Annotated in this window: 54 protein-coding genes, 1 tRNA gene and 2 pseudogenes (1 of these 57 cut by a window edge); 36 read left to right on the top strand and 21 right to left on the bottom strand. The window is 59.3% G+C overall.

The features are described from left to right. The 3 genes in view from GSF67_RS06240 to GSF67_RS06230 are tightly spaced (each overlapping or abutting the next) and all read right to left on the bottom strand, a layout consistent with a single transcriptional unit that may run on beyond the window. Positions 1-1,576: the 5' portion of a mechanosensitive ion channel family protein gene (locus GSF67_RS06240; protein ID WP_006316289.1), read on the bottom strand. It extends 500 nt beyond the left edge of the window; the window shows 1,576 of its 2,076 coding nt (coding positions 1-1,576); its start codon is at positions 1,574-1,576; its stop codon lies off the left edge, out of view. Continuing rightward, positions 1,573-2,190: a ParB-like protein gene (locus GSF67_RS06235; protein ID WP_006316288.1), complete on the bottom strand. Its 618-nt coding sequence runs from the start codon at positions 2,188-2,190 to the stop codon at positions 1,573-1,575. Before GSF67_RS06235 ends, GSF67_RS06240 begins: the two co-directional genes overlap by 4 nt. Then, the gene (locus GSF67_RS06230) at positions 2,187-3,800 is read right to left on the bottom strand and encodes a SulP family inorganic anion transporter (RefSeq protein WP_006316287.1); all 1,614 of its coding nucleotides are present in this window, start codon (positions 3,798-3,800) and stop codon (positions 2,187-2,189) included. Before GSF67_RS06230 ends, GSF67_RS06235 begins: the two co-directional genes overlap by 4 nt. 345 nt (positions 3,801-4,145) lie before the next feature. Here GSF67_RS06230 and ccoN point away from each other — a divergent pair, with 345 nt between their 5' ends. Genes ccoN through ccoP form a run of 4 tightly spaced genes read left to right on the top strand, consistent with a single transcriptional unit; the run spans position 4,146 to position 7,542 of the window. Next, entirely contained in the window at positions 4,146-5,768 is a 1,623-nt protein-coding gene (gene ccoN, locus GSF67_RS06225; protein WP_006316285.1) for a cytochrome-c oxidase, cbb3-type subunit I, read from the top strand. A 10-nt stretch (positions 5,769-5,778) separates the two neighbouring features. Beyond that, positions 5,779-6,510 (top strand): cytochrome-c oxidase, cbb3-type subunit II, encoded by a 732-nt coding sequence (gene ccoO / locus GSF67_RS06220; RefSeq protein ID WP_006316284.1) that lies wholly within the window; start codon positions 5,779-5,781, stop codon positions 6,508-6,510. 12 nt (positions 6,511-6,522) lie between these two features. Further along, positions 6,523-6,675 carry a CcoQ/FixQ family Cbb3-type cytochrome c oxidase assembly chaperone gene (locus tag GSF67_RS06215; RefSeq protein WP_006316283.1) on the top strand — a complete coding sequence of 51 codons (153 nt, stop codon included), beginning with the start codon at positions 6,523-6,525 and terminating at the stop codon, positions 6,673-6,675. A gap of 3 nt (positions 6,676-6,678) precedes the next feature. Then, on the top strand, positions 6,679-7,542 hold the full coding sequence (ccoP, locus tag GSF67_RS06210; protein ID WP_006316282.1) for a cytochrome-c oxidase, cbb3-type subunit III: 864 nt from the start codon (positions 6,679-6,681) through the stop codon (positions 7,540-7,542). Between the two features lie 48 nt (positions 7,543-7,590). Here the strand turns inward: ccoP and GSF67_RS06205 are convergent, their stop codons facing one another. Genes GSF67_RS06205 through GSF67_RS06195 form a run of 3 tightly spaced genes read right to left on the bottom strand, consistent with a single transcriptional unit; the run spans position 7,591 to position 8,826 of the window. Continuing rightward, the gene (locus GSF67_RS06205) at positions 7,591-8,037 is read right to left on the bottom strand and encodes a VOC family protein (RefSeq protein ID WP_006316281.1); all 447 of its coding nucleotides are present in this window, start codon (positions 8,035-8,037) and stop codon (positions 7,591-7,593) included. 16 nt (positions 8,038-8,053) lie between these two features. After that, complete coding sequence (locus GSF67_RS06200) at positions 8,054-8,410, bottom strand: VOC family protein (RefSeq protein ID WP_010971695.1); 357 nt, start codon at positions 8,408-8,410, stop codon at positions 8,054-8,056. A gap of 11 nt (positions 8,411-8,421) precedes the next feature. Continuing rightward, complete coding sequence (locus tag GSF67_RS06195) at positions 8,422-8,826, bottom strand: SRPBCC family protein (RefSeq protein WP_006316279.1); 405 nt, start codon at positions 8,824-8,826, stop codon at positions 8,422-8,424. Between the two features lie 120 nt (positions 8,827-8,946). Between GSF67_RS06195 and ccoG the strand changes: the two genes are divergently transcribed. From ccoG to gndA, 5 genes are all read left to right on the top strand, one after another. Then, entirely contained in the window at positions 8,947-10,530 is a 1,584-nt protein-coding gene (gene ccoG, locus GSF67_RS06190) for a cytochrome c oxidase accessory protein CcoG (protein WP_006316278.1), read from the top strand. Further along, positions 10,527-11,027 (top strand): FixH family protein, encoded by a 501-nt coding sequence (locus tag GSF67_RS06185; RefSeq protein WP_006316276.1) that lies wholly within the window; start codon positions 10,527-10,529, stop codon positions 11,025-11,027. Before ccoG ends, GSF67_RS06185 begins: the two co-directional genes overlap by 4 nt. After that, on the top strand, positions 11,024-13,315 hold the full coding sequence (locus GSF67_RS06180; RefSeq protein ID WP_176072010.1) for a cation-translocating P-type ATPase: 2,292 nt from the start codon (positions 11,024-11,026) through the stop codon (positions 13,313-13,315). The genes GSF67_RS06185 and GSF67_RS06180 overlap by 4 nt, the downstream gene beginning before the upstream one ends. Then, the gene (gene ccoS / locus GSF67_RS06175; protein ID WP_006316272.1) at positions 13,312-13,473 is read left to right on the top strand and encodes a cbb3-type cytochrome oxidase assembly protein CcoS; all 162 of its coding nucleotides are present in this window, start codon (positions 13,312-13,314) and stop codon (positions 13,471-13,473) included. The genes GSF67_RS06180 and ccoS overlap by 4 nt, the downstream gene beginning before the upstream one ends. A 151-nt stretch (positions 13,474-13,624) precedes the next feature. Then, positions 13,625-15,055, top strand: coding sequence for an NADP-dependent phosphogluconate dehydrogenase (gndA, locus tag GSF67_RS06170; protein ID WP_006316261.1), 1,431 nt, complete (start codon positions 13,625-13,627; stop codon positions 15,053-15,055). 67 nt (positions 15,056-15,122) lie between these two features. Here gndA and GSF67_RS06165 read toward each other — a convergent pair whose 3' ends face one another. The 3 genes from GSF67_RS06165 to GSF67_RS06155 form a co-directional block, all read right to left on the bottom strand. Then, a complete protein-coding gene (locus tag GSF67_RS06165; protein ID WP_003525025.1) occupies positions 15,123-15,449 on the bottom strand; it encodes an RcnB family protein in 327 nt (108 codons plus the stop codon). Positions 15,450-15,640: 191 nt separating this feature from the next. Next, complete coding sequence (gene mgrA / locus GSF67_RS06160) at positions 15,641-16,672, bottom strand: L-glyceraldehyde 3-phosphate reductase (protein WP_006316258.1); 1,032 nt, start codon at positions 16,670-16,672, stop codon at positions 15,641-15,643. A gap of 102 nt (positions 16,673-16,774) precedes the next feature. Beyond that, positions 16,775-19,273, bottom strand: coding sequence for a glycoside hydrolase family 2 protein (locus GSF67_RS06155; RefSeq protein WP_006316257.1), 2,499 nt, complete (start codon positions 19,271-19,273; stop codon positions 16,775-16,777). Positions 19,274-19,761: 488 nt separating this feature from the next. Between GSF67_RS06155 and GSF67_RS06150 the strand changes: the two genes are divergently transcribed. Then, positions 19,762-20,814: a LacI family transcriptional regulator gene (locus tag GSF67_RS06150; RefSeq protein ID WP_006316256.1), complete on the top strand. Its 1,053-nt coding sequence runs from the start codon at positions 19,762-19,764 to the stop codon at positions 20,812-20,814. Between the two features lie 21 nt (positions 20,815-20,835). Here the strand turns inward: GSF67_RS06150 and znuA are convergent, their stop codons facing one another. After that, positions 20,836-21,825 carry a zinc ABC transporter substrate-binding protein ZnuA gene (znuA, locus tag GSF67_RS06145; RefSeq protein WP_006316255.1) on the bottom strand — a complete coding sequence of 330 codons (990 nt, stop codon included), beginning with the start codon at positions 21,823-21,825 and terminating at the stop codon, positions 20,836-20,838. Positions 21,826-21,929: 104 nt separating this feature from the next. On the opposite strand from znuA, the gene znuC reads away from it, so the two are divergent. The 3 genes from znuC to zur are packed head-to-tail and all read left to right on the top strand — an operon-like array spanning position 21,930 to position 24,086. Next, entirely contained in the window at positions 21,930-22,865 is a 936-nt protein-coding gene (gene znuC, locus GSF67_RS06140; protein ID WP_006316254.1) for a zinc ABC transporter ATP-binding protein ZnuC, read from the top strand. After that, complete coding sequence (znuB, locus tag GSF67_RS06135; protein WP_010971686.1) at positions 22,858-23,676, top strand: zinc ABC transporter permease subunit ZnuB; 819 nt, start codon at positions 22,858-22,860, stop codon at positions 23,674-23,676. Before znuC ends, znuB begins: the two co-directional genes overlap by 8 nt. Continuing rightward, positions 23,673-24,086 carry a zinc uptake transcriptional repressor Zur gene (gene zur, locus GSF67_RS06130; RefSeq protein ID WP_006316252.1) on the top strand — a complete coding sequence of 138 codons (414 nt, stop codon included), beginning with the start codon at positions 23,673-23,675 and terminating at the stop codon, positions 24,084-24,086. The genes znuB and zur overlap by 4 nt, the downstream gene beginning before the upstream one ends. Positions 24,087-24,128: 42 nt before the next feature. Here zur and GSF67_RS06125 read toward each other — a convergent pair whose 3' ends face one another. Then, on the bottom strand, positions 24,129-24,659 hold the full coding sequence (locus tag GSF67_RS06125; RefSeq protein ID WP_006316251.1) for a gamma carbonic anhydrase family protein: 531 nt from the start codon (positions 24,657-24,659) through the stop codon (positions 24,129-24,131). Between the two features lie 31 nt (positions 24,660-24,690). Next, entirely contained in the window at positions 24,691-25,380 is a 690-nt protein-coding gene (locus GSF67_RS06120; RefSeq protein ID WP_006316250.1) for a fumarylacetoacetate hydrolase family protein, read from the bottom strand. A gap of 138 nt (positions 25,381-25,518) precedes the next feature. On the opposite strand from GSF67_RS06120, the gene dusA reads away from it, so the two are divergent. Further along, a complete protein-coding gene (dusA, locus tag GSF67_RS06115) occupies positions 25,519-26,529 on the top strand; it encodes a tRNA dihydrouridine(20/20a) synthase DusA (protein ID WP_006316249.1) in 1,011 nt (336 codons plus the stop codon). Between the two features lie 6 nt (positions 26,530-26,535). Here dusA and GSF67_RS06110 read toward each other — a convergent pair whose 3' ends face one another. Next, on the bottom strand, positions 26,536-27,336 hold the full coding sequence (locus GSF67_RS06110) for a DUF72 domain-containing protein (protein WP_006316248.1): 801 nt from the start codon (positions 27,334-27,336) through the stop codon (positions 26,536-26,538). Positions 27,337-27,389: 53 nt separating this feature from the next. Then, positions 27,390-30,311, bottom strand: coding sequence for an excinuclease ABC subunit UvrA (gene uvrA / locus GSF67_RS06105; protein ID WP_006316247.1), 2,922 nt, complete (start codon positions 30,309-30,311; stop codon positions 27,390-27,392). Between the two features lie 264 nt (positions 30,312-30,575). Here uvrA and GSF67_RS06100 point away from each other — a divergent pair, with 264 nt between their 5' ends. The 3 genes from GSF67_RS06100 (at position 30,576) to GSF67_RS06090 (ending at position 31,791) form a co-directional block, all read left to right on the top strand. After that, positions 30,576-31,151, top strand: coding sequence for a single-stranded DNA-binding protein (locus GSF67_RS06100; protein ID WP_006316246.1), 576 nt, complete (start codon positions 30,576-30,578; stop codon positions 31,149-31,151). A gap of 90 nt (positions 31,152-31,241) precedes the next feature. After that, positions 31,242-31,508: a type II toxin-antitoxin system ParD family antitoxin gene (locus tag GSF67_RS06095; RefSeq protein WP_006316245.1), complete on the top strand. Its 267-nt coding sequence runs from the start codon at positions 31,242-31,244 to the stop codon at positions 31,506-31,508. After that, positions 31,501-31,791 carry a type II toxin-antitoxin system RelE/ParE family toxin gene (locus GSF67_RS06090; RefSeq protein WP_010971677.1) on the top strand — a complete coding sequence of 97 codons (291 nt, stop codon included), beginning with the start codon at positions 31,501-31,503 and terminating at the stop codon, positions 31,789-31,791. The genes GSF67_RS06095 and GSF67_RS06090 overlap by 8 nt, the downstream gene beginning before the upstream one ends. A 41-nt stretch (positions 31,792-31,832) precedes the next feature. Here GSF67_RS06090 and GSF67_RS06085 read toward each other — a convergent pair whose 3' ends face one another. Next, positions 31,833-32,981: an HPP family protein gene (locus tag GSF67_RS06085; protein ID WP_006316241.1), complete on the bottom strand. Its 1,149-nt coding sequence runs from the start codon at positions 32,979-32,981 to the stop codon at positions 31,833-31,835. Between the two features lie 132 nt (positions 32,982-33,113). Continuing rightward, complete coding sequence (locus GSF67_RS06080; protein ID WP_006316239.1) at positions 33,114-33,743, bottom strand: MarC family protein; 630 nt, start codon at positions 33,741-33,743, stop codon at positions 33,114-33,116. Between the two features lie 217 nt (positions 33,744-33,960). On the opposite strand from GSF67_RS06080, the gene gyrA reads away from it, so the two are divergent. Beyond that, the gene (gyrA, locus tag GSF67_RS06075) at positions 33,961-36,753 is read left to right on the top strand and encodes a DNA gyrase subunit A (RefSeq protein ID WP_006316237.1); all 2,793 of its coding nucleotides are present in this window, start codon (positions 33,961-33,963) and stop codon (positions 36,751-36,753) included. A 96-nt stretch (positions 36,754-36,849) separates the two neighbouring features. Here the strand turns inward: gyrA and GSF67_RS06070 are convergent, their stop codons facing one another. From GSF67_RS06070 to GSF67_RS06060, 3 genes are all read right to left on the bottom strand, one after another. Beyond that, the gene (locus tag GSF67_RS06070) at positions 36,850-37,110 is read right to left on the bottom strand and encodes a hypothetical protein (RefSeq protein WP_006316234.1); all 261 of its coding nucleotides are present in this window, start codon (positions 37,108-37,110) and stop codon (positions 36,850-36,852) included. A gap of 83 nt (positions 37,111-37,193) precedes the next feature. Next, positions 37,194-38,693: a D-alanyl-D-alanine carboxypeptidase family protein gene (locus GSF67_RS06065; RefSeq protein ID WP_080808869.1), complete on the bottom strand. Its 1,500-nt coding sequence runs from the start codon at positions 38,691-38,693 to the stop codon at positions 37,194-37,196. Between the two features lie 138 nt (positions 38,694-38,831). After that, positions 38,832-39,551, bottom strand: a complete 720-nt coding sequence (locus GSF67_RS06060; protein WP_006316232.1) for a hypothetical protein — start codon at positions 39,549-39,551, stop codon at positions 38,832-38,834. 137 nt (positions 39,552-39,688) lie between these two features. Between GSF67_RS06060 and GSF67_RS06055 the strand changes: the two genes are divergently transcribed. From GSF67_RS06055 to GSF67_RS06040, 4 genes are all read left to right on the top strand, one after another. Continuing rightward, positions 39,689-39,952 (top strand): hypothetical protein, encoded by a 264-nt coding sequence (locus GSF67_RS06055; protein WP_006316231.1) that lies wholly within the window; start codon positions 39,689-39,691, stop codon positions 39,950-39,952. Between the two features lie 15 nt (positions 39,953-39,967). After that, positions 39,968-40,195, top strand: a complete 228-nt coding sequence (locus tag GSF67_RS06050) for a hypothetical protein (protein ID WP_006316230.1) — start codon at positions 39,968-39,970, stop codon at positions 40,193-40,195. A 329-nt stretch (positions 40,196-40,524) separates the two neighbouring features. After that, entirely contained in the window at positions 40,525-40,689 is a 165-nt protein-coding gene (locus tag GSF67_RS06045; RefSeq protein ID WP_083816056.1) for a hypothetical protein, read from the top strand. 100 nt (positions 40,690-40,789) lie between these two features. Continuing rightward, positions 40,790-40,879 (top strand) — tRNA-Ser (locus GSF67_RS06040). A 134-nt stretch (positions 40,880-41,013) separates the two neighbouring features. On the opposite strand, the gene GSF67_RS06035 is transcribed toward GSF67_RS06040, so the two are convergent. Then, on the bottom strand, positions 41,014-41,358 hold the full coding sequence (locus tag GSF67_RS06035; protein ID WP_010971673.1) for a hypothetical protein: 345 nt from the start codon (positions 41,356-41,358) through the stop codon (positions 41,014-41,016). A gap of 328 nt (positions 41,359-41,686) precedes the next feature. Here GSF67_RS06035 and GSF67_RS06030 point away from each other — a divergent pair, with 328 nt between their 5' ends. From GSF67_RS06030 to GSF67_RS05965, 14 genes and pseudogenes are all read left to right on the top strand, one after another. Continuing rightward, on the top strand, positions 41,687-42,775 hold the full coding sequence (locus GSF67_RS06030; RefSeq protein ID WP_006316227.1) for a septal ring lytic transglycosylase RlpA family protein: 1,089 nt from the start codon (positions 41,687-41,689) through the stop codon (positions 42,773-42,775). A gap of 73 nt (positions 42,776-42,848) precedes the next feature. Further along, positions 42,849-44,021 (top strand): D-alanyl-D-alanine carboxypeptidase family protein, encoded by a 1,173-nt coding sequence (locus tag GSF67_RS06025; protein ID WP_006316226.1) that lies wholly within the window; start codon positions 42,849-42,851, stop codon positions 44,019-44,021. A gap of 131 nt (positions 44,022-44,152) precedes the next feature. After that, complete coding sequence (tmk, locus tag GSF67_RS06020; RefSeq protein WP_035216759.1) at positions 44,153-44,827, top strand: dTMP kinase; 675 nt, start codon at positions 44,153-44,155, stop codon at positions 44,825-44,827. Beyond that, positions 44,820-45,845: a DNA polymerase III subunit delta' gene (locus tag GSF67_RS06015; protein WP_006316215.1), complete on the top strand. Its 1,026-nt coding sequence runs from the start codon at positions 44,820-44,822 to the stop codon at positions 45,843-45,845. Before tmk ends, GSF67_RS06015 begins: the two co-directional genes overlap by 8 nt. Before the next feature lie 111 nt (positions 45,846-45,956). Beyond that, positions 45,957-47,507 (top strand): methionine--tRNA ligase, encoded by a 1,551-nt coding sequence (gene metG, locus GSF67_RS06010; protein WP_006316214.1) that lies wholly within the window; start codon positions 45,957-45,959, stop codon positions 47,505-47,507. Positions 47,508-47,517: 10 nt separating this feature from the next. Further along, complete coding sequence (locus GSF67_RS06005; RefSeq protein ID WP_006316213.1) at positions 47,518-48,300, top strand: TatD family hydrolase; 783 nt, start codon at positions 47,518-47,520, stop codon at positions 48,298-48,300. A 2-nt stretch (positions 48,301-48,302) separates the two neighbouring features. Beyond that, positions 48,303-49,127 carry an MBL fold metallo-hydrolase gene (locus GSF67_RS06000; protein ID WP_006316212.1) on the top strand — a complete coding sequence of 275 codons (825 nt, stop codon included), beginning with the start codon at positions 48,303-48,305 and terminating at the stop codon, positions 49,125-49,127. A gap of 100 nt (positions 49,128-49,227) precedes the next feature. Continuing rightward, on the top strand, positions 49,228-51,009 hold the full coding sequence (locus tag GSF67_RS05995) for a chloride channel protein (protein ID WP_371814442.1): 1,782 nt from the start codon (positions 49,228-49,230) through the stop codon (positions 51,007-51,009). 134 nt (positions 51,010-51,143) lie between these two features. Continuing rightward, positions 51,144-51,497 (top strand): helix-turn-helix transcriptional regulator, encoded by a 354-nt coding sequence (locus GSF67_RS05990; RefSeq protein ID WP_006316210.1) that lies wholly within the window; start codon positions 51,144-51,146, stop codon positions 51,495-51,497. Between the two features lie 5 nt (positions 51,498-51,502). Further along, positions 51,503-51,628: pseudogene (locus tag GSF67_RS05985) on the top strand (arsenate reductase ArsC); the annotation flags it as partial. Next, positions 51,628-52,687 (top strand): annotated as a pseudogene (gene arsB, locus GSF67_RS05980) (ACR3 family arsenite efflux transporter). The pseudogenes GSF67_RS05985 and arsB, both read left to right, overlap by 1 nt. Beyond that, the gene (gene arsC / locus GSF67_RS05975) at positions 52,684-53,112 is read left to right on the top strand and encodes an arsenate reductase (glutaredoxin) (protein ID WP_035216747.1); all 429 of its coding nucleotides are present in this window, start codon (positions 52,684-52,686) and stop codon (positions 53,110-53,112) included. The pseudogene arsB and the gene arsC overlap by 4 nt, the downstream one beginning before the upstream one ends. Beyond that, on the top strand, positions 53,090-53,815 hold the full coding sequence (arsH, locus tag GSF67_RS05970) for an arsenical resistance protein ArsH (protein WP_006316207.1): 726 nt from the start codon (positions 53,090-53,092) through the stop codon (positions 53,813-53,815). The genes arsC and arsH overlap by 23 nt, the downstream gene beginning before the upstream one ends. A gap of 246 nt (positions 53,816-54,061) precedes the next feature. After that, positions 54,062-55,483: an ISNCY-like element ISRel10 family transposase gene (locus GSF67_RS05965; protein WP_035216922.1), complete on the top strand. Its 1,422-nt coding sequence runs from the start codon at positions 54,062-54,064 to the stop codon at positions 55,481-55,483. A 6-nt stretch (positions 55,484-55,489) separates the two neighbouring features. Here the strand turns inward: GSF67_RS05965 and GSF67_RS05960 are convergent, their stop codons facing one another. Next, positions 55,490-56,227 carry a hypothetical protein gene (locus GSF67_RS05960; RefSeq protein ID WP_006316654.1) on the bottom strand — a complete coding sequence of 246 codons (738 nt, stop codon included), beginning with the start codon at positions 56,225-56,227 and terminating at the stop codon, positions 55,490-55,492. Between the last annotated feature and the right edge of the window lie 132 nt (positions 56,228-56,359).

The raw sequence follows: 56,359 nt of genomic DNA, 5'->3' as shown, positions 1-56,359 counted from the left end.
TTTGAATATATTCACCCACCCGGAAAGCATCGTCGATCATGTAGAAGACACCGCTGATGATGTCCTTCACCAGCGTCTGCGAACCGAAACCGATGGCGATCCCGAAAATCCCGGCGGAGGCGAGCAGGGGGCCTATGTCGACCCCAAGTTCGGAGAGAACCGTCATGACGCTGACGGCACTAATCAGGATTCCCAGCATGTTGCGCAGGATCGGCAGGATTGTCTGTAATCTGTCGTCCGAGGCGGGCACGCCATGCTCGCTCGCCGCCGGGGCATTCATTTCCAGCCGCCGCGAAATCACCGTCTTGATCGCTACCCAGAAGAGGTCGGCAAAGAGCAGAACCAGGATACCATGCAGCAGGCCCGTGAACATCGCGCTCACGGTCGATCCGCCCGGAAGCGCGCCCGGATGGTTTCGAATGAGGAACAGGAGCCATATGACGGCGGCGCCCAGCACCAGCAGCCGGACACTGCGTTGCGCCAGAACCGGGCGGAAGTCCGTTTCGGAATAACCACCCATTGCGGTCGCGGTTTTTCGCGCCGCTATTCCCAGCGTGCCGACGGCACCGGGAAGAACCAGCGCAAAAAATCCCAGCCAGAAAAACACGCCGGCACCCGCGATCCAGACGGCAAACAGGATGAACAGGTAAAAGGTGAAGGCCACATCCAGCGACCGCCGGCGTTCGGTATTCGCGTCCGCCTGCGGTTGGCGCCAGATAAAATAGACGCCAAGGGCAAAGAGTGCCGCGATCATCGCATAGGAGATGAGTTTGATCGCGGCAGCCGTTACCCCGAGGCTGACAAGCATGCGCAGCAAGGCCCAGCACACCATCGCCACTGCCAGGAGATCGAGAGAGCGTGTGAGCCAGAATTGGCGCCGCGAATTCAGACCGTCATTGATGACGCGTTTCAACAGATCGACGACCGCTTTCACGAGCGGAAGGCCGACGCTGACCGCAAGCCACGGAAGCAGCACCGCGCTCAAGAGCGGCGGCCACGGAATGGTGAAAAACATGATCGTCGCCGAAAGGCCATATCCCACCACGGGCAGCAGGCGTCTCGAGGCTGTCGCCAGCGCAAATTCGGCGACATTGCCGGGCAGGGCGCGCGCGGTGCGGGCGGCGGTTATCCAGTAGGTCGCGATCCCGGCCGCGATTCCCACTCCGAAAAGCAGCGCGACATGGGCGAGGAAACGGAGCGCGCCATAGGTTTCGATCTTATTGACGAGCGTTGCTCCCGCCTTCGACAATTCACCTGATATTGCCGGGGCATCACCGGCGAGCCTTGCAAGATGTTCGCGCCGCTTGCTTGCCCATTGGTCGAGCACGCTCATATTGCCGTCATCAGGGGCGGCCACGTCAGAGGTATCGGATAGCCGTTGCGCCAGAAGGCTGCGAACATCGTCCTGCCCCATGAGGTTGAGGAGCTGGTCGACTTTCTGTTCCGTGGTCTGATTTGCCGGATTTGCCGGTGTTGAGGTCTGAGCGAAGACGGCGGAAGGAGAAAACAGGCACAGGGCCAGCCAGAGAGCCGGCAGGCGGGCGCAGAACCTCAAAAGGCGGGATAAAACATTCATTCCTCAACCCCACACCAGCCCGGAAGATGCCGGGCCTCCCGTGATTTCGCCAGTTTCATCGCTTCGGCCAATGCTTCGTCAAAGGAGTCGCTGAGGAGATCACGATCGATTCGTCGTCTCAGAAAATCGGCCCAGCCGAATTCGGAGAAGGGAATAATGACTTTCGCGTAACCGCCGGCCATGCGCAGGGCTCCGGCAAGGGATCGAAAAGGATCATCCTCGAGATCGTGTATGTTTTTCGGGATGTCGCCGGATTGCCGCCGCAGGCCCTGAGCATCAAAGGGATAGATCAGGTTGCGATGGTCCATCACCGACCAGAACTCATCCTTGCCAAGGTGGGAAAATTTGGCAACCTCGCTTGTCAGCACATGTTCCACGCCCTCCTTGGAGAGTGCGAGAACGAGGTGATGGTGGTCGATGAGATAAATCCTGTCCTTTGGACCGGCCACGACCGGAACGATGTGGTTCCCCAGGAAACCGTCTCCGTCTTTTTTCCTGGTTTCACGCCACTCCTTTCTTTTCAGTTCGACCTCGCGGAAGCCCACGGCAATCTGCGTCGGTCGTAACTTGTCGATGGCAATACGAGACAGACGAGGCTCATAAATATGCGTCATTTCTCCTCCTTGAGGCCGTCCATCGCGGCAACGGCATCGTCAACACTGTAGTTTGCCCGACGCAAAAGATCGTCTCCGCCACCGGCGGCGACAACGTCGCGCACCGCATCGTGCATTCGGGCGTAGCGAATTCCGATGTTGCGCCCGCGCAGGCTGGCGTCGAATTCCAGCAGCGCCTCAAGGGCTGTCGTATCGAGTTCAAATGTCTCTTCGAGGCTGATGATGACGGCGTTGATGTCAGGGCTCGCGAGTATGCGGCGGGTGATTTCCGCGAATGTCGGCTCGGCATTTCCGAAGAAAAGCGGTTGCGCCGGGCGCAGGACGAGCATGCCGGCCGGCTCCGCGGCATCCGGATGCCGCTTCACATCCACGAAGTCGTGGCTCGCGCCGAGGCGGCCGAGCATCACGATGTGCGGGGAGGAAAGTCTTTGCAGGAATACGGCGAAAGACAGCACGATTGCTGCCAGCATTCCGTTTAGAACGCCGAGAAAAAGCACGCCGGCGGTTGCAGCCAGTGCAAGCACGAGGTCCTGCCGCAGCCGCCACAGCCTCAAAAACGGAGATGGATCCAGCGCGTGAAGCAGCGCCACGATGATGATGGCGGAAAGCGCGGCATGCGGGATATAGGCAAACCAGTCGGCCGCGGCAAAAGTGAAGCCGGCAAGCCCGATCGCGGCGATGGCCGAGGCCATTTTCGTGCGCGGATTGGCCGCTTCGCTTGCAGCACCCGCGGAAAACCCGGCCCCGACGGGCATTCCCTGTAATGCGGCGCTTGCGACATTGGCAATACCAAGCGTTTTCAGTTCACGATTGGCATCCACGTTTTCCCCGTGCCGTAGCGACAGGCCCCGTATCGTTCCCCAGGATTCGGCAAACAGGATCAGCACCAGAGGCGGGGCGAAACGCGCTACATGCGCCAGTTCATCGAGCGAGAGCGTGGTGACACTTCCCCATATGCCGGACAGATCGATTGGGCCGACGACATCGACACCGCGTTGCTGCAAATCGAACATGACGGAGATGGGGATCGCCAGCGCTATGATGATGAGGCTTCCGGGAATCTGGGGATAACGTCTTGCGAAAAGCAGAAGGATAAGGGCGGCGATGCCGATCGACAGGCTGAACCCGTTCCACTGGCCGGGATTGGTCAATATCTGCGAGATCGCCTCGAATGTGTCGGCTCCCGCTTGCGGCATGCCGAAGATCGCGGGAAACTGTTTGAGCGAAATGAGGATCGCCAGTCCGAATGCAAAGCCGCGCAGCACGGGCCTCGAAATAACGCTCGACAGTGCGCCCAGCCGCAATGTGCCGGCGGCAAGGAAAAGCAGCCCGACAAGAAACACCGCGACGGCGACCAGCAGCATCTTCTGTCCGGGCTGCGGCACGAGCGCGGCCAGCATGGCTGCAAGGATCGCGGCGGATGATGAGGTTGGCGAGATGATGGCGAAACGGCTCTGGCCAAGAAGGGCATAAACAAGACAGCCTGCCATGGCCGCATATAATGCATGCTGGGGCGGAACGCCGGCGATGCCGGAATAAGCGATCGCCTCCGGTAACATCAGCCCGGCGACGGAAAGCCCTGCGAGAATATCCCGCCCGTTGTTACCCATGCCGCACCGTGATCCTCACCGGAGTTCTCGCGCCAAGCACGACAATATCAGGATTAGCGTGAAGTCTCGATGGAAATCCAGTGGCTTGGCAGAGCGGATCGATGAGCTTCGGGGCCGGCGAAAGAGGTCGAGCCAAACGCAGGAGGTTTTTGTTCTTCCGCAATTCCTTTCATGAAGCCGAACCCTGTTTTGCCGGGGCTGCGACAGCTTGGCTTTCTTGATCTGGATCAAGGTGGCGCTGCCCTGCCGGTGGCAATGCTCCAACCGACGCAAAGGCGCGTTTGCGCTCTCCCAGGCGCAAATCTGCCTTTCGTCGGTCGGCTTGCACGTTGGGGGAAACCAACAATGAATTACACGTTAGAAACCGCGATCGTGGCCCTCGGGGCCTTTCTCGCGTTGCTCGGGGCAGCGTTTGCCCATGACAGTCTTTTTGCCGCCCATATGTGGGTGCTGTTCTTTACACTTGTGGTCAGCACGGTGCTTCTGTTGCGCCGTGTTTCCTTCGCGCCCGTCGATCCGGCCGCGCGTGCTCGCCGCAACTCCGAATATTTCGATGAGGTGGTGAAATACGGCGTCATCGCCACCGTGTTCTGGGGTGTTGTCGGTTTTCTGGTCGGGGTGGTTGTGGCGTTGCAGCTCGCCTTTCCCGATCTCAATATCGCACCTTATTTCAATTTCGGCCGCATGCGGCCGCTGCACACCTCGGCCGTGATTTTCGCTTTCGGGGGAAATGCGCTGATCGCCACCTCCTTCTACGTGGTGCAGAGAACCTGTCGCGCCCGCCTGTTCGGCGGCAATCTCGGCTGGTTCGTGTTCTGGGGCTATAATCTCTTCATTATCATGGCCGCCACCGGTTATCTGCTGGGCATCACCCAGGGCCGTGAATATGCCGAGCCGGAATGGTATGTGGACATCTGGCTGACCATCGTCTGGGTCGCCTATCTCGCCACTTTCCTCGGCACCATCCTCACGCGCAAGGAGCCACATATCTATGTGGCCAACTGGTTCTATCTCAGCTTCATCGTCACGATTGCCATGTTGCACATCGTCAATAATCTGGCGGTGCCCGTGTCCTTCCTCGGGGTCAAGAGCTACTCGGCATTTTCGGGCGTGCAGGATGCGCTGACGCAATGGTGGTACGGCCATAACGCCGTCGGCTTCTTCCTCACCGCCGGCTTCCTCGGCATGATGTATTATTTCATTCCCAAGCAGGTGAACCGCCCGGTCTATTCCTATCGCCTGTCGATCATCCACTTCTGGGCGCTGATCTTCATGTATATCTGGGCCGGCCCGCACCATCTGCACTACACGGCGCTGCCCGACTGGGCGCAGACACTGGGCATGGTGTTCTCGATCATGCTGTGGATGCCCTCCTGGGGCGGGATGATCAACGGCCTGATGACGCTTTCGGGCGCATGGGACAAGATCCGTACAGACCCCATCGTTCGCATGATGGTGATGGCGGTAGCCTTCTACGGCATGGCGACCTTCGAAGGTCCGATGATGTCGATCAAGGCCGTCAACTCGCTCAGCCACTATACCGACTGGACCATCGGCCACGTTCATTCCGGCGCGCTCGGCTGGAACGGCATGATCACCTTCGGCGCGATCTATTACCTGACACCGAAACTGTGGGGCAGGGACCGTCTCTATAGCCTGCAACTGGTCAATTGGCACTTCTGGCTCGCCACGCTCGGCATCGTCGTCTACGCCGCCGTGATGTGGGTAGCCGGCATCCAGCAGGCCTTGATGTGGCGCGAATATGATAGCCAGGGCTTCCTCGTCTATTCCTTCGCGGAATCGGTCGCGGCACTGTTCCCCTATTACGTGATGCGTGCATTGGGCGGCCTGATGTTCCTCAGCGGCGCGCTGATCATGGCCTACAACGTCACCATGACCATCCTCGGTCATCAACGCGAGGAGGGCGCCAGCAAGGGCGCGGCTCCTTCGCTGCAGCCTGCTGAATAAGGAGGGGCCGATGTCCATACTCGATAAACACGGCGTCATCGAACGCAACGCCACTCTGCTTCTGGTCGGCTCGCTGCTGGTGGTGTCGATCGGCGGTATCGTTGAAATCGCACCGCTTTTCTATCTCGAAAACACCATTGAGAAGGTGGAGGGCATGCGACCCTACTCGCCGCTGGAACTGGCCGGGCGCAACATCTACATCCGCGAGGGATGTTATGTCTGCCACAGCCAGATGATCCGGCCGTTCCGCGACGAGGTGGAGCGTTACGGGCATTACAGCCTGGCGGCGGAATCCATGTACGACCACCCGTTCCAATGGGGTTCCAAGCGCACGGGGCCTGACCTCGCGCGTGTCGGTGACCGCTATTCGAATGAATGGCATGTGCAGCACCTGGCCAATCCGCGCTCGGTGGTGCCGGAATCGATCATGCCGTCCTATGCGTTCCTGAAGACCACGCCGCTGAAGATCACGGATGTCTCCATGGAGCTGAAGGCCAACCGCGCCGTCGGTGTGCCCTATAGTGACGAGATGATCGAGAAGTCGGCGAACGATCTTCAGGCGCAGGCCGATCCGAACACCGATACGACCGAGCTGCTGGCGCGTTATCCGAAGGCGAAGGTCGGCGATTTCGATGGCGATCCGGCCAAGCTTACCGAAATGGATGCACTGGTCGCCTATTTGCAGATGCTCGGCACGCTGGTCGATTTCTCGACCTATGACGATGCCGCCGGATACCGGTGAGGAGGCGACACGATGGAAACCTACACGGCCATGCGCCACTTCGCCGACAGCTGGGGCCTGCTTGCCATGACCCTGTTCTTCGCCGGCGTCGTCGTTTTCACCCTTCGCCCCGGCTCCAAAAAAGCCGCGGACGATGCCGCCAGCATTCCGCTCAGGGAGGACTAGGATATGTCCGAAAAACACATTGATGAGATCAGCGGCGTCGAAACCACCGGCCATGAATGGGACGGTATTCGCGAGTTGAACAATCCCATGCCGCGCTGGTGGGTCTGGACCTTCTATTTCACGATCCTCTGGGCCATCGGCTATACCATTGCCTATCCGGCATGGCCGCTGATCAATGGCGCAACCCAAGGATTGCTCGGCTGGAGCAGCCGCGGCGAGATCGCCGCCGAGATTGCGGATGCGAAACAGTCGCAGAGCGTTTATGTCGATAAAATCGCCAATTCGTCGCTTGCTGAAATCCAGGCGGATCCGACCCTGATGCAATTTGCCCTTTCCGGCGGCGCTGCCGCTTTCAAGGTCAATTGCATTCAGTGTCACGGTTCGGGCGCGGAAGGCGGGCAGGGTTATCCCAACCTCAATGACGACGACTGGATGTGGGGCGGCAGCGTCGATGATATTTATACGACGGTAAAGCACGGCATTCGTTTTGCCGACGATGCGGATACACGCGCTTCAGAAATGCCTGCTTTCGGCGACATTCTGAAATCGGATGAAATCCGCGCGGTCGCCGCCTATGTCGTTAGCCTCACCGGCACCCCATCCAACCCGGCGCTGGTGGAGCCCGGCAAGCAGCTCTTTGCCGACAATTGCGCCTCGTGCCACGGGGAAGACGCCAAGGGCAATCGCGAATTCGGCGCGCCCAATCTGGCCGACGCGATCTGGCTCAAAGCGCATGGGGAAGAGGGTATCGTTGCGCAGATCCGTTCGCCGAAGCACGGGGTCATGCCCGCCTGGGGCGAGCGTCTTGGCGATACGACTGTCAAACAGCTGGCGATCTTCGTGCATTCGCTTGGTGGGGGCGAATGAGGCAAGTAGAATGTAAAGAAGGGGCGCCGGGGAGGCGCCCTTTTCAGATCAGGCGTTTTCCGCCCGTCCGTCCGGATATTCGGCTGGTCCCTTCAACTCGATCTTGTTGCCGAAGGGATCACGGAAATAGAACGAATATCCCATTCCTCTCGCGCCGCCGTGAAAGGCTTCCTGTTCTATCGTGACGTTAAATTTCGCCAGATGTGCGCGAAGCGCGTCATGGTTCAGAGGACCGGTCGCTATGCAGATGTGATCGACATTACGTCCTCCGGCGACGGGCGGAGCAGCCTTCGTGCCACCGGGGTGCGTGACATCCCACAGAACGATCAAGGCGTTTCCGCACCAGACTTGTTCCATCCCCAGAGCAGGGTAGGAGTATCCATCCGTACACCCCAGTACGTTCCGGTAAAAATCGAGCGCCCGCGTCATGTCGTCGACGATGAAGACGACATGATCGATACCGACCAACGAAAAAGGCGGCGTTGTCAAAGTCATGGCGGGCTCCTGCCGATCAGTTTTTCGACCAGACGGCCAGTTCATATCCATCCGGATCGGTGAAATGGAAACGCCGGCCACCGGGAAAGGCGAAGATCGCGACGCTGATCTGGCCGCCGGCGGCTTCGATGCGCCGCTGCACGTCCTCGATATCGGCGGCGTAGAGAATAACGAGCGGTCCGCCCTTGGCCGAAACCGGCGCGGTGGTGGTGAAGCCGCCCGTTAGGCGGCCATCGGAAAACTCGCAATATTGCGGGCCGTAATCCTTGAAGGTCCAGCCGAACGCCCCGCCGTAAAATTCCTTGCTGCGCTCGATATCGGAGACATTGAATTCGACATAGTCGATGCGCCGTTCGTTGGTATTTTCTGTCATCATTTACTCCATCAATCCGCTTCAAGCAGGGATTTCAGCATTTCGAGATCGGCCGTGATCGCGCTCGCGTCCTGCTCGAAATCCTCATCCGTCATCCCTTCGAGTCGGAGCAGCGTGAAGCTGACCTCCGTGCCGCTGCCATTCGGGGTGACCCTTAGCGCGTTATAGACCTTCAGTCCGTCAGGCAATGTGACGACATGATCTATGACGCCAAATTCATTGTGGGGTGCGAAATTCACGCGAACCTCACCGAGCGGCCCGCCTTTCGCGATCCAGTCTTCGCCATCGGCTTCGAGGCCGCCTGCAAGGCCTGCGGCCCAGCGAGGCATGTTTCCTGGATTGGCGGCGAAGTCGTAGACCTCTGCCCACGGTTTTTCGACAGACAGATGAATGATTCTCGACTGCATGACAGGCATTTCATCCTCCCTTGGCGGCGCTTTCCCCGGACTGCGCCACTTTGTCGTCACTTGATGTAAGTCAAGGATGTTTCACCGCGGAGGTGGGAGAAAGCAAGGAGATAAAAATGGACTCCTATCATGAACATCTATCGCGCCGGACAGGATCGCCCGCAACAGCCCGTTGAAAGGCTGGAGGCGGAAGCCGTCAATTCCGCAAAAACGCGCAAACCGCTCTACGAAGCGCGCAAGAAGATTTTTCCCAAGCGCGCCGAGGGCCGGTTCCGGCGGTTCAAATGGCTGGTGATGCTGATCACGCTCGGCATTTATTATCTGACGCCGTTCCTGCGCTGGGACCGCGGGCCTTATGCGCCGGATCAGGCGGTGCTGATCGATATCGCCAACCGGCGCTTTTATTTCTTCTTCATTGAAATCTGGCCGCAGGAGTTCTTTTTCGTTGCGGGTCTGTTGGTCATGGCGGGGCTGGGGCTGTTTCTCGTGACCTCCGCCGTCGGGCGCGCATGGTGCGGGTATACCTGTCCGCAGACCGTCTGGGTCGACCTGTTTCTTGTCGTTGAACGGGCAATCGAGGGCGACAGGAACGCCCGCATGAAGCTGGATGCGGCACCCTTCACATTCGGCAAATTGCGCAAGCGGGTGCTGAAACATGCAATCTGGCTGGTGATCGGCGTTTTGACCGGCGGCGCCTGGATTTTCTATTTCGCCGATGCGCCGACGCTGGCGATGCAGTTCATGACCGGGCAGGCGCCGATGATCGCCTACTCGACCGTCGCCACACTGACCGCCACCACCTATGTCTTCGGCGGGCTGATGCGGGAGCAGGTCTGCACCTATATGTGTCCCTGGCCGCGCATCCAGGCGGCGATGCTGGATGAGAACTCGCTTGTCGTCACCTATAATGACTGGCGCGGTGAACCGCGTTCGCGGCACGCCAAGAAGGCCGCGGCCACGGGGGAGAGCATCGGCGATTGCGTCGATTGCAATGCCTGCGTCGCGGTCTGTCCCATGGGCATCGACATCAGGGACGGACAGCAGCTGGAATGCATTACCTGCGCACTGTGCATCGATGCCTGCGACGGGGTGATGGACAAGATCGGCAAGCCGCGCGGGCTGATCGCTTATGCGACGCTGTCGGAATACCAGTCCAACATGGCGCTGGCGACCGGCAACGGCGAATACGCCATCCGCCCCGCCAATGTGCGCGAGGAGGACGGCAGCTTCAGCAAGAGCGTCCGCCACTTCAACTGGCGCATCATCTTCCGCCCGCGCACGCTGCTTTATACGGCCATCTGGACGGCCGTCGGCATCGGCCTTCTGGTTGCTTTGGTGACGCGCGAGCGGCTGGCGCTCAACGTCCTGCACGATCGCAATCCGCAATATGTGCTGGAATCGAATGGTTCGATCCGCAACGGCTACACGGTCCGCATCCTCAACATGGTGCCGCAGCCGCGCATAATGAGCCTGACGATAGAAGGCCTTCCGAATGCAGTGATGAAGATAAACGGCATGCCGGACACGGCTGCGCGCGCCTTCGAGCTGACGGTGGAGCCGGATGAGGCGACGACGCTGAAGGTCTTCGTCACCCTGCCGGGCGAGGATGTCGCGCGGACGGCGGAAAATTTCGAATTCATCGTCAGCGATACGGCCGGCCACGAAACGGCCCGTTACGATGCGGTCTTCAATGCCCCGGGAGTGAAAAAATGACAGTGAACAATCAACGCGCTTCCGGGTTTGTTTTTACCGGCTGGCACATGCTCGGCGTGATGGTGCTGTTCTTCGGCACCGTCATTACCGTCAACATGATCATGGCCTGGAACGCGGTCCACAGCTGGAGCGGGCTTGTCGTGCCCAACACCTATGTGGCCAGCCAGCAGTTCAACGCCAAGGCGGAAGCCGCCAAGGCAAGGGCTGCAACCGGCATCAAAGGCAGGCTCGTGGTGGATGAAAAGACCGTGCGCTACGAGGTCTTCCATCCCGAAACCGGCCCCGTCGACACGGATACGGTGACGGCGCATTTCCGCCGACCTGTCGGTGAGAGCCAGAATTTCGACATGGAGCTCACCCCGGTTTCGACGGGTGTCTTCATCGCTGCGCATGACATGTTGCCCGGTCAGTGGATTGTTGAGGTCACTGCCGTCAAGGAAGGCAGGATCATCGTGCATGAGGGCACGCGGATAGCCGTCATCAGGGGGCGAAAATGAGCTGCTGCGCACCGGGAACGGAAGGTTCGCTGCAGCTCGGCGAACCGCCCAATCCGCCATCGTCGGAGGAGTTGCTGCTGGCGAGCCGCGATCTGGGGCAGGGGTTGCGCCAGACCGATCTTAGCGTGCCCGGTGTTTATTGCGGCGCCTGCATCACCACCATCGAGACCGCGCTCGGCCGTCTCGGCCAAGTGGAGCGGGCGCGGGTGAACCTGTCCTCGAAACGTGTGGCGGTTGTCTGGAAAGAAGAGGTCAATGGCGTCAGGACCGATCCCGCCGACATTGCCCGCGCCATCCTTGCGACGGGATATCGCACACATCTTTTCGCCAGCGGGCAGGATGCTTCAGACGCCTTGCGCTCGCAGCTGATCAGGGCGGTGGCGCTGTGCGGCTTTGCTTCCGCCAATATCATGCTTCTGTCGGTCTCCGTCTGGTCGGGGGCGGATGCCGCGACGCGTGACATGTTCCACTGGATATCGGCGATGATCGCCGCGCCGGCGCTGATCTATGGCGGGCGTTTCTTTTACCAGTCGGCCTGGAACGCGCTGAAACACGGCCGCACCAACATGGATGTGCCGATTGCGCTCGCCATCACGCTCTCCTATGCCGTTTCGCTGTGGGAGACGATCCATCACGGCGAACATGCGTGGTTCGATGCGACCGTGTCGCTGCTGTTCTTCCTGCTGATCGGCCGCACGCTGGACCATATCATGCGCGACAAGGCGCGCTCCGCCATTGCCGGATTGGCCCGGCTTTCGCCGCGAGGGGCAACGGTGATCGATGCAGACGGGGTCCGGGACTACCGGCCGCTTGCGGATATCGAACCCGGAATGTCGATTGCGATTGCGGCGGGTGACCGGGTGGCGATGGATGCCGTGGTGGTCTGCGGCAGCAGCGATCTCGACATGTCCATCGTCAATGGTGAAAGCGCGCCGCGCCGCGTCGTGGCCGGCGACAGCCTGCAGGCCGGCACGCTCAACCTTACCGGTTCGCTTGTCGCTCGGGTAACCGCGTCCGCAAAGGATTCCTTCCTGTCGGAAGTGATCGGGTTGATGGAGGCGGCCGAAGGCGGGCGCGCGCGTTACCGGCGTATCGCCGACCGTGCCGCGAGCTATTATTCGCCCGTGGTGCATCTTCTGGCGCTGGTGACGTTTCTCGGCTGGGGCATTTTCGGCGGTGACTGGAAACAGGCGATGCTGATCGCCATTGCGGTTCTCATCATCACCTGCCCCTGCGCGCTCGGCCTTGCCGTTCCCGTGGTGCAGGTGGTTGCCGCAGGAAGGCTTTTTCGGCATGGCATCATGGTCAAGGAAGGCTCGGCCATGGAGCGTCTTTCGGAGATCGATACCGTGCTGTTCGACAAGACCGGGACCCTGACGGTTGGAAAGCCCCGGCTGGTGGAAACAGTCGATGTGAAGCCGGCCATCATGGGTATTGCCGCCGGCCTTGCGGCCCATTCGCGCCATCCGTTGTCGAAGGCTCTGCATGCCGCCTATAGCGGTGCCTTGCCGGCCTATGAGACGGTGCGGGAAATTCCGGGGTCAGGTGTCGAGGCCGAGACGGAAGCCGGCACCTACCGGCTCGGCAATCGCCGTTTCGCCTGCCCCGATGAGACACGGATCAACAATGGCGATGCGCGGTCGGAAGTGGTGCTGTCTCTCGACGGCCGGCATCTGGCGAGCTTCGGCTTCGAGGACAATCCGCGCGCGGGTGCTATTGCGGCATTGCGCAGCCTGTCTGGGCGGGGCCTTGCGCAGGAGATCGTCTCGGGTGACCGGGCCGCCGCCGTCAGTGCGATGGCGCAGCGGCTGGGGATCGGCAATTGGCGCGCGGACCTGTTGCCGAAGGACAAGGCGGCGCGCTGCGCCGAGCTTGCCGGCGAGGGGCACAGGGTGCTGATGGTCGGGGATGGTATCAACGACGCGCCGGCGCTTGCCGCCGCCCACGTATCGATGGCGCCCGCCACCGCCGCCGATATTGGCCGGCAGGCGGCCGATTTCGTGTTTATGCAGGAGGATCTCGATGCCGTACCTTTCGCGATCGAGACGTCGCAGCGAGCCGGAAACCTCATCCGGCAGAACTTTGCGCTTGCCATCGGCTACAATATCATCGCCGTACCGATTGCGATTGCCGGTTATGCGACGCCGATGATTGCGGCCATTGCCATGTCGACATCTTCGCTGATCGTTGTTGCCAATGCGTTGCGCCTTGCCGGTGCTGCTGACACTATTCTCCCCCAGAATGAAGCGAAGTCGGGATTTACGGGCGAGGGGGCGCAACTGGCATGAACATGCTGATCTATCTCATTCCCGTCGCGCTGTTCCTGGGCGCGCTCGGGCTTTTCGCCTTCCTCTGGTCGGTGCGCTCAGGTCAATATGAGGATATGGACGGGGCGGCCTGGCGGGTAATAGAAGACGGCGATGACCGGCCCCGGCCGCCATCTTGAGCGCAATGGGAACTGCTGTCTCGACCTGCCGCAAATATGCAAAGCTGACTTGCGTCATCAAAATTTAATCGTTTCAGTCGCCCCTAGCCTTGCCGTTTGCCTATTACAGTGCCACAACACGACCACCTAAAAGCAAGATGGAGGCACATCCGTGGAACAGGCAGAAATCGGTTTGATCGGTCTCGGCGTCATGGGCTCGAACCTGGCGTTGAACATCGCAGAAAAGGGCAACAAGATTGCCGTATTCAACCGAACCCCGGAAGTTACACGAAAATTCTACGCTGATGCGGGCGAACTGCAGGGTCAGATCATTCCCTGCGAAACCATCGAGGAATTCGTCGCCGCCATTCGTCCTCCGCGCCCGATCATCATCATGATCAAGGCAGGCGATCCGGTCGACCAGCAGATGGAAATCCTGAAACCGCATCTGGCCAACGGCGACATCATGATCGATGCCGGCAATGCCAACTTCCGCGATACGATCCGCCGTTTCGATAACCTCAAGGATAGCGGCCTGACCTTTATCGGCATGGGCGTCTCCGGCGGTGAAGAAGGTGCGCGCCATGGACCGTCGATCATGGTCGGCGGCACCGAGGATAGCTGGAAGCGCGTCGAAAAGGTTCTGACCTCCATTTCCGCCAAGTATAATGACGATCCGTGCGTGGCATGGCTCGGCAATGACGGCGCCGGCCATTTCGTCAAGACCATCCATAACGGCATCGAATATGCCGACATGCAGATGATTGCCGAAATCTACGGCATCCTGCGTGATGGCCTGAAAATGAGCGCCGTCGAGATCGCCGACGTGTTCGCAGAATGGAACAAGGGCCGCCTGAATTCCTACCTGATCGAAATCACCGAGAAGGTTCTGCGCGCCGCCGATCCGATCACCGGCAAGCCGATGGTCGATCTGATCCTCGACAAGGCCGGCCAGAAGGGCACAGGCAAGTGGTCGGTCATCGAAGCCCAGAACATGGGCGTCGCCGCAACCGCCATCGAGGCGGCCGTGGCTGCCCGTATCCTGTCGTCGCAGAAGGATGAGCGTGAAGCTGCCGAGAAGATCTTCGGCCTGCCGACCCTCGCAGCGGCCCCCGCCGACAAAAAGGCCTTCATCGCCGATCTGGAAAGCGCGCTTCTGGCCGCCAAGGTCGGTGCTTATGCGCAGGGTTTCGCCATCATGTCGGCTGCTTCGAAGGAGTTCAACTGGAACCTGCCGATGCCGACGATTGCCCGCATCTGGCGCGCCGGCTGCATCATCCGCTCGGAATTCCTTGATGAGATCACCTCGGCCTTCACCAAGGATCCGCATGTGGCCAACCTCATCGTGACGCCGGCCTTCTCCGCCATCGTCAAGGATACCGATGCGCCGCTGCGCCGTGTGGTGTCTTACGCCGTGCTCTCCGGTCTGCCGGTTTCGGCGCTTGCTTCGGCGCTCGGTTATTTCGACGCCTATCGCCGTGGCCGCGGCAGCGCCAACCTCATTCAGGCACAGCGCGATTTCTTCGGTGCACATGGTTTCGAACGCACCGATGGTGTGGATAAGCCGCACGGCCCATGGGGCAGCGGCGCCGACATTTTCTGATCGGCTGAAACGACAAACAAAAAGGCCCGCGCAAGCGGGCCTTTTTCATTTCGGTTTATGGTTCAACTCAGCGGGCGGCGGCGAGGCCGACGATCAGGCCGCTGACGGCGTTGATGAGCAGGAACTGGTTGTCCACGCGGACCCAGCGCTGGTCGCGGCGCGGTTCTGCGAGGTGGTAACGGCGGTAGTCACGGCGGTCCACCATGTTGCGGCGCTCGCGGGCCGAAAGGCGTTGGCCGCGATCCCAGCGGTGCTTCTTGACGATGACCTTCTTGGTGGTGACCTGACGTTCGACGGTGACGCCGCGATGGCGGTCGTCGTGACGGCTTTGTGCCTGCGCCATCGGTGCTGCAAGAACGGTGGCTGCCAGAAGAATGGTGACGAACTTTTTCATGGAATTTTCCTCTCGTGTTTCGATGAGGAGAACTTACGAATAAACGAATGAACGGAAACTGAATTTAAAATTACATTTATGTAATGGTTGTTAATGCTTAGGAGCGGGAGTTAATCTTTTATTTTGAGATTTTTAGCTCAGGCTTTCGGAGCGTGCGGGCCGCCCGGGGGAACCGGGCGACCCTTTCTGTATCAGGTGCGTTCGGCGGATTTTGCCCAGAGGTTGATATCCGCATCCTTTGCGTAACCGTCGATTTCCGCCAGTTCCTCAGAGGAGAATTCGGAGTTGTCGAGCGCCTTCACGCAGTCTTCGACCTGTTCGACACGGCTTGCGCCGATCAGCGCCGAGGTGATGCGACCGCCGCGCAGAACCCAGGCAATTGCCATCTGCGCCAGCGTCTGGCCACGGCGCTCGGCAATGCTGTTGAGGGCGCGGATGTTTTCAACATTGCGCTCATTGAGGAAGGCCGGGTTGAGTGACTTGCTCTGTGAGGCACGGCTGCCATCCGGCACACCGCCCAGATATTTCGTCGTCAGCATGCCCTGCGCCAGCGGCGAAAAGACGATGGAGCCGATACCCAGTTCTTCCAGCGTATCGACAAGACCGTCTTCCTCGATCCAGCGGTTGATCATCGAATAGCTCGGCTGGTGGATGATGCAGGGCGTGCTGAGATCCTTCAGGATAGCGGCGGCCTCGCGGGTGCGCTTCGAGTTGTAGGAGGAGATGCCGACATAGAGCGCCTTGCCGGAGCGCACGATCTGGTCCAGCGCACCGCAGGTTTCCTCAAGCGGCGTGTTGGGATCGAAACGGTGGGAATAGAAGATATCGACGTAGTCCAGCCCCATGCGCTTCAGGCTCTGGTCGCAGGACGATATCAGATATTTGCGGCTGCCCCATTCGCCATAAGGGCCGGGCCACATATTGTAACCGGCCTTGGAGGAGATGATCATTTCATCGCGATAGCCTCTGAAATCCGTCTTGAGGATTTCACCGAAGGCGGTTTCGGCGCTGCCGGGCGGCGGGCCGTAATTGTTGGCAAGATCAAAATGGGTAATGCCGAGATCGAAGGCGCGGCGGCAGATGGCCTGTTTGGTCTGGTGCGGCGTGTCATTGCCGAAATTGTGCCAGAGGCCGAGCGAGATCGCCGGCAGTTTCAGGCCGGTCTTGCCGCAATGATTGTATTTCATGGATGCGTATCGGTTTTCGGCCGGTTGCCAAACCATGGGTCTTCCTCCACTTGCTGATGACTGGCTGCCGAAGAACCCGGCAACCCTTTGAATAGGTGATAGCAGGCGCGTGGCGCCCGCTCTTCTCTTGAGTGATGGTTATGCCTTTCCGCGCATGGTTTCAATGCCGGGATTGGGCGACGATTGGCAGGTATGAAGATCGAAGATGCGGAAATGCGGCTGGGGGCCGACCGCCTTCGGAGTGAAGATAAGGCGACGCGTTTCGCCCGCTGCAAGGTCGAAAAGGTTGTCGGAGTAACGTCCGGGCTGATCTGTCTCCAGCATGATGAAGAGCGCGAGACCGGCGGCGGTGACATCGATTTCGAATTGGCCGTTTTTCATCGGGCCAACGGAAAATTCCAGGCCGGCGGGCTGAAGCTCCAGCGCCTTGTAGGTGTCGCGCACATGATGACCTTCGCCGGTCATGCCATTGGAAGCAATGAAGTTCCACGCGAGGATAGCGCCATCAGGCAGGCTGTCCATGTCGATATCGGTCAGCGTCGCAGCCTTGTCGCTCGTGCAAGTACCGTTGGCGGATTTCAACGGCACGCGGTTGCCGTCCATGGCGAGTGCGACGATGTTCATGTCGATCTCGACATCCTCCGCCGTGTCGTTGACCATGGAGAAAGTCACCCGGCGTCCATCTGCCGAAGGGATGGCCGACACCGCGACCGGCTGGAAGAAACGGCGGGCGGCATAGTGCAGTGCCTTCCAGCCGCCGCCATAATCGAGGCTCGACCATGAGGCGACCGGCCAGGTGTCGTTCAGCTGCCAGTAAAGCGTGCCCATGCAATGGGGTTTCAGCGAACGCCAGTAATCGACGGCGGTGCGGATGGCGAGCGCCTGCTGCACCTGGCTGAGATAGACGAAGTTTTCGAAATCCCTGGGGAAGCGGAAATAGCGGAACATGGTGCCGGCAATGCGTTCATTGCCGCCGACATTCTTCTGGTGCAGCTCGATGACCGGGGAGGCGATGTTCATGTCCTTGTCCTCCGCATAGGTGCGGATGACCGGCATCGACGTATAGGACTGGAAACCGAATTCGGAGCAGAAACGCGGTTTCACCTGATGATAATTGTCGAACGACTTGTTCTCATGCCAGACGGACCAGTAATGCATGTCGCCGGAACCATCCGCGTGCCAGGCATCGCCATAATCCAGATAACCGGAGGCTGGGCTCGATGGCCACCAGAGCGCTTCGGGAGCGGCTTTTTTCAGGGCTTTTTCGATGGTGCGGTTCAACCGGTCGTAAGCAACAAGATAGCGGTCGCGATTGTTGCGGGATTCGTCGAACCAGGTCAGCGCACCCACCAGCTCGTTATCGCCGCACCAGAGCGCGATAGAGGGATGCGAGGAGAGGCGTTTCACCTGATAGTCGACCTCATGTTCGACATTGTCGAGAAAATCCTCGCTGCAGGGGTAAAGATTGCAGGCGAACATGAAGTCCTGCCAGACCAGCAGGCCAAGACGGTCGCAGAGATCGTAGAACCAGTCTTCCTCATAAAAGCCGCCGCCCCAGACACGGATCATGTTCATATTTGCTTCGACTGCGGAGCAGAGGATATCTTCGGTCTTTTCGCGGCTGGTCAGCGAATAGAGCGCGTCGGCCGGAATCCAGTTGGCGCCGCGGCAGAAGATTTCCCGGCCATTGATGCGGAAGGCGAAGCGGCTGCCAGCCTCATCCTTGTCGGTCAGAAGCTCGATGGTTCGAAAGCCGATCTGGCGGGTGACGGTTTCATCCGGCAGTTCCACCGTGAGTTTGTAGAGCGTCTGCTCGCCACTGCCGGCCAGCCACCAGAGGTCTGGATTTTCAACGAAGAAGACGTGGCGTACCACCGTTTCGCCAGCGCCGACGCCGCACTCCAGCCGCAGCCTTTCGTCGCCCAGTGACAGATAGACCGGCAGGCTCGCCGGTCCCTCGGCAAACAGCGTGACGGCCACATGCAGCTCGACGCCGCCTTCGACATGGTGCTGCGAGCTGACGACGTGTTCGATGCGGGCGGTATCGAGGCGTTTCAGCAGGATTTTGCCGTAAAGGCCAAGCGGCGCAATCGCGATGTTCCAGTCCCAGCCGAAATGGCATTGCGGCTTGCGCAGCATGTTGCCATTGGCGATCGGCGAATTGCCGGGGTGATAGGGAATATAAAAGGGCTGCCGCGCCTGCCGCTCCGCGCCAGCCGTGATGTTGGAATGGAAATGGATTCGGATGGTGTTTTCACCCGGCCGCACGGCACGGGAAATATCGGGCCGGTAACGGCGGAAGCAATTGTCGGCGCTCAGGACCGGAACGTCGTTGACGAAGACGATGGCGACGGTGTCGAGATAATCGATATCGAGATACCAGCTCGCCTCAGCATCATCGAGGATGAAGGTCCTCTCGATGATCCAGTCCTGCTGTGCGACCCATTGAACGGCCTTCTCGTTGGCGCCGTGATAGGGGTCGGGAATGATGGCGGCATTTTTGAGCGCGGAGTGAATATCGCCCGGAATGGAAATCTCGGTGGCATGGTCTCCTTCCACTGAGGCCAAGTGCCAGAGCCCGGCCAGATCGATGACGGTTTCGGGCGTGGAGGAAGAAATCATGATCGGACCCTGCATAATATGAATTCAACGGAGATGGCCGGCATTATGATGCAGGCTTGTGTCAGAATATGGGGAGAATGGATGGGCGCAAAGCGGCCGCGACATGTTATCCGGCGTTGCGATTTCCTCCCTCCGGCAACGTTACCGTAAAATAATCGTTCCGTCATTCCCTTGAATGACCTCTTGGCGCCTCATTAATTTGGGGCGGTTGTTGAGTGGAATGGCGAAGTTTTATAGAGTAAATGTTTCATTATTTTATCTATTTACATTATGCATTTGAATGGTGTCTTTTAATCTAAATTATTAAGAGGAGTTTCCGTCGATATACGCGGTTTTGAAGCACTGAGGAAAAGGCGGCGTCCGGAAATATTTTCGCGCTCTATATCGTTATAGTGGGATTGACGGATAAACGGAAAGGACCCGCCGTTTGCCGGCGACCTTTGCCTTTGCAACGGAGCAAAAGCTATCTATGATTAGCGTTCGGTAAAGTGTGGCGAAATGACATGAACGATACTGGCAAATCCGGCGGAGGCGATATGCCTTCGGCGATGGGCGGTCGCCCGACACTGAAGACCATTGCTTACATGACCGGCCTGGGCATCACCACGGTCTCTCGCGCGCTGAAGGATGCGCCTGACATCGGCGCAGAGACCAAGGAGCGCGTGCGGCTGATCGCCCGGCAGATCGGCTACCAGCCAAACCGTGCCGGCGTGCGCCTCCGCACCGGCAAGACCAATGTCATCGCGCTGGTGCTGAGCGTTGACGAGGAACTGATGGGCTTCACCAGCCAGATGGTGTTCGGCATCACCGAGGTTCTCTCCACCACGCAATATCATCTGGTTGTTACGCCCCATATCCACGCCAAAGATTCCATGGTGCCGATCCGTTACATTCTCGAGACCGGCTCGGCGGATGGGGTGATCATTTCGAAGATCGAGCCCAATGATCCACGCGTCCGTTTCATGACGGAGCGCAACATGCCCTTTGTCACTCATGGGCGCTCGGATATGGGCATCGAACATGCCTTTCACGATTTCGACAATGAGGCCTACGCCTATGAGGCGGTCGAGCGGCTGGCGCAATGCGGGCGCAAGAGGATCGCCGTCATCGTGCCGCCGTCGCGCTTTTCGTTTCACGACCATGCCCGCAAGGGTTTCAATCGAGGGATAAGGGATTTCGGACTCACCGAATTTCCAATCGATGCCGTCACCATCGAGACACCACTCGAAAAAATCCGGGATTTCGGCCAGAGGCTGATGCAGTCTTCCGATCGGCCCGACGGCATCGTCTCTATCAGCGGCAGCAGTACCATTGCGCTGGTGGCAGGGTTCGAAGCCGCCGGTGTGAAGATCGGCGAGGATGTCGATATCGTCTCGAAACAGTCCGCCGAATTCCTGAACTGGATCAAGCCGCAAATCCACACCGTCAACGAGGACATCAAGCTGGCGGGCAGGGAACTTGCCAAGGCGTTGCTGGCCCGCATCAATGGTGAAGCTGCTGAAACGCTGCAGAGCATCAGCGGGCCGGTCTGGTCGTCGATGGCGCCCAAGCCATAGGAAATCCGGCGCTGTTTCCGATCAGGACAGGCAGTTCTTGAGCGAACCGGCAATGCCGCGCATCAGCTTGAAATAAAGATCGGGGCCGGGCGTGAGTGTCGCCGCTTCCGGATCGAGCGTCGCCGATTTCGCTGCCGTGCCTTCGGTGATGACTGAGACCAGTTTCGGCTCGAATTGCGGTTCGGCGAAAACGCAGGTTGCGCCCAGCTGGCGAACCTTCTCCTGCATCTGTTTGACGCGATCCGCGCCCGGCAGGGTTTCGGGGCTGACGGTGATCGATCCCGCGGTTTTCACGCCATAACGATGCTCGAAATATTGATAAGCATCGTGGAAAACGATGAAGGGCTTGTCCTTCACCGGTTTCACCGTCTCCGCGACTTCGGCGTCGAGCGCATCGAGATCATCGATCAGCTTCTTGGTGTTGGCCTGATAGGTCGCGGCGTTGCCGGCATCGGCCGCAATCAGCGCCGTTTCGATCGCCTGGGCCATTGCCTTGGCGTTGGCAGGGTCGAGCCAGAGATGCGTGTCATAGGTGCCGTGCTCGTGCTCCTCGGAACCGGCATGGTCGTTTTCATGTTCATGCGCACCTTCGTCTTCGGTGTGGCCCGCATGCGCCTCATGGCCTTCTTCACCATCATCGTGCGCCTCGAAGGGGCCGCCCTCGCGGAAGGGCAGTTTTTCGAGACCCTTGGCATCTTCTAGCTCCACCACGGTCGCCTTGCTGGCCAGCGCTTCCAGCGGCTTTTGCAGAAAGGCTTCCAGTCCGGGGCCGACCCAAAACACCACATCCGCCTTTTCGAGCTTGCGTGCATTGGAGGGCCGGAGATTATAAGTATGCGGCGAGGCCGCGCCGTCGACGATGAGCTGCGGTTCGCCCACACCCTTCATGATGGCTGCAACGAGGGAGTGGACAGGCTTGATCGAGACCACGACATCGGGCGCGGCGGTAGCGCCCGAAGCGACGGCTGCTAGTGCCGCCGACGCCATGAGCGGGATCAGGATCGATTTCATGAAATGCACTCCACTTGAACAAGTATAGTTATGTTATTACATTTATTGCGTAACTCTATAACGTATGCAATAGCGGTAGGCAACATCGCCGAACGGACAATCCCATGCTTCATTCCGCCCTTGAGGGCAAAGAAATACTGGTTTCCCTCGCCAATGCCGGCGTGCAGCGCAACGGCCGCTGGCTGGTGCGTGGCGTGGAGTTTTCCGTCAGCAGGGGCGAGATCGTCACGCTGATTGGCCCGAACGGCTCCGGCAAATCCACCAGCGCGAAAATGGCGATCGGTGTTGCGAAACCGAGCGAGGGCAAGGTCTCGCGCAAGGCCGGTCTGCGCGTGGGTTATGTGCCGCAGAAGCTTTCGGTGGATTGGACGATGCCACTTTCCGTGCGCCGGCTGATGACGCTAACCGGGCCGCTGCCTGCGCGGGAAATCGACGCGGCGCTGAATGCGACAGGCATCGCACATCTTGCCAATGCCGAGGTGCAGCATCTTTCCGGCGGCGAGTTCCAGCGCGCACTTCTCGCCCGCGCCATTGCCCGCAAGCCCGATCTGCTGGTTCTCGACGAGCCCGTTCAGGGTGTCGATTTTTCCGGTGAGATCGCTCTCTACGATCTGATTAAAAATATCAGGAATTCAAACGATTGCGGCATTCTGTTAATCTCACATGACCTGCATGTGGTGATGGCGGAAACCGATACTGTGATCTGCCTGAACGGCCATGTCTGCTGCCGCGGCACGCCGCAGGCGGTGAGCCAGAGCCCGGAATATATGCGGCTTTTCGGCGGCACGGCGGCCAAGGCACTAGCCGTTTACAGCCACCGTCACGACCACACCCATCTGCCCGATGGCCGGGTGCAGCATGCGGATGGAACGGTGACGGATCATTGCCATCCCGAGGACGGGCACCATCACGCGCATGATCATCATCATGACCATGGGCACCACCATGATGAGGATGGCGAATGCGGTTGCGGCCATGATCATGGGGAGCATGGGGACCATGCGCCCGACGGCCTTCGGCAGGGAGAACGCCATGTTTGACGATTTCTTCGTACGCGCCATGGTCGCCGGCATCGGCGTTGCGCTCACCGCCGGTCCTCTCGGCTGTTTTGTCGTCTGGCGACGCATGGCCTATTTCGGTGATACCATGGCCCATTCGGCGCTACTCGGCGTGGCGCTCTCGCTGCTATTGCAGCTCAATCTCATCGTCAGCGTTTTTCTGGTGGCGTCCGCCGTCTCGATCCTGCTTATTTTCCTGCAGCGGCGGCAGGCGCTCTCCTCCGATGCACTGCTTGGCATCCTGTCTCATTCGGCGCTGGCGATCGGCCTTGTCATTGTCGCCTTCATGAGCTGGGTGCGTATCGATCTCGTCTCGTTCCTGTTCGGCGATATTCTTGCCGTCACCCGCAGCGATATCGCGCTGATCTGGGGCGGCGGGCTGGTGGTCATCGTTTCCATGGTCTTCTTGTGGCGGTCGCTGCTCGCTTCCACCGTCAATACCGAACTGGCGGAAGCCGAGGGGCTGAACCCGGAACGCTCGAAGCTGATCTTCACATTGTTGATGGCTCTGGTGATCGCAATCGCCATGAAAGTGGTCGGCATCATGCTCATCACCTCGCTGCTCATCATACCGGCCGCGACCGCGCGGCGTTTTTCCAGCACGCCGGAGGTGATGGCGGTTGTGGCCTCGCTGATCGGCGCGGTTGCCGTTGTCGGCGGCCTGTTTGGCTCGCTGACCTATGATACGCCGTCCGGCCCATCCATCGTGGTTGCCGCGGTGATCCTGTTCGTTATAAGCCTGTTGCCGGCGCCGGGTTTTTCCCGCTCCGCGGATGAAGGAGGCAAGCCATGAATGTGCAGACCCAGCAGAACCTCACCAAGAACCAGTCGCTGGTGATGAATGCTCTCTCAAACGCGCATCAGCCGCTCAGCGCCTATATGATCCTCGATAAGCTGCGCGACGATGGCTTCCGCGCGCCGCTGCAGGTTTACCGGGCGCTGGAAAAGCTGGTGGAATTCGGTCTCGTGCACCGGCTGGAAAGCCTCAACGCCTTTGTTGCCTGCACACATACGCAGGCCGAATGCTGCTCCCAACACCATGGAAGCGTGGCTTTTGCCATCTGCGAATCCTGCGGGCAGGTGACGGAGTTTCACGACCATGAGATCGACCACCGTCTGGAGCGCTGGGTGAAGGACAGCAAGTTCAAGGCGGAAAAGACCACCATTGAAATCCGCGGCCTCTGCGCCGCCTGCGCGGCATAACGCCAATTGTGAGGGGCGGGCGTCGGCGCCCGCCATCTATCATTATTCGATGATCGCCAGATCCGTCGAAAAACGTTTCCAGTTCTCGATGTATTTTTCCGCCGAACGGCGAATGCCCGCCACGGTGGCCTCATCCAGCGTGCGGATGGCCCGTGCCGGTGAGCCGACAATCAGCGAATTATCCGGAAATTCCTTGCCCTCCGTCACCAGCGCGTTGGCGCCGACGAGGCAATTGCGGCCGATCTTCGCGCCGTTCAAAATCGTCGCACCCATGCCGATCAGCGAATTGTCGCCGATGCTGCAGCCGTGGACGATGGCGTGGTGGCCGATGGTGCACATGTCGCCGATAACAGCGGCAAAACCCGGATCGCTGTGCACCATCACGCCCTCCTGAATATTGGTACCGCGCCCGACGCTGATAGGCTCGTTGTCGCCGCGCAGCGTCGCGCCGAACCAGATGCCGACATCCTCGCCAAGCGTGACCGAACCGATGACATTGGCATCGGGCGCAACCCAGTAACGATCCGGGGCGGGGGTCTGCGGCACCCGGTCGGCAAGGCGGTAAAGCGGCATGGCGGTGTCCTCCCTTTGCGTTTCCTGCCGATCAGGCGATTTTGACCGAGAGCGTGCCGACACCATCGACACCGCACTCAATCGTATCGCCGCACACGATCGGGCCGACGCCCGCCGGCGTGCCGGTCATGATCACATCCCCGGCGGCAAGGGTGAACAGCTTGGAAAGCTCGGCAATCACTTCCGGCACCTTCCAGATCATCTGGGCGAGATCGCCCGTCTGCTTGCGTTCGCCGTTGACATCGAGCCAGATCGCGCCGGTAGCGGGATGGCCGATTTTATCGGCGGGAACGATGGCAGAGACTGGTGCGGAATGCTCAAACGCCTTGGCGCCTTCCCATGAGCGGCCCATTTTCTTTAACCCATCCTGCAGGTCGCGGCGGGTCATGTCGATTCCGACGGCGTAACCCCAGACGTGGTTCAGCGCTTCCGACGCCGGAATATCCGCGCCGCCGCTCTTCAGGACCACGACGCACTCGACTTCGTAATGCACGTTGGAGGATAGTGGCGGGTAGGGGAAATCATTGCCTGCTGGCAGAAGATTGTCCGGGTTCTTCTGGAAATAGAAGGGCGGTTCACGCGACGGATCGTGGCCCATCTCGATGGCGTGATCGGCATAATTGCGGCCGACGCAATAGACCCGCCGCACGGGGAAAAGGTCGTCCGTGCCCTCGACGGGCAGCAGAACTGGTTTCGGAGCGGGGATGACGGTGGCGGCCATGGGGATTTCCTGTCGTCTCTTGAGGCTGCAATTCTTGTCCCGCGATTCCGGGACGATTTCCAGTTCAAAATGACCTTGCCTGCAAAACTGGTTTTTTACGGTACTTTGTTGTAGAAGCCGGCGCAAAGAGGTTTATCCATGTACAGACAAGCGCTTGCCAGCGGCGAAAAAATCTTCGCCGTGGCCCCGATGATCGATTGGACCGACACGAGGTGCAGATTTCTACACCGGCAACTGTCGAAGCGCGCTCTGCTGTTCACCGAAATGATCGTCGCCGACGCCATCATCCATGGCCAGCGCGAGAAGTTGCTCGGTTACCACCCGCAGGAACATCCCGTTGCGCTGCAGCTCGGCGGATCGAATCCCGCCAAGCTTGCCGAGGCGGTGCGGATTGCCGGTGATTACGGTTATGACGAGATCAATCTCAATGTCGGCTGCCCTTCGGACCGGGTGCAATCCGGCACCTTCGGCGCCTGCCTGATGCGCGAGCCTGACGTCGTTGCCGAGTGTATTTCAGTGATGAAAGCGGTTGCGGCTGTTCCGGTTACGGTCAAATGCCGCATCGGCGTTGATGACCAGGAGCCCGAAACGGTGCTGCCGGATTTTCTGGCGCGGGTCGTGGCGGCCGGTGCGGATGCGGTCTGGGTCCATGCGCGAAAAGCCTGGCTTCAGGGGCTTTCGCCGAAGGAAAACCGCGAGGTGCCGCCGCTTGATTACGATCTCGTCTACCGCATGAAGCGGGACAATCCTGACGTCTTCATCGGCATCAATGGCGGCATCGCCGATCTCGACCAGGCAAGCGAGCACCTGAAATACGTGGATGGCGTGATGCTCGGCAGGGCCGCCTATCACAACACCTCGATCCTTGCCGATGTCGATCATCGTATCCATGGTGACGAAGCCCGCCACTATGACTGGATGGCGTTGCGGGACGCGATGATGGCTTATGCTGCCGATTATATTGCCATAGGTGGACGTCTCAATCACGTTACCCGCCACATGGTCGGCCTGTTTCAGGGCATGCCGGGCGCGCGCCGTTTCCGGCAAATCCTCTCCAGCGATGCCACCAGGCCGGGAGCGGGGCCGGAGGTGATCGAGGCAGCTTTCGCCGCCATCGATTTCAACCCGATGAAAGAACTGGCGGGCTAAGACACCTCAGACCGCTTTTTGCAGTTCCTGCGCACCCACGGGTGCATTGATCTTGCCGCCGGTGATGAAGAAGGCAAAGACGTCGCGCGGGGTCTTTTCGACCTTCCGCCCGGGCGCGATCAGCGGCAGATCGTCGGGCACGCCGCCAGCCGCATAGGTCTTGAGCCGTTTTGCCCAGTCGCTGATCCCTGTCTGCGGATAACAGGTCTTGATATCGTCCTCGCCCTTCTGCAGACGGCAATAGACGAAGTCGGCGGTCACATCGGGCAGCATCGGATAATCGTGATGATCGGCGCAGACGACGGCGACCTTGTATTTGGCGATGAGATCGATGAATTCCGGTACCTGGAATGTCTCGTTGCGCACCTCGACCACATGCCGCAGGGAAATGCCGTCCTGTTTTTCCGGCAGCAGCGCCAGAAAAGCGCCGAAATCATCCGCATCGAATTTCTTCGTGGGCGCGAACTGCCAGAGGATCGGGCCAAGATGAGACCCGAGTTCCGTCAGACCCTGCGTCAGGAACTTCGTCATGGATTCACCGGCTTCGGCCAGAACCCTGCGATTGGTGACGAAGCGGCTGGCCTTCAGCGAGAAGATGAAATCTTCGGGCACTTCGGAGGCCCATTTGGCGAAGGTTTCCGGCTTCTGGCTGCTGTAATAGGTGCCGTTCACCTCGATTGCCGTCAATTGCCGGCTGGCATGTTCAAGTTGACGTTTCTTCGTCAGCTTCTCCGGATAAAACGTGCCTTCCCATGGCTCAAAAGTCCAACCGCCAATACCGGTGCGGATTGTTCCTGATGTCGACATATGCTGTTCCTCCACAGGCTTTTGGCCTTTTGAACCTTTGCCAAAGCTGCGGATTACTCCGCAGCCTCGCGTTTGCCGGCCGGCCGGCGGTCGAGAAGTTCCTTCAGGAAGTGGCCGGTATAGGAGCGCTCTACCTTGACGATGTCTTCCGGCGTGCCGGTTGCCACCACTTCGCCGCCGCCCGTGCCGCCTTCGGGGCCGATATCGATGATCCAGTCGGCGGTCTTGATGACTTCAAGATTGTGTTCGATCACCACGACGGAATTGCCCTGTTCCACCAGCGCATGCAGCATTTCCAGCAGCTTGTTGACGTCGTGGAAATGCAGGCCCGTCGTCGGTTCGTCAAGGATATAGAGCGTACGGCCCGTCGAGCGCTTCGACAGTTCCTTGGCGAGTTTGACGCGCTGCGCTTCACCGCCGGAGAGCGTATTGGCCTGCTGGCCGACCTTGATGTAACCGAGGCCGACATCGAACAGCGATTGCAGCTTGTCGCGGACCGCCGGCACCGCGGCGAAGAACTCCACGCCTTCTTCGACCGTCATGTCCAGCACGTCGGCGATGGATTTGCCCTTGAAGGTGACATCCAGTGTCTCGCGATTGTAGCGCTTGCCGTGGCAGACGTCGCAGGTGACATAAACGTCGGGCAGGAAGTGCATCTCGATCTTGATGACGCCGTCGCCCTGGCAGGCCTCACAGCGGCCGCCCTTGACGTTGAAGGAGAAACGGCCCGGCGCGTAACCGCGCGCCTTGGCCTCCGGCAGGCCGGCGAACCAGTCACGGATCGGCGTGAATGCGCCGGTATAGGTGGCAGGGTTGGAGCGCGGCGTGCGGCCGATCGGCGACTGGTCGATATCGATCACCTTGTCGATGAATTCGAAACCGTCGATGCGGTCGTGCTCGGCCGGGATTTCGCGCGCGCCCATCACCCGGCGCGCCGCCGATTTGTAAAGCGTCTCGATCAGGAAGGTGGACTTGCCGCCGCCTGATACGCCGGTTACCGCGGTGAAAACGCCGAGCGGCACGGCTGCCGTGACATTCTGGAGGTTGTTACCACGGGCGCCAAAAACCTTGATCTCGCGACCCTTTTTCGGCTTGCGGCGTTCGGCCGGCACGGCAACGCCGAGTTCGCCGGAGAGATATTTGCCGGTCAGTGACTTCGGATTGGCCATCACGTCCTGCGGCGTGCCTTCCGCGATCACCTGACCACCGTGAATGCCGGCGGCCGGGCCGATATCGACCACATAATCCGCCGTCAGAATGGCGTCCTCGTCATGTTCGACAACGATGACGGTATTGCCGATATCGCGCAGGTGTTTCAGTGTCTCGAGCAGGCGGGCATTGTCACGCTGGTGCAGGCCGATCGAAGGCTCATCCAGAACGTAAAGAACGCCTGTCAGGCCCGAGCCGATTTGTGAGGCCAGACGGATGCGCTGGCTTTCGCCGCCGGACAGCGTGCCGGAATTGCGTGACAGGCTAAGATAATCCAGCCCGACGTCGTTGAGGAACCGCAGGCGTTCGCGGATTTCCTTGAGGATACGGACTGCGATTTCATTCTGCTTGGCGTTGAGATTTTCCGGCAGCACCTCGAACCAGTCGCGTGCCTTGCGGATCGACATCTGGGTGACTTCGCCGATATGCAGCTTGTTGATCTTGACGGCGAGCGCTTCCGGCTTCAGGCGATAACCGGCGCAGGCCGGGCAGGGGGCTGCCGACATGTAACGCTCGATTTCCTCCCGCGCCCAGGCGCTGTCGGTCTCTTTCCAGCGGCGCTCCAGATTGGGCACGATGCCTTCGAAGTTCTTCACCGTCTTGTAGGAGCGGGCGCCATCCTGATAGTTGAATTCGATCTTGTCTTCGGTACCCTGAAGAATGGCGTGCTGCGCCTCCTTGGAAAGATCCGTCCATTTGCTGGACAGTTTAAAACCGAAGGCCTTGCCGAGCGCTTCCAGCGTCTGGTTGTAATAGGGCGAGGAAGACTTTGCCCAGGGGGCGATGGCGCCGTCGCGCAGCGTGCGCGCCGGCTCCGGAACGATCAGGTTTTCATCCACCTTCTGCTGCGAGCCGAGGCCATCGCAGCTGGGGCAGGCGCCGAAGGGGTTGTTGAAGGAGAATAAACGCGGCTCGATTTCCGGGATGGTGAAGCCGGAAACGGGGCAGGCGAATTTTTCCGAAAACAGCACACGCTCATGGGTTTCGTTGAGCGACTTGTTGGCCGAGCCGCCGGCGGCGGTGTCTTCCGGCGGCAGAGGCCTGTCGGCAAATTCGGCGATAGCCAGCCCATCGGCGAGCTTGAGGCAGGTTTCGAGACTGTCGGCGAGGCGCGCTGCCATATCCGGGCGCACCACCGCACGGTCGACCACCACGTCGATATCGTGTTTGTACTTCTTGTCGAGGGCAGGAACGTCGGCGATCTCGTAGAACTGGCCATCCACCTTGACGCGCTGAAAGCCCTTCTTCATCAGTTCGGCCAGTTCCTTCTTGTACTCGCCTTTGCGGCCCCGCACGATCGGCGCAAGGATATAAAGACGCGTACCTTCCTCGAAAGCGAGGATGCGGTCGACCATCTGGCTGACTGTCTGGCTTTCGATCGGCAGGCCGGTAGCAGGTGAATAGGGCACCCCGACACGCGCGAAGAGCAAGCGCATATAGTCGTAAATCTCGGTAACGGTGCCAACCGTGGAGCGCGGATTGCGCGAGGTTGTCTTCTGCTCGATGGAAATGGCCGGCGACAGACCGTCAATCTGGTCGACATCCGGCTTCTGCATCATTTCCAGGAACTGGCGCGCATAGGCCGAAAGGCTTTCGACATAACGGCGCTGCCCCTCGGCATAGATCGTGTCGAAGGCAAGCGACGACTTGCCCGAGCCGGAAAGCCCGGTCATGACGATCAGCTTGTTGCGCGGTAGATCCAGATCGATGCCCTTGAGATTGTGCTCGCGGGCGCCACGGATGGAAATCGTCTTCAGTTCACTCATGACAAGGCTCGGACAAAAATAACACACTTGATGGCAGCGCGTCCTTATGTAGTGACGCAGCCGGAGGTGTCGAGGTCTATTTCCTATCGGGCGCAGCTTTTCGGAATGCTTGACTCGAAATCTGCGATTTAATAGAACAAAAAAGGAACGAATTGCAAGCGCGAATGTCTGCTCCCACAGCTTAAGATTATTCTTTGTGGATAGTTCCCTGCCTGCGGTGCCCTTTGCGGGCGGTGGTGGTTATTGTGTGCGGGATTTTTTGAAATGCAATTGCCGGTCATGAAGGCTGGCGGACAGGATGACGAGATGGCTGGTAGCGTAAACAAGGTAATTCTGATCGGGAATGTCGGCGCCGATCCCGAAATCCGCCGGACGCAGGATGGCCGCCCCATCGCCAACCTGCGTATCGCCACCTCGGAAACCTGGCGCGACCGCAACAGCGGCGAGCGCAAGGAAAAGACCGAATGGCACACCGTCGTGGTTTTCAACGAAGGCCTGTGCAAGGTCGTCGAACAATATGTCAAGAAGGGCGCCAAGCTCTATATTGAAGGCCAGCTGCAGACGCGCAAATGGCAGGACCAGACCGGCAACGACCGCTACTCCACCGAAATCGTCCTGCAGGGCTTCAACTCCACGCTGACGATGCTCGATGGTCGCGGTGAAGGCGGTGGCGGTGGTGGTGGTGGTCGCAGCGGTGGCGGCGATTTCGGCGGTGGCAATGATTATGGCAGCGGCGGTGGTTACGACCAGCAGTCCTCGCCGCGCGGCGGCTCATCCCGTGGCGGCGGCCAGCCTTCCGGTGGCTTCTCCAACGATATGGACGACGATATTCCGTTCTGAGGCTGATACTGTCGAAACTGCCGCAAGTCAGAATTTTGTGGTTTTTTCGATGTATTGATATCATCATCGGGCTGACAGGAGATTTGAGACATGGCGAACATGACCTTTTCCTTGCCAGACCCGATGAAAGACTGGATCGAAAGCCGTATCCAGAAGGGCGAATACGCCAGCGCCAGCGACTATGTGCGGGATCTCGTACGACGTGACTGGGCCAGGCGAGGGAAGGATTTCAGCATTGACGAGCTTCGCCAAATCGTTGCGGAGTCCCGCGCCAGTGGTGTCGGGTCCCGCAGCATGGATGATTTGTTCGCGGAAGCTGAACGTGTAGCGACAGCCCACGGTGTCATGCGTGAATAATTATCGGTTGAGCACGCAAGCCGAAAACGAAATTCTCGACATCTTCCTCTATGGTATTGAACGGTTCGGATTGAATCAGGCACGTCTGTACAAAGACGGCATGGAAAGCTGTTTCCAGTTGCTTGGCAATAATCCACGTATGGGACGTTCAGCCACGATTGTTGGAGAAGGCATACGTAGACACGAACATGGAAGCCATGTCATTTTTTATGAAACTGACGGTTCCGGCGTGCTCATTCTCACCATTGTCCATGGTCGGAGCATCCGCCGCTTAAAGCTTTGACGGCTTCCGACGGCAGGTTGTTCTTGGCTCCAAGGAAAGGCTCAGGCCGCCACCTTGTCCGCCAGCATCGCAACCATGACATCGGATTGCGACACGATTCCCACCATCTTTCCCATGGCGTCGATGACCGGCAGGTAATGCAGACCTTCCTCAGCAAAACGGATGATCGCTTCCTCGATTGAAGTCTCCGGCCGCACGGTTTTCACCGGCGAGGTCATGATGTCCTTGACGGTATCGTTGGGGGCGCTTGCGCCAGACAGAATGAGGCGCAGCCGCTGCAGGAAGCCGATGGAGGGACGGCCGTTTCTCCAGCTCGCCTTTTCCAGGAAATCCGTCTGGGTGACGATGCCGACGATTTCGGCCTTGTCGTTGGTGACGGGCAGCGCCTTGAAATGGTGGTTATGCATCAGCGCATGGGCGTGGCGCAGGCTGTCATCGGGGGCGACACCGATCACATCCTGGGACATGACACTGGCGCAATCGAGATGCAGCGCGCGGCGGCGGTAAGAGCGCAGTTCGGTCTTGCGCAGGATGGTCTCGAGCTCGTCCCGGTCGATATCGAGAACCTCGTCATATTCCTTCAGCACCTCGTCGAGATCGGTCGAAGAAAAACCGATCTTCTGGATGGGCGTGGGATCGGTCGTGCCGTGGGCGGCCTTTCCAGGCTTCAGGCCGTGTGGATAGGCGCGGCCGGTGGCATTGTTATAGAGGAGTGCCAGGGCCAAAAGGATCAGCGAGTTTCCGGCGACCGGCCAGAGCAGGAAGCCATAACCAAGGCTGTGCACGACGGGACCGCCGAGAACCGCCGTCAGCGCGACGGCACCGCTTGGCGGATGCAGGCAGCGCAGCGCCATCATCGCGGCGATCGCAAAGCTGATGGCGAGCGCGCTGGCGAGGAATGGATCCTGCACCAGCAGCGCTGCGGTTACCCCCACGAAAGCCGACACCAGATTGCCGCACAGGATCGACCAGGGCTGCGCCAAAGGGCTGGAGGGCACGGCGAATAAAAGCACGGCCGAGGCGCCCATCGGCGCGATCATGGCGGGCAGGGTGGGATCAAAACGTAGAGCCAAACTGCCGAGAAGGCCAGTCAGCAGAATGCCGACAAAGGCGCCGGTCGCGGAGCGCAGCCTTTCCCTGTTGCTGACAGGTGCGGCATCCGGGATGAGGCGGCGCAGCGTGGAACGCATGATGACAACTTTCGAATTCGGAAAAGATGCGCATCTTTTAGCCGAAATGGCGGCCGGATTTAAAGGATGGATTTTCCTGGGTTATCGCCGGATGCGGGATTTTGTTGCGCAGACATGCGATCATAGCGGAGATCAGAAATCGAAGGCCGATTTTATGCCGTCGACCACGAATTGTACCGAGAGTGCTGCCAACAGCACGCCGAGCAGCCGGGTGAGGATGGCGCGGCCGGTATTGCCGAGAAAACGGTCCATGCGTTCCGAGACGATCAGCGCGGCATAAACGAGGGCCATGGCGAAAGCGAGGATCAGGATGAGCACCACCATCTCGACGGTGGTTTTCATTGAGCCGGCAAGCAGCACGGTGGCGGAAATGGCGCCCGGCCCGGCGATCAGCGGCAGGGCCAGCGGAAAGACCGCCAGATTGTGCAGATGATCCTTGGTGATGGCGATTTCCGAGGTCTTTTCCTTGCGCTCCTGGCGTTTCTCGAAAATCATCTCGAAGGAAATCCAGAACAGCAGAAGGCCACCGGCGATGCGGAAGGCACCGAGCGAAATGCCGAGCAGGTTGAGAATGGCAAGACCGAAGAGCGCGAAGACGGCGAGAATGCCAAAGGCGATGATGGAGCCGCGCAACGCTACCTGGCTGCGCTGATCGCGCGTCATGCCGACGGTGAGCGCCAGGAAAACGGGGGCGAGACCGGGCGGATCGAGCGTGACCAGAAGTGTGGTAAGCGCGTTGATGAGCGTTTCGCTGCTGGCCATTCTTTCCCCATCTTATCTGTTTTTACGGCGGAGCCTACGCAACTCGCCGGAACATTGAAAGGGAGCGGCGGTGCTTTTGCCGGGCTAAATCGTGAAAAGCGGCGCTCGTCTTGCAAATGACGCAAAAGCCTGTTCAAAACTCGCCGGGAAATTGGCTTAACGTTGCTGTTTCCGCTATAAAAATCCATCCGATTCTTAACAGAGAATGTGATCCGTTTTGACTGACCAGAGCCCCCCCGGCGGCGGAAAACTTCCGCCAGGCATTGAACCGATTTCCATCATGGAGGAAATGCAGCGGTCGTATCTCGATTACGCCATGAGCGTCATCGTGTCCCGCGCGCTTCCCGATGTGCGAGACGGCCTGAAGCCGGTTCATCGCCGTATCCTCTACGGCATGTCCGAACTCGGCATCGACTGGAACAAGAAATACGTCAAATGCGCCCGCGTCACCGGTGACGTGATGGGTAAATTCCATCCGCACGGCAATTCGGCGATCTATGACGCGCTGGCGCGTATGGCGCAGGATTGGTCGCTGCGTCTGCCGCTGATTGACGGACAGGGCAATTTCGGCTCCATCGATGGCGACCCGCCGGCGGCCGAACGTTACACCGAATGCCGTCTCGAAAAGGCCGCGCATTCTCTGCTCGACGATCTCGACAAGGAAACGGTCGATTTCCGCGACAACTATGACGGCACGCTGCAGGAGCCGGTTGTCGTTCCCGCGAAGTTCCCGAACCTTCTAGTCAACGGGGCAGGCGGCATCGCGGTGGGCATGGCCACCAATATTCCGCCGCACAATCTGTCCGAGGTTATCGACGGCTGCGTCGCGCTGATTGAAAATCCGGCGATCGAACTGCCCGAGATGATGCAGATTATTCCCGGACCGGATTTCCCGACGGGCGCGCTGATCATGGGCCGTTCAGGCATCCGCTCGGCTTATGAGACCGGCCGTGGATCGGTCATCATGCGCGGCGTCGCTACCATCGAGCCGATGCGCGGCGACCGCGAGCAGATCATCATCACCGAGGTTCCCTATCAGGTGAACAAGGCCTCGATGATCGAAAAGATGGCCGAGCTGGTCAAGGAAAAGCGCATCGAGGGCATTTCCGACCTGCGCGACGAGTCCGACCGCCAGGGTTATCGCGTCGTCATCGAACTGAAGCGCGATGCCAATGCTGAAGTCATCCTGAACCAGCTTTATCGCTACACGCCGCTGCAGACCTCCTTCGGCTGCAACATGGTGGCGCTGAACGGAGGCAAGCCGGAACAGATGACGCTGCTCGACATGCTGCGGGCCTTCGTTTCCTTCCGTGAAGACGTCGTCAGCCGCCGCACCAAGTATCTGCTGCGCAAGGCACGCGACCGCGCGCATGTGTTGGTCGGTCTGGCGATTTCGGTCGCCAATATCGACGAAGTCATCCGCGTCATCCGTCATGCTCCCGATCCGGCTTCGGCCCGCGAGCAGTTGATGACCCGGCGCTGGCCGGCGCAGGATGTGGAAAGCCTGATCCGTCTCATTGACGATCCGCGCCACCGCATCAACGAAGACGGCACCTACAATCTTTCCGAAGAGCAGGCGCGCGCCATTCTCGAATTGCGCCTTGCCCGCCTCACCGCGCTTGGCCGCGATGAAATCGGCGACGAACTGAACAAGATCGGCGCTGAAATCAGCGAGTATCTGGACATTCTGTCGTCTCGCGTGCGTATCCAGCAGATCGTCAAGGACGAACTTGTTTCGATCCGCGACGAGTTCGGCACGCCGCGCCGGTCGCAGATCGTCGAGGGCGGTCCTGACATGGACGATGAAGACCTCATCGCCCGCGAGGATATGGTCGTCACCGTTTCGCATCTCGGTTACATCAAGCGCGTACCGCTGACCACCTACCGGGCGCAGCGCCGCGGCGGCAAGGGCCGTTCCGGCATGGCGACGCGCGACGAGGATTTCGTCAACCGTCTCTTTGTTGCCAATACCCATACGCCGGTGCTGTTTTTCTCTTCGCGTGGCATCGTCTACAAGGAAAAGGTCTGGCGCCTGCCGATCGGTACACCGCAATCCAAGGGCAAGGCCCTCATCAACATGCTGCCGCTGGAGCCCGGCGAGCGCATCACCACCATCATGCCGTTGCCCGAGGATGAGACCGCCTGGGAAACGCTGGATGTGATGTTCTCGACGACGCGCGGTACCGTTCGCCGCAACAAGCTCGGCGATTTCGTTCAGGTCAACCGCAATGGCAAGATCGCCATGAAGCTGGACGAGGAGGGCGATGAAATCCTCTCCGTCGAAACCTGTACCGATCGTGACGACGTGTTGCTGACGACAGCGCTCGGCCAGTGCATCCGCTTCCCCGTGGACGATGTTCGCGTCTTTGCCGGCCGCAACTCCGTCGGCGTGCGTGGCATCAACATGGCTGAGGGCGACCGCATCATCTCCATGACCATCGTTGGCCATGTGGAAGCGGAACCGTGGGAACGTGCCGCCTACCTCAAGCGCTCGGCCACCGAGCGCCGTGCCGCTGGCGTGGACGAGGAAGATATCGCACTCGTCGGCGAGGAAGTGACGGAAGAGGGCGAACTGAGTGAAGAGCGCTATCAGGAGCTCAAGGCACGCGAAGAATTCGTGTTGACGGTTTCCGTGAAGGGCTTCGGCAAGCGTTCGTCTTCTTACGACTTCCGTACCTCGGGTCGTGGCGGCAAGGGCATCCGTGCCACCGATACCGCCAAGACCAACGAAATCGGCGAACTCGTCGCTGCCTTCCCGGTGGAAGAGGGCGACCAGATCATGCTGGTTTCCGATGGTGGTCAGCTCATTCGTGTGCCGGTCAACGGCATCCGCATCGCCAGCCGTGCCACCAAGGGCGTCACGATCTTCTCCACCGCCAAGGACGAGAAAGTGGTTTCTGTGGAGCGCATCAACGAGCCTGAGGGCGACGATGAGGCGGAGAACGGCAATGGCGAAGAGGCGGATGATAATCTGCCGGATGCGCCTGAAGCACCGGAGAGCGAGGCGTAAGCCGCCTCGTTTCTGCCTTGTCAAATAACAGAAAACCCCGCGGTGCTTGAGCGCCGCGGGGTTTTTCTTTGGGTCTTGCTTGCTGCGTCCGGTTCGTTACCGGATTCGGATATGGATTGGTGCGCGGCCCGAGCGGTGGGCGACATGAAGGTGGATTCGGGCTTCTGGCTGGTTGGCGCGCCAGGCGCGGGCACCGTGCGACAGAAGCAGGCTGACGAGATCACGCGTCTTTGCCTTGGAACGGTTGAGACCGAGATCGGCGATACGCATTGCCGCCTCGTGAATGGGATGCAGAACCGACTGGCTGCCATGCCCGTTGCCAGACGCAATGTCCGAATAATTCTCGTTGACTGCCATCTTGGAAAGCCTCGCTACTCATTACACAATTCGAGGAGACAGGCGATGTTTCGACCATGAAGCACCGCCTGCGGAAACATTAGTTACTGGAGTGACGCCCAGCAACTCACGCCTTTCTTTTTCAATACGTTACATGCATTTACCGCAGCGTTCTGGCCGTCAAAGCCGCCGAAACGGGCGCGGTAGATCTGGGAGCCGTCCTTGCTGAAGGCGACCGTGAAGGGTTTTGCGGAGCGCAGTGCCGCGCCGCCTTTTTCCTGTGCGTTCTGTAGCAGGCCACGGGCGGAGTTTTCGTCCGGCGATGCGCCGATCTGGATGACCCAGCCACCCTGCGGCGCCTCTGCCCTGGGGGAGACGGAAGGTGCGGCGGATGCGGATGCTGCCGTCGATGCCGTGACGATATTGTCCACCTTGGTCGAGTTGGTGATCAGCTTACGATCGGGAGCGACCGGTGCGCGAACGATCGGATCCTTGCCCTTCTGCCAGGTGGCCGCTTCCATGGCCTTGACTGCGGCATTGGAAGAAGAGCCTGCAAAGGCTGTGACGGGTGCTTCTTCGTAACGGGTCTGCGGAACGGGACCGGCGTTGGGCAGGCCGGAATCGGTTGCGGCGACTGCCACGGAAGGAGAAGGCACGGCTGCCGCCACGGTAACGGGTTCTTCGACCGGGGCAGAACGCGTCTGTGCGATCAGGTTGCTGTTGCCACCGCGCGATGCCTGCGGCAGATAGGTTGCGACGAGCTTGCGCATGGTGGCATCACGGGCGGCGCTAGAGCGTCCGCCGAGAACGACGGCGACGATAGAGCGGCCATCGAGCTGCGCTGATGTCGCCAGATTGCTGCCGGCTGCGCGGGTGTAACCGGTCTTGATGCCATCCACGCCCTTAACCGTTCCGACGAGGCGATTGTGATTGCCAATCACCTGCTTGCCGAAATTGAAGGTTCGGGTGCTGAAATAACCGTAATATTGCGGGAAATGCTGGCGAAGCGCGATGCCGAGACGGGCCTGGTCGCGTGCCGTCGTCATCTGCGCCGTGTTGGGCAGGCCGTTGGCATTGCGATAGGTCGTGCGGGTCATGCCAAGTGCACGGGCCTTTGCCGTCATCATTCTGGCAAAACGGTCTTCCGAGCCGCCGAGATGTTCGCCGAGCGCGGTCGCCATATCGTTTGCGGACCGGGTAACGAGGGCAAGGATAGCCTGTTCCACGGTAACGCTGCCGCCGGCGCGCACGCCGAGCTTCGACGGCGGCTCCTTGGCGGCATTGGCCGAAACAGTCACCCTGGAATCAAGCGAAATACGTCCGCTGTTGAGCGCCTCGAATGTCAGATAAAGCGTCATCATCTTCGTCAACGATGCCGGATAACGCAGACCGTCAGGATCCTCACCATACAGGACCTTGCCAGACTTTGCGTCGATGACGATACCCGCATATTTCGGGTCGGCCTTTGCGGTCTGAACGGATGTTGCGGCTATGAACGCCGCAGCAAGGGTCAACGCAACAAACCTCACGAAAGACGTTGCACCCGCTTTGCGCGAATGTGCTCCAGATAGACTTTTCAACACTGCTGAACTCTTCAATCGCATATTTCTGTTCCGCTCGGACACGCCCCGCCCGATGCTCCGGGAAGAAACTTTATCGGGATGGCGTTACCAAGTGGTTTATGAAAGGTATCCGCCTTCCATAAAATGCGACTTTTCGCACCCAATCTGTGCCGTGCCGTGTCACGGCTTTCCGTCTTTTACGAGGCGTTGCGCGATATAGGTTTTCACATCCGCATCAAGCTTTTGCCATTGCGGCAGCAGATTGGCCGAGAAACGGTAAAACAGGCTGAGGTCCTGGCCAATATGGATATCCCTCTGACAGTCGCTGCCCGTTGCTTCCTGCGGTGGCTGCGGCAGGAGGCAGCGCGCCACAAAGGTATCGTCGTTTTCACGTTCGCCGGTCAGGATGACTTCCTTGCCATAGCCGGAATCGGCGCGCAGGCGATGCAGCAGGAGGCCGTGTTTCAGCGGCACGGGTTCGCCTTCGGTCAGCCGTGAATAGATCGGCCCAAAACGGCCCGACATATCTTCGGACATGGTGCTTTGCGACAGCTGGACGAAGATCAGCCCCGCCGCCTGAGCAGGATCGTCGAAGATCGCGCGATTCGCATCCTCATATCCTTTGAGGTCGGGCCATGTGAGATAGAGGTCAACCCGTTCGCTTTCGCCGCCCTGTCTCTCTAAAGGGGTTCGCAGCGTGTTTTTGGCGAGCCTCAGCCGATCATCGCCGATGGTGATCGCCACCTCATCGGTATCGGTCACATGTCCCGCTTTGAGAATCCGCTCGCCATACCATTTGATGCCGACATTGAGGGCGGCGAGGATGATGAGAAGAATTCCGGCAATGAGGGCTGCGCAGCGCACGAGAGACGATGAAAGCAGGGGTCTTTGGTCGTGCATGGACTTCCATATTCGTTCCGGCCGCCGGATGATTTTCCAGACGGAAAATAGCCGTACAAAGCTTTAACCCGAGGCGGCCGGCATTGAAATGACGTTTTGCCGCTGCTACCTGATACCAACCAAACAAAGGACGGCAGATGGCAGCGCGCGACAGATATTCCCGAAAGCTCGAATGTTCCAAATGTGGTCATCAGGGTTTTGCCGAGGCGTCGGAATCGGATGACAAGAGCCGACGGGATTTGGATTTTCGCATCGATGACATGCCGAGGGGATTTCGCACGGAACGCGCTTCGGGCGATCCGACGGATTTCATGATCCGCTGCGCCCAATGTGGCAATATATTCCGCTTCCAGCAGAAAACCGCCTATGCGCCTGGAGGCGAACCGCGCGTGAAGGCCTGAACGGAAGGTGGTAGTATGACTTTACCCCAACAGCAGAGCGGTGACCCGCAAAGGCGCAAGCCGATCTGGCCCTGGATCGTGCTTCTGGTTCTGACTCTCTCGGCCATCTATTCCTATAATCGCGCCAGCGAGATCATTGCGGAATTCTCCGACACCCTGCCGCCGGCGCTGCTCAACCTGTTCGAGGATATTCTCAGGGGCGACGGCCGGCACGGCAATGGCGGACCAGGCATCGGCGTTTGAGGCAAAGACGTTATAGCGCGGCGCTGGCCTTTTGGCTGCTTTTCCTCTTGCGTGACCATAAAAGAAAAAAGCCCCGCAAACGGGCGGGGCAGGTTGATCGCTCGGGGAAAGTTGGGCAATGCCCGGGAGCGATGGCTTGATATAAGTGACAATAGTGCTGACGCGATAGGTCATTTCCGTCTCAAACAGTACGCCTATGCATAAATTTCGCTCAATATGCAGATTTTTGAACGATGAGTTATGCAAATCTGTAAGACAACTTGACAGACTTTTGCTTTATTCTTTGCATTGCCTCGAATTGCACATATTCGCCTTTAACATAACGTGACATGAGCAAACGTATGGATAAATCGGGAATCCTCTTCGTGGCGCTTTTGCTGGTGCTTGTTGCAATCGTTCTCAGCCTGACACTGTTTGATTCAGCGCAGCAGGTTCCGAATGTTCCTTCCGGGGAAGGCTCGCTGCTGCCGTCTGGAACCGCGCCCGGACAATGATCCGCAAGGGTGTCCTCACAGGGAAAGTGCAGGGAGGCTTCCGCTTGAAGTAGCGGGATTGACGGCCATTTTGAAAACGCTATAAAGCCTCACCACCGAAGGATGGGTGTCCGAGTGGTTTAAGGAACCGGTCTTGAAAACCGGCGTGCGTGAGAGCGTACCGTGGGTTCGAATCCCACCCCATCTGCCATTCCGCCAAAACGATTATGCCGACGCGATGACGCGGGGAAATGATCCCGACGTGTCGTCAAGATTTGGGATGGCCAAAAATCGGCACGACGAGAAACCCGCCCTCCGGCGGGTTCCATGCGGTGGTTTATCCCATCAGATTTCCGGGCAGCCCCGTTCGTTTGCGAATGTGATGCGATCCTGGCCTCGGCGCGTGAACCCTTCGACCACGACACGACCGGGAGTGACGCGCACGACTTCGGGATCGCGTAGTCCGGCCTCGCGGGCGGCAGCGCGCGCTTCGCGTTCGCTACAGCCACGCATACGAGGAGAGCCACGACGGTCCATGTCTCGGTCCCGATCACGATCGCGGATGACAGGGCGAACGCCATCGGGCCCAATTCTGAGCTCCATGTCCTGCGCCCCTGCGGGTACCGTTGCGGCGAAGGATGCGAAGGCGAGGCCGATTGCCAGGCCTGTGGTTTTCATAAACTTGATCATGTTTCCTCCCTCAGCCGAAACCGGCGGAAGCTCGTTTGTTTGCGGGGGGAAAACGCCGTCGTCATCCATTTGTTCCTTGCGTATAGGCTGGGAAGAGACGGCGGGGGCGGTTAGATCGCACCCCAGGAGCGGGCTGGAAGGATAGAAATCATTAACCACGTTCGTTACAATTTTATCGAATTTGCAGAAGTCGTTCGCATTTTCGCCACGTTATGCACAAGATTAAGCGACTGTTAGGTGCTTCGATGGCAGGGGCAAATCATCGAGGCAAGTGAGGGTGCGGTTCTCCAAGCCAGAAGCATGGGCCAATAAGCGTGGGGCAGACGATTTGAAATCTACGGTCAAGAAACTCGGCATCAGCACCAGATCGGGTGTGAAGTGGCTTGCAATTTCCGTGCTTTGCGCCGCGACAGCTTCGTGTTCCACAACCTCTGAGACAAAGCCTAAGCCCAAGCGCAGCAAGGAATATTTCTCGGAATCGGAATATGGCGTCAAAGCCAGCCCGCGTGTGGCCGATGGGAAGAGCATTCCCAAGGGTGGCGGGCGAGAGTTGGTCGGCAATGCCTATACGGTCAAGGGCCGTCGTTATTTTCCGAAAGAAGAGCCGGGTTACAACAAGACCGGTCTCGCCTCCTGGTACGGTTCCGCCTTCCACGGCCGCCTGACGGCGAATGGCGAAGTTTACGATAAAGAACATCTTTCCGCCGCACATCCGACATTTCCCCTGCCGAGCTATGCGCGCATCACCAACATGGAAAATGGCTCTTCGGTGCTGGTACGCGTCAACGATCGCGGACCTTTTCATGAAGGTCGCCTGATCGATGTTTCCAGCAAGACCGCCGATCTTCTCGATATGAAGGCGACAGGTACGGCGAATGTGCGTGTGCAATATGCCGGCCGTGCCCCGCTTGACGGTCACGACATGCCCTATCTGATGGCCTCCTATATTCCGAAGGGTTCGCGCTCGCCGGGCGTGGCGCCGGAAGGGCAGATTGCAACGGGCGTGATGGTGGCTTCGGCCTCTCCGAATTTCGTGCCGGCGCCGGCGTCCAACCCGAATTATGGCGGCTCCACGCAGACGGCGCTGGTCGGCTCCAAGAAGAATGCCGCACTTCAAGCCATGCCGCTGGTGAATGGCGTCCAGCCGGCTTTCGAACAGTTTGTTATCCTGCCGGAAATCGGCCCATTCCTGGCCGAGCGGCCGGAGGGCAATTTCATGCGTGAGCCGGCAGCGCCCGGCGGAAATTATCTGCGCGTGCCGACGCCGTCCTCCAAATATTCGGCGGCCTATTCCGAAGAATCAGCTACGGTTTCCAAGTCCGTGCGCGCCTTCGATAGCGTGCTCGTCGACCGTGGTGCGCTCAACGAGCAATCGATACTCGCCCATGTGAAGCGTCAGCAGGCGAAGTCTCGCTGACGAATTGAGAGTAAGGCTGCCTTTCGCTTTCATGGCGTGCAGCCGGTTGCAGCACGCAGGACTGGGCGGTTTCATGCGCAAGGCCATACATCGCTCTTACCGGTCGGCCATCGTTGTGGCGGCCTTTGCATTTTTCAGTGCGGGCGCGGCGCAAGCGCAGACAGGCCCTTTCATCGCCAAGGCTGAACAGGCCTATATGATCGATGCCGAAACCGGCACGGTGCTTCTTTCGCAAAACGAAGATCAGTCCTTTCCGCCGGCATCGCTTGCCAAGCTGATGACGGTGGAAGTGGTGCTCGATACGCTCTCCAAAGGACAGGTGACGCCGGAAACGGCCTATCCGGTCTCGGAATATGCCTGGCGCACGGGCGGCGCTCCCTCGCGCACCTCCACGATGTTTGCGGCCCTGAAATCCTCAGTCGGCATCAACGAGCTGCTGACCGGCATCATCGTGCAGAATGCCAATGACGGCTGCATCATCGTGGCTGAAGGCATGGCCGGTTCGGATGCCGCTTTCGCCAAGCGCATGACAGCGCGGGCGGGCGAACTTGGCATGAATCGCAGCATATTTTCCAATTCCACGGGACTTCCCGATCCCGGCAACCAGACGACCGCCAGGGATATGGTGCGTCTAGCCCAGCATCTGCACGACACCTATCCCGATCGATACGCGCTTTTCACAAAGCCCGATTTCGAGTGGAACCGGATTTTCCAGCGCAACAAGAACACGCTGCTGATGCCGGGCAGCGGCATAGATGGTCTCGGGCTCGGTTTTGCGGAGGGCAGCGGTTTTGCAGCTGTCGTTTCAGCCGAACGGGAAGGGCGCCGCGTCTATCTGGCACTTGCAGGCATTACCGATGACAAGACGCGACAGGAAGAAGCCCGCCGGGTGGTGGACTGGGGCCTGACGGCCTTCGAAAAACGCCATCTTTTCAGTAAGGATGAAGCCGTCGGCGCCGTCAGCGTTTATGGCGGCGATGTCTCGCATATCGATCTTTCACCGAAGGAAGATGTCAGCGTGCTGGTGCCGGTCAATAATCCGGATCGCATTTCCGGCCGCATCGTCTATCGCTGGCCGCTGAATGCGCCGCTGGATGTCGGCGCGAACGCTGGAACACTCAAGATATTTTCGGGCGAACGGCTGCTGCGTGAAGTGCCGCTTTATACGAAGACGGCGGTGGGCAAAGGTTCGCTCACACAGAATGCGACGGGCGCGCTGAAGGAATTGCTGCTCTTCTGGCTGTGACGGCCATTTTCGCTGCCTTATTCCTATGCTTTTGTTCAGGCACTGGTTTTTCTCAAAAGCGCTTCACACATTTCGCTTCGATGCTGTAAACAGGCATTTCGAATTTCAGGAAACCCGTGCAGGACGAGACATTGGCCGAAAAGACCGGATTGTTCATCAGCTTCGAGGGCGGCGAAGGCGCTGGCAAGTCGACGCAGATTCGCACGCTTGCCGAGGCGCTTCGCGGCCGTGGTTTCGAGGTGGTCGTCACGCGTGAGCCGGGTGGTTCGCCGGGCGCCGAGGCGGTCCGACACGTTATTCTGTCGGGTGCGGCCGAATCGTTCGGCGTGCGCATGGAGGCGATCCTGTTTGCGGCGGCGCGTAACGACCATGTCGAGGAGGTCATTCGCCCGGCGCTTGCGCGCGGCGAGATCGTGCTCTGCGACCGTTTCCTTGACTCCTCGCGTGTCTATCAGGGCACGACCGGCAATCTGGAGCCTGATTTCATTGAGACGCTGCAACGGATAGCCATTGATGGCGTTGTGCCCGAGTTGACGCTGATCTTCGATATCGCTGCCGAAAAGGGCCTGGCCCGCGCCAGAAAACGTGCAGATGAGGGAGCGACCCCCGACCGCTTCGAAAAAGAGGAGATCGAGACCCACGAGAAGCGGCGCGAGGCCTATCTGGATATTGCGCTGGCCGAACCGCGTCGCTGCCGTATCGTCAATGCTGACCAGCCGGAAGACAAGGTAACGGAAGACGTCATGTCATTCGTCGAGCCATTGCTCGAGCGTGCGGGAAACGCTGCGGACGCGGCGCATGAGTGAGGTTCAGGGCGTTCTCGACGGCGCGATTGCGCCGCAGCAGAACACGAGGCTTTTCGGGCATGAAGAGGCGGAGGCGTTCCTTGCGCAATCCTATCGCTCGGGCAAAGGCCATCACGCCATTCTGATCGAAGGACCGGAGGGTATCGGCAAGGCGACGCTCGCCTTCCGTTTCGCCAACCATGTGCTGACCCATCCCGATCCCGCATCCGCACCGGATTTCATTGCTGACCCCGATCCGCAATCGCTCGTCAGCCGGCAGATCACCGCCGGTGCCTCGCATAATCTCCTGCATCTCACCCGTCCGGTGGATGAGAAGACAGGCCGCGTCAAATCTGCGATCACCGTGGACGAGGTGCGGCGGGCAGGGCACTTCTTTTCCCAGACCTCGGGCACGGGCAACTGGCGCATCGTCATCATCGACCCGGCCGACGATCTCAACCGCAATGCCGCGAACGCCATCCTGAAAATTCTGGAGGAGCCGCCGAAACGGGCGATGTTCCTCGTCCTGTCGCATGCGCCGGGAAAATTGCTGCCGACCATCCGCTCGCGCTGCATGCCGCTCCGGCTCCTGCCGCTTTCCGATGCGGCCATGGTGCAGGCGCTCAATCAACTCGGCATCAGCCCCGAAGGCGAAAAACGCGACGCGCTGCTTGCTGCCTCAAAGGGCAGCGTGGCGCAGGCGCTCAAGCTGATGAATTACGGCGGTTCCGACATTGTTGAGGCCTTTGCCGAGGTGATGTCCGCCGAAGGGCCGGGGGCACGCAAGCGCATGCACAAGCTTGCCGAGGTTCTGGCGCAGAAGGACGGCGACATTGTTCTCGGATTCTTCATGGAACATGTGACTGAAGAATTGATGGAGCGGGCCCGGACGGCGGCAATGGCGGGCGATATCGCGGCGGCGGAAAAACATGCGCGGCTTTCCTCGACGCTTTCGGAACGCATCACCGTGGCGCAGGCCTATAATCTCGACAAGAAGCAGATGGTGCTTTCCATTCTGGAAGATATCCGTTCGGTTTAGGCGCCGGGATATGAATCATGCCCAAAATGGGGAAGTTGTTGTTTCGCTGCTGCGAACAATGGTTTAAGAGCGGTCTATCCAAAAAACAGCCTGTAAAGTCGATAGACCGTCATGACAGACAAGACACCGTTCTACATCACCACCGCGATCTCCTACCCCAACGGCAAGCCGCATATCGGCCATGCCTATGAGTTGATTGCGACGGACGCCATGGCACGTTTTCAGCGCCTGGACGGAATGGATGTTTTCTTCCTGACCGGCACGGACGAACACGGCCAGAAGATGCAGCAGACGGCAAGGGCGGAAGGCATTTCGCCGGAAGAGCTGGCGCAGCGCAATTCCGACCAGTTCCGTGAAATGGGCAAGCTGCTCAACGCCTCGAACGACGATTTCATCCGCACCACGGAAGAGCGTCACCACGAGACCTCGCGCAATATCTGGAACCTGATGGCCGATAGCGGTGACATCTACAAGGACAGCTATGCCGGCTGGTATTCCGTGCGCGACGAGGCCTATTACGCCGAGGACGAGACGGAAGTGCGTGCCGACGGTGTCCGTTACGGGCCGCAGGGCACGCCGGTCGAATGGGTGGAAGAGGAAAGCTACTTTTTCAAGCTCTCCGAATATCAGGAAAAACTCCTGAAGCTCTACGAGGAGAACCCAGACTTCATCGGTCCGGCCGAGCGTCGCAACGAGATCATCTCCTTCGTCAAATCCGGCCTGAAGGACCTGTCGATTTCCCGCACTACCTTTGACTGGGGCATCAAGGTTCCCGACGATCCGAAGCACGTCATGTATGTCTGGGTCGATGCGCTGACCAACTACATTACCGCGACCGGCTACATCGAGGACAGGAACGGCCCGCGCGCCAAATATTGGCCTGCCGACGTGCACATCATCGGCAAGGACATCATCCGCTTCCACGCGGTCTACTGGCCGGCCTTCCTGATGAGCGCCAAGCTGCCGCTGCCCAAGCGGGTCTACGCGCACGGCTTCCTGCTCAACAAGGGCGAGAAGATGTCGAAGTCGCTCGGCAACGTCGTCGACCCGGCCAATCTGGTAGCCCATTTCGGCCTCGATCCGGTTCGTTATTTCTTCATGCGCGAAGTCTCTTTCGGCCAGGATGGCAGCTATAACGAAGAGGGCATCGCCACCCGCATCAATGCCGATCTCGCCAATGGCATCGGCAATCTGGCCAGCCGTTCGCTGTCGATGATCGTCAAGAATTGCGACGGGCAGATCCCGACGCCCGGCGCATTCAACGATGACGACAAAGCGATGCTCGCTTCCGCCGACGGGCTGCTTGCGGTCTGCCGCGAGGAAATGGGCAAGCAGCTCATTCACCGCGCGCTTGCTGCTATCATCGCCGTCGTGTCTGAAACCGACCGCTATTTCGCGTCGCAGGAACCGTGGGCGCTGAAGAAGACCGATCCGGAGCGCATGGGCACCGTGCTTTACGTGACGGCCGAAGTGGTGCGCCAGATCGGCATCCTGCTACAGCCCTTCATGCCTCAGTCCTGCGAGAAGCTGCTCGATCTCGTTGCGGCGCCGGCCGACGGCAGAGATTTCACAGCGCTCGGCGAAGCCGGTCGTCTGGTTCCAGGCACACCGCTCGAAGCGCCGAAGCCGGTCTTCCCGCGTTACGTTGCCCCGGAAGCGTGAAGGCGAGACCATGCTGATCGATACCCATTGCCATCTGGATTTTCCCGATTTCGAGGCGGAGCGCGACGATATCATCGCCCGCGCCCACGCCTCGGGTGTGAGCCAGATGGTGACGATCTCGACCCGGGTGCGCCGCCTGCCGGAGCTTTTGAAGATCGCGGACAAATATCCCTCGGTCTTCTGCTCGGTCGGCACACATCCGAACAATGCTGACGAGGAACTGGATATTTCCGCTGACGAGCTGGTGCGGCTGGCGGAGAGTCACGACAAGATCGTGGCGATCGGTGAGGCGGGTCTGGATTATTTCTACGACACGCAGAAGCCGGAGGACCAGAAGACCGGCCTTATTCGTCACATCGAGGCCGCAAGAAGAACGAAGCTACCGCTCGTCATCCACAGCCGCAGCGCCGATGACGATATGGCCGCTATCCTGCGCGCCGAAAGCGGGAAGGGCGCATTTCCCTTCATCCTGCACTGCTTTTCCGCCGGTCCGGAGCTGGCGAAAGCGGGCGTCGAGCTTGGCGGTTACGTGTCTTTTTCCGGCATCCTGACCTTCCCGAAGTCGCAGGATATCCGCGATATCGCCGCCACTGTGCCGCTGGACAGGCTGCTTGTTGAAACGGACGCGCCTTATCTTGCGCCGAAGCGCTGGCGTGGCAAACGCAACGAGCCGTCCTATGTGGTCAATACGGCGGAGGTTCTGGCCGAAGTGCATGGTGTTTCCTTCGAGCATATGGCCGAAATCACCACCGAAAACGCCTTTCGCTGCTTTTCCAAGATGACAAGGGTGTAGGTGTGGCAATCTACCGTCGCCGCTTCACGGTTCTCGGTTGCGCGTCGTCGCCCGGCGTGCCGCGCATCAACGGCGATTGGGGTGCCTGCGACCCTCAAAACCCCAGGAACAGGCGCACGCGCGCGGCCTTCATGGTGGAGCAGATCGGTCCGGATGGCGGCAAAACCACCGTCGTCATCGACACCGGCCCGGATTTCCGCGAGCAGATGATTGCCGCGAAGGTGCAAGCCGTCGATGCTGTGATTTACACCCACGCCCATGCCGACCATCTGCACGGCATCGATGATCTGCGCATCTATTTCGCTCTCCAGAAAAGCCGCATTCCGATCTGGGCCGATCCCGTCACCATGGCGCGCATCCGAGACGGTTTTGCCTATTGCCTGGAGACGCCGGCGGGCAGCAACTATCCGCCGATCGTCAGGCCGCAGCTTATCGCCGATATCAACGACCCTGTTATCATCGACGGGGCAGGCGGGCCGATCCCCTTCAAGGTGCATATGCAGCAGCATGGCGACGTGCATTCGCTGGGTTTTCGCATCGGCGACGTTGCCTATTGCACCGATGTCAGCGATTTTCCGGCGGAAAGCCTGCCCAAGCTTACCGGCCTCGATGTGCTCGTCATCGATGCCTTGCAGTATCGATATCACCCCAGCCATCTTTCGCTGGAACAGGCGCTCGGCTGGATCGAGGCACTCGCACCCAAACGGGCGATCTTGACCCACATGCACATTCCGCTCGATTATGACACGGTGATGCGTGAGACGCCGGATCATGTAGAACCGGCTTACGACCAGATGCGTTTCGAGGTTGAGATCGAAGCGCCCTGAGCACGTCTCCTAAAACCGCATTCGGGTTTTGGACATGACGCGCTTTGAAACAACCAATTAAAGGCGCATGGCGCTTTGGCGCCGTCTGAAAAGGAACAGCATGTCGACCAAGCCTTTCCGTGCACCGAGTATGGCGAGCTTCTTCGACAATCTGCGCGCCAGCCGGCTGCGGGCCATGTTCCGGCGCGGCGAACTTGGTCTCGTCGCGCTCGCCGTTCTCATCGGCGTTGCGGCGGGCCTGTTGGTGGCGCTGATCGGGGCCTTGAGCACGGCGCTGCATATATTGGTCTTCGGTGTGGAGCGGCTGAGCAGCAGCGACCTGTCCGGTCGGATCGTGCTATTCGGGCCAATAATCGGCGGCATGCTGCTTGGCCTCATCATCTTCATTCTGTCGAAGACCCGCAAGAAACCTATGATCGACCCGATCGAGGCGAATGCTCTACATGGCGGTCGCCTGTCGCTGACCGACAGCATCATCGTCTGCGTGCAGAACATCGTTTCCAATGGTTTCGGCGCGTCCGTCGGGCTTGAGGCCGGTTATACGCAGATCGCCAGCGGCGTCGCTTCAAAGATCGGCATCAAACTGAAACTGAGGCGAGGGGACATGCGCATCCTCGTCGGGTGTGGCGCCGCAGGTGCGATCGCCGCGGCCTTCAACGCGCCTCTCACCGGAGCCTTCTACGCCATCGAACTCATCATCGGCACCTATACCGTGGTGACGCTGGCGCCGCTCATCGTCTCTGCACTGGTGGCGACCACCGTCATCGGGCTTATCGGCGGGCATGGTCTGTCGATCGATATTGTCGATGCCAGCCGTGTAACGCCGGCGGATTATGTGCCCGCTATCTTCCTCGGTGTCGTCTGTGCCGCCATCGGCATCGTGCTGATGCAGGTGGTATCCTTCATCGAGGAAACGGCACGCAAAAGCGCCATTCCCGGCTGGCTGCGTCCCACGCTTGGCGGCGTGGCGGTGGGTGGGCTGGCGCTGATTTCGCCGCAGGTTCTCTCGAGCGGCCATGGTGCGCTGCATCTCAACATCGATGCCGAATTGACCATCTATGGGCTGGCCGGGCTGTTTATGCTGAAGGCGGCAGCCAGCGCCATTTCCATCGGCTCGAATTTCCGCGGCGGCCTGTTTTTCGCCTCACTGTTCATGGGCTCGCTGCTCGGCAAGATTTTCGCGCTCTGCGCACCCTATATCGGTTACGGCTCGACGGCTCCCATCGTTTATGCGGTGATCGGCATGAGTGCCTTTGCCGCCGCTATTATCGGTGGGCCGTTGACGATGACGTTTCTGGCGCTGGAATTGACCGGCGACTTCCAGATCACGGCGCTTGTGCTGGCCGCCGTCATCACCACCTCGCTGGTGGTGCGCACCACCTTCGGTTACTCGTTCGCCACCTGGCGTTTTCACCTGCGCGGCGAGAGCATTCGCAGCGCCCATGATATTGGCTGGATCCGCGATCTGACGGTGGGCAAGATGATGCGCGCCGACATCCGCAAGGCCAATGTCAGCATGGGGCTTCCGGCCTTCAAGGAGAAGTTCCCGCTCGGCTCGACGCAGCGGGTGATCATGACTCATGATGACGGGCGTTATGCCGGTATGGTGCTCGTGCCGGAAATCTATGCCGATCCGATGGACCGCGACCCCAGCAAAATCAGCCTCGAGACCTATCTGCACTACAAGAACGACATCTTGCTGCCGACCATGAATGCACGGCAGGCCGCGGCTGCCTTCGATGCGGCGGAAAGCGAAGCACTGGTCGTCGTCAACGACAAGATCGAAAACCGGCCCGTCGGCTTGCTTACCGAGAGCCATACGCTGAGGCGTTATAGCGAAGAGCTTGATCTGAGGCGCCGGGAGGCGTCCGGAGAACTCTAAATTACATTAGGAATTTCCATCTATTTATTGATATATATATGTTATTTCATTTTTATTCTGCAGATTTCTCCGAAAACTCCACAGATGCGACGCTCAATCGTTGACATGATAAATATATCCATTATTCTGGATATATGGATAACATTGGTGCAATAGCAGCGCTTGGCGCTCTCGCTCAATCGACCCGCTTGGAGACCTTCCGGCGTCTCGTACAACACGAGCCCGGGGGCATTCCGGCCGGTGAACTCGCGCGTCTCATTGATGTCCCCCAGAACACGATGTCGGCGCATCTCGCCACGCTTGCGCGGGCAGGGCTGGTCAAAAGCGAACGGCAAAGCCGGTCGATCATCTATCGCGCCGACCTCGAGGGGCTGCGCGCGCTGACCCTGTTTTTGCTGAAAGACTGCTGCGGCGGAGCGACCGAGCTTTGCGCTCCTTTGATTGCCGAACTCACGCCCTGCCGCTGCCAGGAGGCGGAGGCGTTATGAACGCCAAGAACAGGATCACGGCTTTCGTCAGCCTGCCGCTGCAATCCCTCGATCGCATGGCGCTCGAAACGAGACTGCGCAGCATCGCCGCCATGGAAGGCAAAACCGCGCCGCAGGAGAGCCCCGCCTGATGTCTGCTTTCGAACGTTATCTGACCGTCTGGGTGTTTCTGTGCATCGTCGTTGGTGTCGCGCTCGGCCATCTGATGCCCGGCCTCTTTCAGCTCATCGCCACGGCCGAGATCGCCAAGGTGAATATTCCGGTCGCGGTTCTGATCTGGCTGATGATCATTCCGATGTTGCTGAAAATCGATTTCCGCTCTCTCTCGCAGGTCGGTGCATTCTGGCGTGGCATCGGCGTGACCCTGTTCATCAACTGGGCCGTCAAACCGTTCTCGATGGCCATGCTCGGCTGGTTTTTCATCGGCTGGCTGTTCCGCCCTTATCTTCCGGCGGATCAGATCGATTCCTACATCGCCGGGTTGATCATCCTTGCCGCGGCCCCATGCACCGCCATGGTCTTCGTGTGGAGCAATCTCACCCGCGGTGAGCCGCTGTTCACGCTGTCGCAAGTCGCACTCAACGATGCGATCATGGTCGTGGCGTTTGCCCCGATCGTCGGTCTGTTGCTCGGCCTTTCGGCCATCACCGTTCCGTGGGATACGCTCATTCTCTCCGTGGTGCTTTATATTGTCGTGCCCGTCATCCTCGCGCAGATAATCAGGGGCCGGCTTATGGCGGCCGGCACGTCAGCGACGCTGGATCGTTTTCTCTCAACGTTGCAGCCGATCTCGCTGGTGGCGTTGCTTGCGACACTGGTTCTTCTTTTCGCCTTTCAGGGTGAGCAGATCATCGCCCAGCCGGCCGTCATCGGCCTGCTCGCCATACCGATCCTGATTCAGGTCTATCTGAATTCCGGGCTCGCCTATCTTCTCAACAGGATATCGGGTGAAAGGCACTGCGTTGCTGGTCCATCGGCCCTGATCGGCGCCAGCAATTTTTTCGAACTTGCGGTCGCAGCCGCGATCAGCCTGTTCGGCCTTCAGTCGGGTGCAGCGCTGGCAACCGTCGTCGGCGTCCTCATCGAAGTCCCGGTCATGCTTTCGGTCGTCTGGATCGTGAACCGCTCGAAGGACTGGTATGAGGCTGCGCCTGCCCGTTTCCCGAACGACAATCACCGAAAGGCCATGAGTATGGATGTCACGATTTTTCACAATCCGTCGTGCGGAACGTCTCGCAATACGCTGGCGCTGATCCGGGCGGCGGGGATCGAGCCGACCGTGGCGGAGTACCTGCAGGAACCGCCGACGCGTGAAAGGCTCGCAAAAATAATTGCCGACGCGGGTCTGACAGTACGCGAAGCGATACGCGAGAAGGGGACTCCCTATGCCGAACGCGGCCTCGATAATCGGGCCCTAACCGATGATCAGCTGCTCGATGCGATGATGGAAACACCGGTCCTCATCAACCGGCCCTTCGTCATCACACCGCTTGGCACCCGGCTTGCCCGTCCTTCGGAGGTTGTTCTGGATATTCTGCCCGAAACGTTCAAAGGGCCATTCTTTAAAGAGGATGGCGAGCAGGTCCTCGACAATGAAGGAAAACGCATTGCGTGACACATTTCCCGCGCTGCAGGCGCAGCACCTGCACGGAATTGACGAGCAAGCCCTGCGCCCGGCATTTTCGACCCACAAGCCGCGCATCCTGATCCTATACGGGTCTCTGCGCGAGGTTTCCTATAGCCGCCTGCTTGCATTCGAATCGGGTCGGTTGCTTGAACGGCTCGGTTGCGAGGTTCGGATATTCGACCCCAAGGGCCTGCCTTTGCCTGATGAAACACCTGCCAGCCATGCCAAGGTGAAGGAACTGCGTGATCTCTCGCAATGGTCGGAAGGCCAGGTCTGGGTAAGCCCGGAACGCCACGGCGCGATGACCGGCATCATGAAGTCGCAAATCGACTGGATTCCCCTGGCCGTCGGATCAGTCCGGCCGACACAGGGCAAGACACTCGCCGTCATGGAGGTTTCCGGCGGCAGCCAGTCCTTCAACGCCGTGAACCAGATGCGAATTCTCGGCCGGTGGATGCGGATGATCACCATTCCAAACCAGTCCTCGGTTGCCCGGGCATTTCAGGAATTCGATGCGGAAGGCCGGATGAGACCGTCGTCCTATTACGACCGGGTCGTGGACGTCTGCGAGGAGCTGGTGAAATTCACATTGCTGACGCGTGACGCCTCCGCTTATCTCACGGACCGTTACAGTGAACGTAAGGAACAGGCAGCGGAACTGGAAAAGCGCGTTTCACTGAAATCGATCTAAGCGGTCAGTCGCGGCGTATGGAGTGCTCGAACGAACGATAATCGCGCAGATCCTAAGGTTTTAGAGAAGAATAAGTTCCATAATCTATCTTATGCGATTATTGTATGTAAGGGCTATTTAGTAATGCGACAGTTGGGCCAGTTAGAGATGCGATAGTCTCGCCTCTCGACGACTGGTCAATGCCAATGTCGGGAGCAAGGATGACGATCTTCAGCCTGGTCGAGACCATGAGCGGTCGGAGTCGTCATGTCCTGTTTGATCACTATGTCGCAGAAAGAATTGCATCGCCTCGAACTCATCCAGAAGATCCGTGACGAACGCCTGAGCGTTGTCCAGGCCGCCGAGCGGCTCGACCTCAGTCGAAGTCAGGTCCATCGGCTGCTGCAGGCTTATGACCGGGATGGTCCGGCCGGGCTTGTTTCCAAGAAGCGATCGCGACCGAGCAACCGGCGCCATAGCGAGGAGTTCCGCAATGCGGCGCTGGACCTGATCCGCGAACGCTATCTGGATTTCGGTCCGACGCTGGCGCGTGAGAAGCTGATCGAGCTGCACCGGATCTCGGTCGCCAAGGAGACCCTGCGGCAATGGATGACCGAGGCCGGCATCTGGGTCTCGCGTCGGGAAAGCAAGAAGCGGGTTTTCCAGCCACGCGGCCGACGTGATTGCTTTGGCGAACTGGTGCAGATCGATGGCTCGCATCACTGGTGGTTCGAGAACCGTGGGCCCAAATGCGCCCTGCTCGTCTATATCGACGACGCCACCGGCAAGCTGCTGCATCTACGGTTTGCCGGCTCGGAGAACACCTTCGACTATCTGCACGCGACCAAGGCCTATCTGCAGCAATGGGGCAAACCGCTGGCCTTCTACAGTGACAAGCACGGTGTCTTTCGTTCGACCCATGCGTCGGAGAAGGACCGGACGAGCGGCCTGACACAATTCGGCCGCGCGCTTTATGAGCTGAACATCGATATCATCTGTGCCAATACCCCGCAGGCCAAAGGCCGCGTCGAACGTGCGAACCAGACACTGCAGGATCGGCTGGTCAAGGAAATGCGGCTGCGCGGCATCGACACGATCGAGGAAGCCAACGCCTATGCGCCTGAGTTCATTGCGGATTTCAACGCGCGTTTTGGCAAACAGCCGCGTAATCCGAAGGACATGCACCGGCCGTTGGCCGACCACGAGAACCTCGATGGCGCCATGTGCCGCAAGGAAGTTCGCACGCTGTCGCAGGCTTTGACGCTGCGCTATGACAAGGTGCTGTTCATCCTTGATCCGATAGATCTTTCCAGGTCCCTGGCGGGTAAGAAGGTCGTCGTTTGCGACTATCCGGACGGGCGCCTCGAGATCATGCACGAGAGTTTTGCCCTGCCCTACAGAACCTTTGACACGTTACGCTCCGTGCATCGCGCCGAGGTCGTCGATAACAAGCGGTTGGACGACATGCTGTCTGTTGTCGCCGAGCTGCAGGCTGGGCGGGAGCAGCAGCGCAGCAAGGGCGGACCACGGCGAACTGGGCAGACGGACCATATGTTCGGCATTCGCGATGGCAGCACGGGGAACGGCTACCAGAAGCGTGGACGCAAGCCGAGAACGGATTACATGAACGATCCGGCGGTGATCGCACGGCGGGAGAAAGCGTTATTGAGGCAGCCGACTGCGGAATAAAGGGCGTCAATGCACGCCGATATCGCTTTGCGTATCTGACTCCAATTGCAGGCAGGCGGACCAAAGCGGCGTCTTGTGGAAGGCTCCGTCTTGAAGAAGCGTGAGCCCTTCTCGTGCCTCATAAAGCAGGCCCAGCCAGCACAGGCGCCGCAGGACGCCATATTGGAGATCGGATTTGAGCTCCCAGGCTTCCAAGGTCATTTCGGTGGCGGACAGAGGTGCCATGTCTGGATAGAGGATCTTCACGACCTCCGATGGCGTACAGCCCTCTCTCGCCTTGATATTGAGAAGATTGAGGAACATGCGCCACCAACGTAACCGAGCTTGGACCTCTTCTTTGCGCTCGGTAGCGTGGACATAGGAGTAGAGATAATCCGTGGCGACGAGATCGAAGAAGGCTTGCGGGTTCACCAGAAACTCGTGACCTCGTTTGGTTGGCAGCAGCACATCCTTTTTCTGGCGAAGAAGCTTCAGATGGCGGGTCATGTCCCGCACGACCCAGAGCGGCGGCATGTCACTTTCGTTCAGCACTTTGCTCATGCTGTGGAGGTCTTCGGCTGTGAAGTCGGGCCAAAGGAAATTCACAGCGGCCCAGTGCACGAACTTGCGGTTCATGGCGCCGGTCGCGGTCAATCCTATGCCACCCTCAGCGTCAGCATAGGCAACCGCAAGAAGCATGCCGCGAAGAAGAGGTGACAGCGCGGCGCCATCGACGTCACCCTGCAGCTTGATTTCCGGAAGCATCGTTCCGCTTTGATCCCTACCCGCCCCATGCGGCGTAAAGGAGTATCAGCCGGCGATGGAAGAATTGCTACTGAGAAAGCTAAAGCCGAAGGGGTGGTCCCTCACCCGCCCCCGCTCCGCCCTTTCAACCCG

The organism is Agrobacterium sp. CGMCC 11546, from assembly GCF_013365515.1.
Lineage (GTDB): Bacteria > Pseudomonadota > Alphaproteobacteria > Rhizobiales > Rhizobiaceae > Agrobacterium > Agrobacterium fabrum.
Note: the sequence above shows the minus strand (reverse complement) of the source record. Positions and strands in the feature narration are given on the sequence as shown.

What these genes read in the sequence shown, in the direction of transcription:
- GSF67_RS06125 (WP_006316251.1), bottom strand. Translation starts at nt 24,659, where the DNA reads ATGCCGCTTTACCGCCTTGCCGACCGGGTGCCGCAGACCCCCGCCCCG.
- GSF67_RS06150 (WP_006316256.1), top strand. Translation starts at nt 19,762, where the DNA reads ATGAACGATACTGGCAAATCCGGCGGAGGCGATATGCCTTCGGCGATG.
- GSF67_RS06195 (WP_006316279.1), bottom strand. Translation starts at nt 8,826, where the DNA reads ATGCCTGTCATGCAGTCGAGAATCATTCATCTGTCTGTCGAAAAACCG.
- metG (WP_006316214.1), top strand. Translation starts at nt 45,957, where the DNA reads ATGACAGACAAGACACCGTTCTACATCACCACCGCGATCTCCTACCCC.
- GSF67_RS06085 (WP_006316241.1), bottom strand. Translation starts at nt 32,981, where the DNA reads ATGCGTTCCACGCTGCGCCGCCTCATCCCGGATGCCGCACCTGTCAGC.
- znuA (WP_006316255.1), bottom strand. Translation starts at nt 21,825, where the DNA reads ATGAAATCGATCCTGATCCCGCTCATGGCGTCGGCGGCACTAGCAGCC.
- GSF67_RS06230 (WP_006316287.1), bottom strand. Translation starts at nt 3,800, where the DNA reads ATGGGTAACAACGGGCGGGATATTCTCGCAGGGCTTTCCGTCGCCGGG.
- GSF67_RS06080 (WP_006316239.1), bottom strand. Translation starts at nt 33,743, where the DNA reads ATGGCCAGCAGCGAAACGCTCATCAACGCGCTTACCACACTTCTGGTC.
- GSF67_RS06110 (WP_006316248.1), bottom strand. Translation starts at nt 27,336, where the DNA reads ATGTCGACATCAGGAACAATCCGCACCGGTATTGGCGGTTGGACTTTT.
- ccoN (WP_006316285.1), top strand. Translation starts at nt 4,146, where the DNA reads ATGAATTACACGTTAGAAACCGCGATCGTGGCCCTCGGGGCCTTTCTC.
- mgrA (WP_006316258.1), bottom strand. Translation starts at nt 16,672, where the DNA reads ATGGTTTGGCAACCGGCCGAAAACCGATACGCATCCATGAAATACAAT.
- arsH (WP_006316207.1), top strand. Translation starts at nt 53,090, where the DNA reads ATGAAGGAAAACGCATTGCGTGACACATTTCCCGCGCTGCAGGCGCAG.
- GSF67_RS05990 (WP_006316210.1), top strand. Translation starts at nt 51,144, where the DNA reads ATGGATAACATTGGTGCAATAGCAGCGCTTGGCGCTCTCGCTCAATCG.
- GSF67_RS06165 (WP_003525025.1), bottom strand. Translation starts at nt 15,449, where the DNA reads ATGAAAAAGTTCGTCACCATTCTTCTGGCAGCCACCGTTCTTGCAGCA.
- GSF67_RS06015 (WP_006316215.1), top strand. Translation starts at nt 44,820, where the DNA reads ATGAGTGAGGTTCAGGGCGTTCTCGACGGCGCGATTGCGCCGCAGCAG.
- GSF67_RS06005 (WP_006316213.1), top strand. Translation starts at nt 47,518, where the DNA reads ATGCTGATCGATACCCATTGCCATCTGGATTTTCCCGATTTCGAGGCG.
- arsC (WP_035216747.1), top strand. Translation starts at nt 52,684, where the DNA reads ATGAGTATGGATGTCACGATTTTTCACAATCCGTCGTGCGGAACGTCT.
- ccoO (WP_006316284.1), top strand. Translation starts at nt 5,779, where the DNA reads ATGTCCATACTCGATAAACACGGCGTCATCGAACGCAACGCCACTCTG.
- GSF67_RS06205 (WP_006316281.1), bottom strand. Translation starts at nt 8,037, where the DNA reads ATGACTTTGACAACGCCGCCTTTTTCGTTGGTCGGTATCGATCATGTC.
- GSF67_RS06045 (WP_083816056.1), top strand. Translation starts at nt 40,525, where the DNA reads ATGAGCAAACGTATGGATAAATCGGGAATCCTCTTCGTGGCGCTTTTG.
- GSF67_RS06060 (WP_006316232.1), bottom strand. Translation starts at nt 39,551, where the DNA reads ATGCACGACCAAAGACCCCTGCTTTCATCGTCTCTCGTGCGCTGCGCA.
- GSF67_RS06200 (WP_010971695.1), bottom strand. Translation starts at nt 8,410, where the DNA reads ATGACAGAAAATACCAACGAACGGCGCATCGACTATGTCGAATTCAAT.
- GSF67_RS05995 (WP_371814442.1), top strand. Translation starts at nt 49,228, where the DNA reads ATGTCGACCAAGCCTTTCCGTGCACCGAGTATGGCGAGCTTCTTCGAC.
- GSF67_RS06065 (WP_080808869.1), bottom strand. Translation starts at nt 38,693, where the DNA reads ATGCGATTGAAGAGTTCAGCAGTGTTGAAAAGTCTATCTGGAGCACAT.
- uvrA (WP_006316247.1), bottom strand. Translation starts at nt 30,311, where the DNA reads ATGAGTGAACTGAAGACGATTTCCATCCGTGGCGCCCGCGAGCACAAT.
- GSF67_RS06070 (WP_006316234.1), bottom strand. Translation starts at nt 37,110, where the DNA reads ATGGCAGTCAACGAGAATTATTCGGACATTGCGTCTGGCAACGGGCAT.
- GSF67_RS06100 (WP_006316246.1), top strand. Translation starts at nt 30,576, where the DNA reads ATGCAATTGCCGGTCATGAAGGCTGGCGGACAGGATGACGAGATGGCT.
- GSF67_RS06095 (WP_006316245.1), top strand. Translation starts at nt 31,242, where the DNA reads ATGGCGAACATGACCTTTTCCTTGCCAGACCCGATGAAAGACTGGATC.
- ccoP (WP_006316282.1), top strand. Translation starts at nt 6,679, where the DNA reads ATGTCCGAAAAACACATTGATGAGATCAGCGGCGTCGAAACCACCGGC.
- GSF67_RS06185 (WP_006316276.1), top strand. Translation starts at nt 10,527, where the DNA reads ATGACAGTGAACAATCAACGCGCTTCCGGGTTTGTTTTTACCGGCTGG.
- GSF67_RS05965 (WP_035216922.1), top strand. Translation starts at nt 54,062, where the DNA reads ATGTCCTGTTTGATCACTATGTCGCAGAAAGAATTGCATCGCCTCGAA.
- GSF67_RS06025 (WP_006316226.1), top strand. Translation starts at nt 42,849, where the DNA reads ATGCGCAAGGCCATACATCGCTCTTACCGGTCGGCCATCGTTGTGGCG.
- GSF67_RS06235 (WP_006316288.1), bottom strand. Translation starts at nt 2,190, where the DNA reads ATGACGCATATTTATGAGCCTCGTCTGTCTCGTATTGCCATCGACAAG.
- zur (WP_006316252.1), top strand. Translation starts at nt 23,673, where the DNA reads ATGAATGTGCAGACCCAGCAGAACCTCACCAAGAACCAGTCGCTGGTG.
- dusA (WP_006316249.1), top strand. Translation starts at nt 25,519, where the DNA reads ATGTACAGACAAGCGCTTGCCAGCGGCGAAAAAATCTTCGCCGTGGCC.
- GSF67_RS06055 (WP_006316231.1), top strand. Translation starts at nt 39,689, where the DNA reads ATGGCAGCGCGCGACAGATATTCCCGAAAGCTCGAATGTTCCAAATGT.
- znuC (WP_006316254.1), top strand. Translation starts at nt 21,930, where the DNA reads ATGCTTCATTCCGCCCTTGAGGGCAAAGAAATACTGGTTTCCCTCGCC.
- GSF67_RS05960 (WP_006316654.1), bottom strand. Translation starts at nt 56,227, where the DNA reads ATGCTTCCGGAAATCAAGCTGCAGGGTGACGTCGATGGCGCCGCGCTG.
- GSF67_RS06050 (WP_006316230.1), top strand. Translation starts at nt 39,968, where the DNA reads ATGACTTTACCCCAACAGCAGAGCGGTGACCCGCAAAGGCGCAAGCCG.
- ccoG (WP_006316278.1), top strand. Translation starts at nt 8,947, where the DNA reads ATGAACATCTATCGCGCCGGACAGGATCGCCCGCAACAGCCCGTTGAA.
- znuB (WP_010971686.1), top strand. Translation starts at nt 22,858, where the DNA reads ATGTTTGACGATTTCTTCGTACGCGCCATGGTCGCCGGCATCGGCGTT.
- GSF67_RS06035 (WP_010971673.1), bottom strand. Translation starts at nt 41,358, where the DNA reads ATGATCAAGTTTATGAAAACCACAGGCCTGGCAATCGGCCTCGCCTTC.
- GSF67_RS06180 (WP_176072010.1), top strand. Translation starts at nt 11,024, where the DNA reads ATGAGCTGCTGCGCACCGGGAACGGAAGGTTCGCTGCAGCTCGGCGAA.
- ccoS (WP_006316272.1), top strand. Translation starts at nt 13,312, where the DNA reads ATGAACATGCTGATCTATCTCATTCCCGTCGCGCTGTTCCTGGGCGCG.
- GSF67_RS06120 (WP_006316250.1), bottom strand. Translation starts at nt 25,380, where the DNA reads ATGGCCGCCACCGTCATCCCCGCTCCGAAACCAGTTCTGCTGCCCGTC.
- GSF67_RS06155 (WP_006316257.1), bottom strand. Translation starts at nt 19,273, where the DNA reads ATGCAGGGTCCGATCATGATTTCTTCCTCCACGCCCGAAACCGTCATC.
- GSF67_RS06215 (WP_006316283.1), top strand. Translation starts at nt 6,523, where the DNA reads ATGGAAACCTACACGGCCATGCGCCACTTCGCCGACAGCTGGGGCCTG.